Below are 56565 nucleotides of genomic sequence, written 5' to 3'. Positions count from 1 at the left end.
CTTCGGGCTCCGGCAAATCCACGCTTTTGCGCTGTGCCAACCTGTTGGAAGACAGCCAGCAAGGCGAAATCATCTTTAATGGCGAACCGATTTTGTGGAAGGGCGCAGGGCTTGACCGGCGTCCGGCGGACCGCAAACAGGTGACACGCATCCGCACCAACCTCTCTATGGTGTTCCAGCAGTTCAACCTCTGGGCCCATATGACCATCCTGCAAAATGTCATGGAAGCGCCGGTCACGGTCATGGGCCGCGACAAGGCAGAGGTCGAGGAAAAGGCACGGATGTATCTCGACAAGGTGGGCATCGGCGACAAATGCGATGTCTATCCGGCGCAGATGTCCGGTGGCCAGCAACAACGCGCCGCGATTGCCCGTGCGCTGTGCATGGAGCCGCAGGCGCTTTTGTTCGACGAGCCGACATCGGCGCTTGATCCCGAGCTTGAACAAGAGGTCATCAAGGTCATCAAGGCGCTCGCCGAAGAAGGCCGCACCATGATCATCGTGACCCATGACATGCGCATGGCGGCGGATATTTCCGACCATGTCGTGTTCCTTCACAAAGGGCTGATCGAAGAAGAGGGCCACCCGTCCGATCTCTTCGGCAATCCCAAATCCGAACGGCTCAAACAGTTCCTCAGCGCGACTGTTCCGGCCTAAACAAAAGCGCTATCAACGGGAGACTTCACATGAAAAAACTGATCCTTTCCGCGGCCGCCCTTGCCCTTGTGGCAGGTGCCGCTTCCGCCGAAACCGTCCGTCTGGGCACCGAGGGCGCCTACCCTCCGTATAACTACATCGACGATAACGGCGAAGTGGCCGGTTTCGAACGTGTTCTGGGGGACGAGCTTTGCGCCCGCGCCGAGCTTGAGTGCGAATGGGTGACCAACGACTGGGATTCGATCATCCCGAACCTGCTTTCGGGCAACTACGATGCCATCATCGCGGGCATGTCCATCACCGAAGAGCGCAAGGAAAAGATCGACTTTTCCCAAAACTACACCCCACCCTCCTACTCCGCCTATGCGGCTCTGAGCGAAGATGCGGATCTTGAAGGTGGCGTGATCGCGGCTCAGGCCTCCACCATCCAGTCGCAGCACATTGTCGACAGCGGCGCGACCCTGCTTGAATACCCGTCCTTCGAAGACAGCCTTGCCGCAATGGTCTCAGGCGAAGCCGACGCTGTTTTTGCAGACAAGGACACGCTTGTGCCGGTCGTTGACGAAGGCTCTGCCATGTGGGTCGGCGAAGACATCGCGCTGTCCGTCGGCATCGGCATGGGGTTCCGCAAATCCGACCCCGAGCTGCGCGCCAAGTTTGATGCCGCCATCGCGTCCATGAAAGAAGACGGCACGCTCAACGAAATGATCCTCGAATATCTGGGCGAAGACAGCCCCGTCTTCGAATAATCATTTCCCGAGTTTCAAACACAGACGGGGCGTTCACGCGCCCCGTCCTTTGACCAAGCCCCCTGCGAACAGGTGTCCCATCTTTTTCTATTGCGCTGATCCCGACACGCTGGACCGCCTTGCGTGGTTGAGTTGTTATATGACAACCGGAAAGCACATGGCTTTCTACACCTCCTTCGGGACGGGGTTGTTGCTTTTGGCAATCACGGCCCCTCTGGCTCTGGGCTTCGGCTTTATGGCCGCAAGCGGGTCACGCGCGCATTTTACGCCGGTCAGATGGCTCGCCAATATCTATATGGCCGTGGTGCGCGGCGTGCCCGACATCGCGTTTTTCCTCTTCTTCGTGATCGCACTCGATCAGGGCATCGAATGGATGCGCCACCAGATGCTCTGCCCCGACTGGGATCAACCGATCCGTCAGGGCAATGATTTCATCGTCTGTCAGGCCGCCAAGATGCCGCAGAACTCCGCCCCCGAAATGTATCACCAGATTTACGGCTTTGCGCTGGCGGTGCTGACCTTTGCCATCGTCTTTGGCGCATTTGCAGGCAATGTTCTGGCCGGTGCGTTCAAGGCGGTGCCCTACGGGCAGATCGAAACCGCAGAAGCCTATGGCATGACCAAGCGTCAGGCGTTTTGGCGGATCATGGTCCCGCAGATGTGGACCTATGCCCTGCCGGGTCTGTCGAACCTCTGGATGGTGCTGATCAAGGCCACCCCACTGTTGTTCCTGCTTGGCGTCGAGGATGTGGTCTATTGGGCACGCGAACTGGGCGGGACCAAGACCGCACGGTTCACCGACTATCCGCATGGCGACTGGCGGATGTATTACTTCTTCGCCCTGCTCGTCTTTTATCTGTTGTTCACGAAAGTCTCCGAAATCGTGCTGACCCGCATCAACCGCAAACTGTCACACGGTCAGGCCACCGCCGCAGGTGAAGCCATGCGCAAAGCGGAGGCCACATCATGAGCTGTGCCGAGACCATCTCGACCTATGCCCTGCGCTCGCTGGGCATCGGGGAGCGCCTGTTGCCGCGCTCCGACATTACCCTGTGCGAACAGTTCACCCTGATCGGCTCGGGGATGTTGTGGAACATCTATTTCGGGCTGCTCGCCATTGTTCTGGGCTTTTTCACGGCGCAGGCCATCGCGCTGGCCAAAGCCTCAAACACCAAGGCCGTGCGCAAATCGGCCGAGTGGTTCATCTTTATCTTCCGTGGCTCGCCGCTCTTCATCCAGTTTTTCTTCGGCTATTTCGTCTTTCTCTCCATCAAGCAATCCGTTCCGGCATTCGGCGACCTGACCGACGCATGGCTGGGGGCCGCGATTGTCCTGTGGCTCAACACCACCGCCTATTCCGCCGAAATTTTCTACGGTGCGCTCATGGCCGTGCCCAAGGGCGACACGGAGGCCGCCGATGCCTACGGGTTTTCCGGCTGGCCACGATTTCGCCGGATCGTCTGGCCTACGATGCTCCGGCTCGCATGGCCGGCCTATACGAACGAGGCGATCTTTATCTTTCACTCCACCACGCTGGTGTTCGTCTCCGGCTTTCCGGCGATCCAGCAAAAGGGCGATGCGCTCTATTACGCCTCCTACTTTGCCGACAAGACGTTTAACCCTTTCATTCCCTACCCGATCCTTGCAGGCTATTTTGTGTTGGTGACGCTTTGCATCATCACCGTCTTTGGTCTGATCGGCAAACGGCTCAACCGTCACCTGCCGCAGGCACGGGATGAACGACCGAAGTTTATGGCTCAAATATTCAGATAGTGTGCAAAAATGATCTCCCCCCATGGTTGGCTGGCCCAGAACCCTCACATCAAAACCATCCGCGTTGCGGCAACTGATCTGAACGGGCAAGCGCGAGGCAAGAGAATGTCCGCGCGATATGCCGACAAGGTGGAGACCGAGGGCACGCGCTTTCCGCTTTCCGTGCTGAACCTCGACATCTGGGGCGAGGACATCGAAGACAGCCCGCTGGTGTTCGAGAGCGGCGATCAGGACGGGGTGCTTTTGCCGACGGAGCGGGGCTTTGTGCCGATGCCGTGGCTGGAAAGCGCCACCGCGCTCTTGCCGATGTGGATGTTCAAGGAAGACGGACAGCCCTTTGACGGTGACCCGCGTCAGGCTCTGGCCCGTGTGCTGGAGCGCTACAAGGCCAAGGGGCTGACTCCGGTGGTTGCCACCGAGCTGGAATTCTACCTGATCGACGACAGCTCGCGCCAGTTGCGCGTGCCGCGCTCGCCACGGTCGGGCAAGCGGCGTCCGGGGGCGGAAACCCTCGCCCTGCGTGCCCTTGATGCGTTCGACCTGTTCTTCACCGATCTCTATGACGCCTGCGAGGCGATGGACATTCCCGCCGACACCGCGATTTCCGAGGCGGGGTTGGGTCAATTCGAGATCAATCTGGTCTATTCCCCCGATGCCCTGAAAGCCGCCGATGATGCGTGGCTGTTCAAACTTCTGGTCAAGGGGCTAGCCCGCAAACACGGGTTTGCCGCCTCCTTCATGGCGAAACCCTATGACGAATATGCGGGCAACGGGATGCACACGCATTTCTCGATGCTCGACGAGACAGGCGAAAATATCTTTGACGACGGCTCCACCGCAGGCACCGACATGATGCGCCACGCGATTGCGGGCTGTCTTGCCGCGATACCGGATTCGACGATCCTTTTTGCGCCACATGGCAATTCCTATGACCGGCTGGTGCCCGGCTCACATGCGCCGACGCGGATTTGCTGGGGCTATGACAACCGCACCGCCGCCGTGCGTGTGCCCGGCGGATCGCACAAGGCACGCCGGATCGAGCATCGGGTCTCCGGCGGGGATGTGAACCCGCATCTGATGATTGCGGCCATTCTCGGCGCAGCGCTCATCGGCATGGAAGACAAGATGAAAGCCCCGCCGCCCATCACCGGCAACGCCTATGCGCAAACCCTGCCGGAAATGCCGGGCAACTGGGGCACCGCGATTGACACATTCGCCGCCTCGCCGCTGATGAAGCGGATCTTCCCCGAAGAGCTTGTGCGCAACCTGACGCTGACCAAACGTCAGGAGCTTCGCGACTGGACGGAACTCAGCCCCGAAGAGCAGGTCGAACTGTATCTGGACACGGTTTAAGCCTGCCTGCATATTTTTGATCAAATTTCACCGCTCACCCCTGTTCCCCTCTTGTCGGGATCAGGGCGAGCCGCTACCGTCACATCAGTCCAATCAACTGGTGACTCATGAAACTCGGCATTCTGCAATGCGGACACGCGCCTGACCCCGTCGCGCAAATTCACGGGGACTTTCCACTGATGTTCAAACGGCTCTTTGACCGTCCCGATTTCTCTTATGAATATTGGGATGTGGAGCATATGGATTTCCCGAAAGGGCCGGAAGACGCCGATGCGTGGCTTCTGACCGGTTCGAAACACGGGGCCTATGAGGATCATCCTTTTATCGAACCGCTCGAAGAGCTGATCCGCGACATCCATGCCTCCGGTCGCCGGATGCTGGGCATCTGTTTCGGCCACCAGATCATCGCCAAGGCGCTTGGCGGCACGGTGGAGAAATATAAGGGCGGCTGGGCGCTCGGGCGACAGAGCTATGACATTGCGCCCTTGGGCCGGATCCATCTCAACGCATGGCACCAGGATCAGGTGACACAGCGCCCCGAAGGTGCCGAGGTGCTGGGCGGCAACGATTTTTGCGAAAACGCCGCGCTGGTTTACGATGACAGCATCCTGACCATCCAACCCCATCCGGAACTGCGCCCGAATATCATCTCCGCCTATCTCGACGCGCGTGCAGATGATCCGACCTACCCTGCCGAGCTTTTGGAACAGGCCCGCGCGGAAAATGACAAGCCGACGGATGACCGACGCTTTGCCGACCTGATGGCGGCGTTTCTGGAACACGGGCGGGAGGCCCTGACGTAATGGAGTTTCTCGACCAACTGCCCGAAGCCGCGCTGGACTATCTCGAAGGGCGCAAGCTCGACGAGGTGGAATGTATCGTCGCCGATCTCTCCGGCATCGCTCGTGGCAAGGCCATGCCCGCCGCGAAATTCGCCAAACAGAAACATTTCTACCTGCCCAATTCGATCTTTCTGCAAACCATCAACGGCGACTGGGTCGAAGATGCAGAAGCGCCCTTCACCGAACCCGATATGGTTCTGGTGCCGGACTATTCCACCGCCACAGCCGCGCCGTGGACCGGCGACTGGACCTTGCAAGTCATCCACGATGTGGTGGATCAGCAAGGCGAGATGATCCCCACCGCCCCGCGCAACGTGCTCAAACGTGTGGTTGATCTCTACCGCGCCCAAGGTTGGGAGCCGATTGTTGCCCCCGAGATGGAATTCTTTCTCGTGGCCCGCAACGTGGACCCGAACCAGCCGGTCGTGCCCCCCATCGGACGCTCTGGCCGTCGCGCCGCCCAGCGTCAGGCCTATTCCATGTCGGCCGTGGACGAATACGGACCGATCATTGACGACATTTACGACTTTGCAGAGGCGCAAGGTCTTGAGATCGACGGCATCCTGCAAGAAGGCGGCGCCGGTCAGATCGAGATGAACCTGCGCCACGGCGATCCGGTGAAACTGGCCGATGAAATGTTCTATTTCAAACGCCTCATCCGCGAGGCCGCCCTGCGGCACGACTGTTTTGCGACCTTCATGGCCAAGCCCATTCAGGACGAACCGGGATCGGCTATGCACATTCACCACTCTGTCGTGGACAGCAACACGGGCGAGAACATCTTTTCCAACCCCGACGGCTCGGAAACCGAGGCGTTTTTGCATTTCATCGCGGGGCTGCAAAACCATCTCGCCTCCACCATCGCCATTCACGCCCCCTATGTGAACAGCTACCGCCGCTACGTCCGCGACTTTGCCGCCCCCATCAACCTCGAATGGGGCCGCGACAACCGCACCACAGGTCTGCGCGTGCCGATCTCCGGACCGGAAGCACGCCGGATCGAGAACCGCCTGCCGGGGATGGATGTGAATCCCTACCTGTCGATTGCCGCCTCTCTGGCCTGTGGCTATCTCGGTCTTATGGAGCGCCGCGAACCACGGGACGAATATGTGGGCGATGCCTATGCCTCCGCCGATGGCATCCCCGAAACCCTGTCCCGTGCGCTGGACCTACTGGAGAACGCCACCCAGATGCAGGAGGTATTGGGGCCGGACTTCGTGCGAGTCTATCTTCAGGTCAAACGCGCCGAGAATGACGCCTACCTTCAGGTCATCAGCCCGTGGGAACGCGAGCACCTCTTGCTCAACGTCTGAACGCGCAAAATGAAATACACAGGTTTCTAGGGGAGCTCCGGCTCCCCTTTTTCTGTCTCTTTTCTGTCTGTCCCGCATATGAAGGTTTTGCGAAAACCCGCCGGTCCTCCGGCCGGACGCTGGCATTTTGACCGCCCATCACTTACAGTATTTATGAAAGAAGAATTTCGAAAAGGTAAAACTATGAGTCTCGGGCCCAATGTCTATGATGCAGAACCGATCCCCGAAGAAGCGCGCGACATCGTCGAGCAGCTTCTGAAATCCGGCGACCTGTTCCGCTACACCGCGCCGAAAGACGCGCCTGTGACCCTGCTCGAACAGGAATTTGCCGAGATGCTGGGCGCGAAATATGCGCTGGCTGTGGCCTCCTGCTCTGCCGCGTTGTTCCTCTCACTCAAGGCGCTCGACCTGCCCCGCGATGCGCGTGTGCTGATCCCCGCCTTTACCTTCGCCGCTGTGCCCTCCGCCATCGTCCATGCCGATTGCAAACCGGTGCTGGTGGAATGTGGCGACAACTACCGGATTGATCTCGACGACTTCCATGCCAAGATCGAAGAGGCCGATGCGGTGATGATTTCGCACATGCGGGGCCACACCTCCGACATGGATGCGATCAAGGCCGCCTGCGATGCCAAGGGCATCCCGCTGATCGAGGACGCCGCACATTCGCTGGGCACGGTCTGGGACGGGCAGAATATCGGCACCATCGGCAGGATCGGGTGTTTTTCCTTCCAGTCCTACAAGCTGCTCAACGCGGGCGAAGGTGGCATCATGATCACCGATGATCCCGAAATCATGGCCCGCGCCGTCATCATGTCCGGCGCCTATGAGCACAACTGGGGCAAGCATAACCCGCAACGCGACAATGCGCTGGCCGAGGCCTTTGGCAAGTGGCAGAACCAGCTTCCGCTCTACAACACGCGGCTGTCGAATATGTCCGCCACGCTGGTCCGCCCGCAGCTCAAGGAAGTGCCGCGCCGTGTGGCCGATGGTCGGCGCAACCACGACTACACCGCCGCACGTCTGGAAAGCTCGCCGCACCTGACCGTGCCTGCCAAGCTGGAAAAAGAAGTCCGCGCGCCCGACAGTCTGCAATTCAACCTTGTGGATTTCAGCCGCGAGGAAGCCATTGCCTTTCAGGCCGCCGCCAAAACGCGCGGTGTCTCGGTGCAGGTCTTCGGCCTCTCGACCGACAATGCGCGGGCCTTCTGGAACTGGCAATTCTTGGGCGATCTGCCGGAGCTTCCGAAAACCCGCGAAATGCTGTCCAAAGCCTGCGACACACGTCTGCCGGCGCGGCTGACCGAAGCGGATTGCGACTTCATCGCCGATGCGCTCATCGCCGCAGCCGCCGAGGCCAAAGCCTCCAAACTCGCCGCCGAGTAAGCAGTCAGCGCAAAAACACAGAACGCCTCCCCTCAACGGGAGGCGTTTTGCGTCCTGTTACACAAAGTCTGTGGGAGACCTGTGATTACAAAAGCTTGAGATAGCCGCCGAGCCACGGATAGGTCGCCACCAGAGGATCAACCACCTGATCCTGCAACAAAGGCCCCAAGTGACCCGCCAGCTCGCTTGCCATTTCCGACATGCCATCGCGCCGCACGGTCAGGGAAATCTTGCGGGACAAAGGCGCAATCGGCAGGGGAATGGCCTCGATCTCCGCCGCATAACGTCCGGCGTTCAACACCCCAAGAGACGACAGGATGGTCCAGCCTGTGCCACCCGCCACCATCGCCTGAATGGCACGGTAACTGTCGAGCTCGAACCGGTGGGTCAGCGTCACACCCTCGGAAATCAAATGCTCCGCCAAGGTGCGCCCCATCGCGTGACGGCGCGTGTATTGGATGAGCGGCAAGCGTTGCGGCGCGTCCCTCTGCCCTTTCGGCACCACGGCGACAAAGGGATCCTGAAGCAACGGGTGATGATCGCACCACTCGGCCCCCTCGCTCAATTCCGCCGCCACGATCACATCAAGCGCACGGTTCTCCAACTGGTCCACCAGTCGGTGCGAGGGGCCGGTCTCCAGCTCGAACCGCGTCTCGGTCAGACGGTCCGCCATCTGCGTGATCAGAAGCGGCGTCACGGAGGCCTCGAAATCCTCCACCATCCCAAGCCGTAACTGGCCAAGATGGCTGAGATCGAGCCCCGCAATCTCCGAACGCGCCCGCGCCGCCTCCAGCAGGATGCTTTGCGCCCGCCTGCGCAGCACCCGTCCAGCCGGTGTCAGGCTCATCGGACGTTCGCGCCGGTTGATCAACTCCGTGCCCAGCGCGGTTTCCAGATTAGAGATTTGTTGCGACACAGCCGACGGGGATGCGCCCAGTCGTTTCGCGGCGGCGGAGACAGAACCGTCCTCTGCAACCGCAAGAAACACTTCGACACCCCAAAGGGTCAACCGCCCGACCTTGTCACTCATCACTGATCCCCTGTTTCCTTTGCTGCTATAAATACTCAAATGAGCGCCGGGAAAAAGAAAACTCCGGCCTTTGCGGACCGGAGTTCTGTTACACCGTCATGTTGTGCCGCCTATTGCAGCTTTGACAGTTTGTCCTGAAGCTCGGCAAGCTGCTTTTTGATCTCCCCCAGATCCTCTTTGCTGTCCTGCGGCGCAGGCGTTGGCGTGGGCCAATTCTGCCCGATGCCGCCGGTCATCGCCTTGAGAAAGGCTTCCTGCTGGGCCTGCAAGGCTTCGAAGCCCGGAATTTGCGTGCCGAGGTTCTGCATCATCTGTTCCTGTCCCTGACGCAGCATTTCAAAGCTTTGCGCCAGAAACTGCGGCACGACGGATTGAATGTCGGTCGTGTAGCTACGCACCAGATCGGTCAGAACCTCAAGCGGCAACACGCTTTCGCCGCGGCTTTCATGTTCGGCGATGATCTGCAAAAGATACTGCCGCGTGAGATCGTCGCCGGATTTCAAATCGACGATCTGCACATCGCGCCCTTCACGGATAAATCCCGCAATGTCTTCCAGCGTCACATAATCGGAGGTCTCCGTATTATAGAGACGGCGAGAGGCATAACGCTTGATCAGCAAAGGACCGGTTTTATCTATGTTTTTTTTATCGGTGGCCATAATATTGGGCTCCCCTCCCTTTATTGGCGATGCAGCAAGCCTAAGCGAGCGATATTGCAAAAGCAAAAGAAATTCCGCCTGCGCACGCTTTGCATCCTGTCGACAAGACCCTGCCCCGCCAACAAAAAACGGACCCTCAAAGAGGGCCCGTTTCGCGATCCACGTTTCCTGGGAGGAGAAAAACGCGGTGGGAGGTCAGTTTTACTTCGCAGGCGTCTTTTTCGCGACTTTGGTCATTTCATCCGTCGCTTTTTTCGCAGCGGCGGTCATGTCCTCGCCCATGTCCTTGCCAGCGGCCAGCATCAGTTCAACGGTTTCCATCTGAACTTTCTTGGCCACCTCGGCAAAAGCGGCCATGTTTTCGGCGGCCAGCTCGGCTTGGGCAGAGGCGAAATCGGTGATCGCCTTGGTGTAATCTGTCGGCTCTTCTTTCACGGCGGTGATGTCGGAGACTTTGGTCAGGGTCTCTTTGGTCCATTTCGAGGAAATCTCGGTGGATTTCTCGGCGGCTTCGATGGCCACTTTGGACATTTTCTCGGCAAGTGCAGCTTGCGTTTTGAAGCTTTCCTGCATTGCAGACATATCGAGCGGGAAAGAGCCCATCATGTCTTTCATCATCTTGGTGATATCATCGGTCTTGGCCATGTCACATATCCTTCTGGCTTTGAGGTGCGAAAGCGGCCCGTTCCGGGTTCTCGCTGGCATCACGCGCTCTGACAGGATTGCCGTTGCTGCGTTTGCACAATTAATATGCACGCTGCACCGCAGAAAATCAAGACATTTGTGCTGCGGCGCAGCATTTTCGAAGAAGTCTCGGGATATCAGAGCGTTGCCTTCGCCTTCACGTAGTTGCCCGGTGCCGGTCCGAGGATTTTCACGCCCGAATCACCGGGAACCCGCGCCGGTATCTTTTTGCCGGAACGCGCACGCAGCCATTTTTCCCAGCGCGGCCACCATGAGCCTTCGTGAAAACTTGCCCCTTCCCGCCAGTCTTCGGGCGACAATGTCAGGTCGGGATTGGTGTAATGGCCGTATTTCTTTTTCGAGGGCGGGTTCACAATGCCCGCGATATGGCCGGACTCGGAGAGGACGAAGGTTTTGTTCTTCGACCCCATCTGGCGCACACCGTTGTAAGAGCTGTCCCACGCGGCGATGTGATCGGTCTCGCACCCGATGGCAAAGAGCGGCACATCGACCTCGGACAAATGCGCCTTCGTGCCACACACCGAAAAGCCAGTGGTCGCCAGTTCGTCGCGCTGACACAGGCCCCGCAGGTATTGCACGGCCATCTTGCCCGGAAGGTCCGTGGCATCCCCGTTCCAATAGAGCAGATCAAAGGCGGGCGGCGCCTCTCCCATCATATAGGAGCGGATTGCGGGTCTGTAGATCAGGTCATTGGCACGCAGGTAGGAAAAGGTGCGGTTCATATAGAGGGATTTCATCATCCCTGTGCGCTTGGCCTCCGCCTCGATCCCGTCAACGAAGTCATCGTCGAGAAAGACGCCCACTTCCCCCTGATCGGAGAAATCCGTCAGCGTGGTAAAGAAGGTCGCGGATTTGACCGACTTGTCCTTACGCTGTTTCATCAGGGACAGGGTGATCGCCAATGTCGTCCCCGCGATACAATAGCCGATGACATTGATCTTCGGCTCGGAGGTGATCTGTTTCACCTGTTCAATGGCGGTCAGGAAGCCCTCTTCGACATACTCGTCCATACCGACATCGGCATAGCCCTCGTTCGGGTTCACCCAGGAGACGACGAACACGGTATAGCCCTGTTCCACGATCCATTTGATGAGAGAGTTCTGTTCCCGCAGGTCGAGAATGTAGAATTTGTTGATCCACGGCGGAAAGATCAGAAGCGGGGTCTTGTGCACCTCGTCAGTCAGGGGGGCATACTGGATCAGTTCGAACATCCGGTTGCGAAACACCACGGACCCTTTCGACGTGCCAAGGTTCTCTCCCACCTCGAAGGCTTCTTTATCCGCCAGATTGACGATCATTTCACCGTGGTGGTCCTCCAGATCGTGCACAAGGTTCTCCAGCCCTTTCACAAGGCTCTCCCCGTCCGTCTCCACCGCCTGTTGCAAGGCATCGGGGTTGGTAGCGAGAAAATTCGTGGGCGACATCATGTCGACGATCTGGCGGGTGAAGTAGTCGATCCGCTTGCGCTCGCGCTCGTCCAGCCCTTCCATATCCGTCACGGCGGTCTCGATTGCCTCGGCGTTCAGGAGGTATTGCTGTTTGAGGAAGTTGAAATAGGGGTTGGTTTCCCAAAGCGGGTTCTGGAAACGGCGATCCTTGGGTGTCTCGTCGGGCGGCGGGGTCAGGTCACCGTGGCTGAGCCGGTGCTGCGCCTCGACATAGTGTTTGAGCGTCTTGCCCCAATGGCTCACCTGATGCTCGATCACGCGGGCCGGATTGTTCATCATCTCGGCCATATATGCGCTGGCGGCCTTGAGAAAGAGCTCCTGACTGGGGCCCTGCAAGGCGGGTGGAACCGGCTTTTTTTCTGCAAGTGCGGCCACCAGACGGGCAGAAAGCTCTTCGATCTTGACAATATTCTCTTGAAGCTTTTTCAAATCCTGCTGCTTTTCCTGCGCCTTAACCTCTCCGTCCCGTGCCATTGCAACACCTCCCGACATTTTGCACTTGCAGCATCGCTAAGTGCTGTAAGACTATGTTAAACACGATAGCGATAGACTTGGCCTGTGGGAAGTCGATTACAACCGAGACGCGATCAAATACTCCCCACATGGCTGCAGCGTTCTGGAGGAACCTATGCGTTTCATGGCAACCTATGATCTGATGGACACGGTCCGCAACACGAACCAGTGGCTTGGGGCAACGGCGCAGGCGCTTGGCTCCTATCCCGCGGTCGCCATGGTCCCCAACCCCGCCTTCCAATGGCTCGCCGCGTGGGGCGAGGTCACGGAGCGGGCGTTTTCGCGTATGGACACCAAACCCGACTGGGGCATCGGCTCTGTCGTCGGCGAAGACGGGCGCGATCATCTGGTCGATGTTGATGTCGAACTGGCCAAGCCCTTCGGCGATCTCATCCACTTCAATGTGCAAGGCCGCAAGGAAATGCCGCGCAAGGTGCTTTTGGTCGCGCCGATGTCCGGCCACTACGCGACGCTTTTGCGTTCGACCGTTGTTTCGCTGCTGCCGGATTGCGAACTCTATGTCACCGACTGGCACAATGCGCGCGACATTCCGGTCTCCGAAGGGAAATTCGATGTGGAGGACTACACGCTCTACCTCGTCGATTTCATGAAACACCTCGGCCCGAACACCCATGTGATTGCCGTCTGCCAGCCCGCCCCTCTGGCGCTGGCTGCCACCGCCTATCTCGCCGAAGAAGACCCGCAGGCGCAGCCCCGCTCCCTGACACTGATCGGCGGACCGATCGACCCCGACGCGACCCCTACCGAAGTCACGGATTTCGGCAATCGCGTCACCATGGGCCAGCTAGAACATTCCATGATCCAGCGCGTCGGCTTCAAATACAAAGGCGTTGGCCGCAAGGTCTATCCGGGGCTTTTGCAACTGTCCTCCTTCATCGCGATGAATGTCGACAACCACACGAAAGCCTTCACCGACCAGATTTCCCGCGTGGCCAAGGGCGAAGCCTCGGATCATGACAAACACAACAAATTCTACGACGAATATCTCGCCGTGATGGATATGACCGCCGAGTTCTACCTCTCGACCGTCGAACGGATTTTCAAAGGGCTGGAAATTGCCCAAAACAAATTCACCGTCGCCGGAAAACAGGTCGATATCGGCAAGATCACCGATGTGGCGGTCAAAACGGTCGAAGGCGAGAATGACGACATTTCCGCCCCCGGCCAATGTGTTGCGGCTCTTGATCTCTGCACGGGGCTGCCCGACAGCCTGAAAGCCTCGCATCTTGAACCCGGCGCCGGTCACTATGGCATCTTTGCCGGCAAGGGCTGGCGCAACAACATCCGGCCTCTGGTGCTTGAGTTCATCGACGCCAATTCCGGACCGCGCGTTGTGGCGGGCAAGGATACGCAGGCGAAAGCGGGCTAAGAGGCCATACGGCGGCGCCCGACATTCTGTCGTTGGCGCGGCTGTGAACGATTCTCTTTGAGTATTTCCGGCAGCAAAGGAGACGCGCGCCTGTTTGCGTGCGCTCCGGTGCTGGCGCATCGCAGACCGCTTTAGCGTAGGACGAAGGGGGCTTCGGCTTCCAGCCATGTCTGGAGCGCACGCGAAACCGTGGTCGGGGCTTCCAGCATGGGCAGGTGTCCGGCTTTCTCGATCAAAACCAGATCCGCACGCGGCATGAGCTGTGCGATAAACTCCTGACGTCGCGGAGGACAGATCGTATCCGCCATACCTCCGATGACGAGCGCCGGAATACGCGCGCGGCGCAGCACGTTTTGATGGTCCGGACGGCGTTGCAGGATGCGCGACTGTTTAAGATAGATCTCAAGCCCCGCCTCCATCGCCATATCAAGCCAATGATCCCGAATGGCATTGCGGTAAGGCCCTTCGCACAGAGCGGTGGAGGGCAATTCCTCCAGCAGAACCTCGCCATAGCGGCCGGTTTTGGCCTTGATCATGCGCGGCTCCCGTGCGGCGGCGGCATTGGGCGGCTCGGCCTGAGCCGAGGCCGAGAGCAGCGCGATACGCGTCACCCGTCCCGGTGCGCGGCGCAGGATTTCGGTGGCAACAGACGCGCCGAGGTCATGGCCTGCCACGGCGAATTTCGGCGGGGCAACCGCCAGAACCGCATCAGCCATTTCCGTCAGGCTTTCCCCGATCAAAGGGGCCACCATCACAGCATGGCTGCGGCTGAGGTCGCTGATCTGGTCGGCAAAGACCCGACCGTCGGCCAGAAATCCGGGGAGCAGAACAAGGCTCTCAGTCATAGATCATCCTACAGCCTTTCGCGACAGACTTGCCAGACAAGTCGATGGTGAAAGGTCTTCTACATCAATACATGCACGCCGCGCGTTCCTCTTCACATGGGGCGCGGCGCGGATCAGGTCAAGCGGGGCGCAGGTCACTTCCGCGCCAGAATTTCGAAGATCGCGGCTTCGATGGTTTTCAGACATTCGACAGTCGAGAAGGAATGATCCGCCCCTTTGACAAGCGTCAGACGAATGTCCTCGCCCTGCGCATGGTCGAACAACTGCATCGCGGTTTCGACCGACACGGAGGCATCCACCGTGCCTTGCAAAAACCGCACCGGAAACGGCAGCGACAACGGGCTGCGCAGGACCAGATGGTCGCGCCCGTCCTCGATGAGCCGCCGTGTGATCGGATAGGGGTCGTCATAACCGGAAGGCACATGGACAACGCCCTCCTCCTCCAATGCCTTGCGCTGAGCCTCATCGAACCCCGCCCAGAACCCGTCCTCGGTGAAATCCGGCGCGGCGGCGATGGTCACGAGACCGGCCACACGCGCAGGTATGCGCTTGCACATCAACAGCGAAATCCAGCCGCCCATGGACGAACCCACCAGAACTTGCGGGCCTTCGGTCAGGGTCTCGATCGCCGATTGCGCGTCTTCGGCCCAATCCCCGATGCAGCCATCGACAAAGGCACCCGAACTGACACCGTGGCCGGAATAATCGAACCGCAGGAAAGGCCGCCCCTGAGCCGCCGCCCATTGTTCGAGCGCCACGGCCTTGGTCCCGGACATGTCCGACATGAACCCGCCCAGAAACACAATCCCCGTGCCCTCGCCCTCAAGGCGGTTATAGGCAATACGGCGTCCGGATGTGGTGTCGAGATAGTCGGTCATGTCAGGCTCCTCTTTTCCAAAGAGCTATCCTTCATACGCAAAGTTTGCAATTCCCGTGGATGCAAATGCGGTTTCACATTGACTTCACCTGTCTGCGGACGCAAATAAGGCGCACACATATATACCCGCAACCGGGCGTTCCGTGGGCGCCAAACCGACGAGGAGAGCCTTAACATGGCACCGATTTCTCTCACATTTCCCGATGGCAATTCGCGCGAGTTTGACGCTGGCGTAACCCCTGCCGATGTGGCCGCAAGCATCTCGAACAGCCTTGCAAAGAAAGCGATCTCCGCGTCCGTCAACGGTCAGCACTGGGACCTCCAGTGGCCGATCAATGAGGACGCAAGCATCGCGATTCACACAATGAAGGACGACGAACCCGCGCTGGAGCTGATCCGGCACGATCTCGCGCATATCATGGCGCGTGCGGTTCAGGAGCTTTGGCCCGATGTCAAAGTGACCATCGGTCCGGTGCGTGACAATGGCTGGTTCTATGACTTCGACCGCGAAGAGCCGTTCACGCCCGAAGACCTGGGCCAGATCGAAGCGAAGATGAAAGACATCATCAACGCCCGCGAGCCGGTGAAAACCGAAATTTGGGGCCGTGACGAGGCAATCGAATATTACAAGGCCCGCAACGAACCGTTCAAAGTCGAACTGGTCAACCGCATTCCCGAGGGCGAAGACCTGCGCATGTATTGGCACGGCGACTGGCAGGACCTCTGCCGCGGGCCGCACCTCCAGCACACGGGACAGGTTCCGGCGGATGCTTTCAAACTGACCCATGTGGCCGGTGCCTACTGGCTGGGTGACAGCACGCGTCCGATGCTGCAACGCATTTACGGCGTGGCCTTCAAGAACCGCAAGGATCTGAAGGCGTGGGAAGTGATGATGGAAGAGGCCGCCAAGCGTGACCACCGCAAGCTGGGCCGCGAGATGGACCTGTTCCACATGCAGGAAGAGGCTCCGGGGCAGATTTTCTGGCATCCGAACGGTTGGAAAATCTACACCACCCTGCAAGACTACATGCGCCGCCAGCAGGAACGCGACGGCTATGTCGAGGTGAATACGCCGCAAGTAATCGACCGCAAGCTCTGGGAGGCTTCCGGCCACTGGGACAAATATCAGGAAAACATGTTCATCGTTGAAGTAGACGAGGAACATGCCCGCGAGAAAAGCATCAACGCGCTCAAGCCCATGAACTGTCCGGGCCATGTGCAGGTCTTTAATCAGGGGCTCAAATCCTATCGCGACCTGCCGCTGCGCCTTGCCGAGTTCGGGTCCTGCAACCGCTATGAACCCTCGGGGGCCTTGCACGGCATCATGCGGGTGCGCGGTTTCACCCAAGACGATGGTCACATCTTCTGCACGGAAGACCAGATTGAATCGGAAACCAAGAAATTCATTTCCTTCCTTGCGAAGATTTATGATGATCTGGGCTTCCACGACTGGACCATCAAGCTTTCGACACGGCCCGAAAAACGGATCGGGTCGGATGAAACATGGGACAAGCTTGAACAATCGTTGGGTGATGCCTGCCATGCGGCAGGATATGAGTTTGAAGTGCTGGAAGGCGAAGGCGCGTTCTACGGCCCGAAACTTGAATTCACTCTGACGGATGCCATTGGGCGCACATGGCAATGCGGCACCCTTCAGGTGGACAGCAACCTGCCTGAACGCCTCGGCGCAAGCTACATCGGGGCGGACGGCAACAAACACCGTCCTGTCATGCTGCACCGCGCCACGCTCGGTTCTTTCGAGCGGTTTATCGGCATCCTGATCGAGAACTCGGCGGGGCATCTGCCCTTCTGGCTTGCGCCGCGCCAAGTGGTTGTCACCACGATCATCTCGGAGGCCGACGACTACGCACAAGAGGTCGTCGCAACGCTCAAAGCCGCCGGTGTGCGCGCCGAGGCCGATATCCGCAACGAGAAGATCAACTACAAGGTGCGCGAGCACAGCCTTGGCAAAGTGCCGGTCATTCTCGCCGTGGGCGCCCGCGAGGTCGAGGAAAAGACCGTCTCCGTGCGTCGTCTGGGGCAGAAACAGACCGCCGTCATGGCGCTGGACGAGATCGTCGCCGAGCTGTCGAAAGAGGCCACCCCGCCCGATCTCGCCTGATCCGACGGGAGGCCCGACTTCGGTCAAACAATTTGCCGCGCGTTCCCTCGGGGGCGCGCGGTTCTTTTTTTCCTCTCCCACACGCTTGTCTGAATGATCAACGCCTGCCTTGAGGCGCCTACTGTTTGCCAGCCGCCTGCGACATCAACGCGCGGCACCGTGTTTCCCGATAATCTGAGGCTGAGATTTTCCGTGAAATGTTTTATATGAAGTGGCATCAGGGGGACGGAAATGCGCAGCCAACTCAACAATCAGGACCACGAGCCGCAGGATGAGCGCACAGCTCCAGCGCCCTCCGAAACCGGTGAGGGCCGCTCCAACACCCGCATCGCGGCGCTGATTGCCGGCCCCGTGTCGGCGGCTTTGCTTTTGCTTCTGCCCGCACCGGAGACCATGACGCCGGAAGCATGGCGTCTCATCGCGGTGACGCTCTGGATGGTGATCTGGTGGCTGCTGGAGGCCATGCCCCTTCCGGTCACCGCACTTCTGCCCATCGTGCTTTTCCCCGCGCTTGGCATCCAACCCGCCAACGAGGTCAGCCACCATTACGGCAACCATCTGATCTTTCTGTTCCTCGGCGGATTTATTCTTGCCGCAGGGATGCAGACATGGGGGCTACATCGCCGGATCGCACTGGCCATCGTGGCCGCAATCGGATCAAGCCCGAGCCGCATCATCATGGGGTTCATGCTCGCCACCGCCTTTTTATCGATGTGGATTTCCAACACCGCCACCGCTGTCATGATGTTCGCGGTGGGCACGTCGATCATTGATTTTATCGACGAGCGCGTGCCGGACAAAAAACAGGTGGAGCATTTCGGCATCGGCTTGATGCTGTCCATTGCCTATTCCGCCTCCATCGGCGGTGTGGGCACCTTGATCGGCACGCCGCCCAACGCGCTGCTGGCCAGTCTCCTGTCGGAAAACTACAATATCACGATCGACTTTTTCACTTGGATGCTGATCGGTATTCCCGTGGTCATCGTCATGTTGCCGCCCGCCTATCTGCTTTTGACGCGGGTCTTTTTCCCTGTGCAGAATCTTGAGCTTGATTCTGTACGCCGTGTGATTGCCGAAGAGCGCGCGCGGCACGGGCCGATGAAAACGCCGGAGCGTCGGGTGGCGGTTATTTTTGCGCTGGCGGCCTTTCTCTGGATCACGCGGAGCTTTCTGGGCCTGCCGATCAACGATTCCGGCGTTGCCATTCTCGCAGCGATCGCGCTTTTCGCCCTGCCGTCCGAGCGCGAGGGACCTCCCCTGCTCGACTGGTCTGCTTCGCGCAACCTGCCGTGGGGCGTGCTGCTGCTCTTTGGCGGCGGGCTGGCGATAGCTGGAGGTTTTGAAGCCAGCGGGCTGGCCCGATGGATCGGAGAACAGGTCGGACGCGCAGGGGATGTGCCGCTTTGGGTATTAATCCTGATTGTCGCCGTTGCGATCAAGTTCCTGACCGAAGTCACATCCAACACCGCCTCGACCGCGACCTTCCTGCCTGTGCTCGGGGCGGTCGCGCTGGGTCTGGATGTCAGCGTGCTCTGGCTGACCGTGCCGGTGGCCTTGGGCGCATCTATGGCCTTTATGATGCCCGCCGCCACACCGCCGAACTCGATCATCTTTTCCTACGAAAAACTGACCCTGAGACATATGATTAAGGCCGGTTTTGCCCTCAACATCATCAGCACGCTTGTGGTCTTCCTCGCCAGCCTGCTTCTGGTGCCGCTGGTTTTTGAAATATAACGGCCAAAACCGGCGATTTACGGCATGTGTCATGCCGTCTGGTCATGCCGGAGTTGCTTGAAACTGAAATAATTCAGAAAGATCTGACATATATGAGTTGCACGCGCATCCCCTGTTGCACTGCGGCACACGCACGTCCGGCTTTTCCGTGAAGATTGTTTCAACCGGTCACTGCGCAGTAGCGCACTGGGAACATACGACAATCTCCCTAGACCAAGCCAACCCCGGACTCATGCGCAGGGCAGCCGCCCGAAAGCCGTTCGAACACAACTCACGAAAGCGTTTGTTTCAGTCCCTGACACCCGCGTCAGCTGACGCGCCCGTGAGTGGCCTGTGACCCTCCGGCTCTGTCAATCTGTCCTCACCGCCACTGACGGCGGATTTGACACAACCGGGAGACACAACCCAATGAGCACTCAATCCAAAACCCTCGCCCTTCTCGGCGCCATGACCGCCGCCCTCTCCGTCGCAGGCGCAGCCTCCGCCGCTGATCAGGAAAAATGCTTCGGCGTTTCCATGGCTGGTGAAAACGGCTGTGCGGCAGGTCCGGGCACAACTTGCGCAGGCACTTCCAAAGTCGACTACCAAGGCAACGCATGGACCCTCGTTCCTGCTGGCACTTGCGCAGAGATCGAACTTCCGGCCATGGAAGACGGCACCGCTCGCATGGGCTCGCTCGAAGCACTTGATCGCGACCTCCCGATGGACATGTGATCCCTCCCCGATCCGGCGCAACGGACCCGCGCCGGATCACCTTTTTCCAAGCCGATCCTCAAGCCGAGACCTCAAGGAGAACCAGATGTTGGACCAGACGAAACACCTGCCGGCCGGTGTCGGTGTCGGATATAAATCCAAGCACTTTTCGAACATTCTACAGGAGGACCACCCTGTAAAATGGCTCGAAATCCATGCAGAAAACTACATGGGTGCCGGTGGCCGCCCTCTGGCGCAACTGCGCGCACTCTCAGACCGTTTTCCGATCTCCGTGCATGGGGTCGGCCTGTCTATCGGCGGCGAAGGGAGACTGGATGCGGAGCACCTTGCGCGTCTCAAGCATCTGACCGATGCGCTTGACCCCGCCTCCTTCTCCGAACATCTCGCATGGTCCACCCATGACGCAGGCTATTTCAACGATCTGTTGCCCCTGCCCTATACCGAAGACACCCTCACCCGCGTCTGCGACCATATCGACGAGGTGCAGGACACGCTCGGGCGTCAGATGTTGTTGGAGAATCCCTCCTCCTATCTGGCCTTCGCGGAAAGCACGATGGGCGAGGTCGCATTTCTGCGGCAGGTGGTCCAACGCACCGGCTGCGGGCTTTTGCTGGACGTAAACAATGTGTTTGTCTCCGCCAACAACCTGAGCCTTGATCCGCATGAGTATATCGACAGCTTTCCCCATGAGGCGGTCGGGGAGATCCATCTCGGCGGGCATGACGAGGACCATGACGAAGACGGCGCACCGCTGTTGATCGACAGCCACGGGCGCGAGGTCGCCGATCCGGTCTGGCATCTCTACACCTACACGCTGGCCACGGGCGGCCCGAAACCGACCCTGATCGAATGGGACACCGATGTGCCGGAATGGGACATTCTCGCCGCCGAAGCCGGTCGTGCGGCCCTGCGACTGGAACAGGTTCTGGCATGAGAGAGCAAGAGTTTCTCCGCGCCGCTCTCACCCCTGATGCGCCCGTGCCCGCAGGGCTTGTGACCCCAACGGGGCAACCGGCGGAGCGTCGGTTCAACGTCTATCGCAACAACATCGTCGTGAGCCTGAAAGACGCCCTCAGCGCGGCTTTTCCCGCGATACAGACGCTGGTCGGAGACGCATTTTTCGCCGCCATGGCGGGCAAATACATTCGCGCGCACCCGCCGAAATCTCCGATCCTGCCGCTGTATGGCGCGGATTTCCCGCAGTTCATCGCACGCTTCGAACCTGCCGGAAACCTGCCTTATCTCGCAGACGTGGCGCATCTCGAAGTGAGCTTGCGCAACAGTTACCACGCCGCAGATTCGCGCCCAGTGCCGCCTGCGGAATTATCCGACCCGCTGCTCTTCACCCGAAAGGTTGTTCTCGCTCCGACGGTGTTCTGGCTCGCAAGCCGCTATCCCGTCACCCAGCTGCACGGCTTTGCCTCGGGCGGCGAGAAACCCGCAGGCGGGGGCGAAGACGTTCTGATTACACGGCCCGAGTTCGACCCGCTCGCCACGGCTTTTCCCACCGGCACAATCGCTGTCCTAGAGGCTCTACGCGACGGTATCGCCTTGGGTGAAGCGGCAGAGCTGGCCCCGAAAACGCTTGATCTGACCAAATTTCTCGGCACGCTTCTGTCCGGCGGCGCCATCATCGACATTCAAGAGGTGTGACATGCTCCCCCATCCCCTGACCGCCCGCCTCCACCGCGCCACCACACAGATCAACGCGGGCGCGGTGCTGACCTTGCCGCTTCTGGCACGTCTGACCTTCGCCGCCGTGCTCCTGCGCTATTTTTGGGCCTCTGCGCTCACCAAGCTTGAGGGCCCGTTCACCCTCTCGTTCAACGCCTATGCCCAGATTTTTCCGCGCAAGATGGAAGCCGCAGGCTATGACATTTCCGGTTTCGGGGCCTTTGAATGGCTCACAATCATGGCCGGAACCTATGCCGAATTCCTGCTGCCCGCATTGATCGTTCTGGGGCTGGCCACCCGACTGGCCGCGCTCGGGATGATCGGGTTTATCATTGTGCAAAGCCTCACCGATGTGATCGGCCACGGGCTTGGCGCGGAAACGGTCGGCGCGCTGTTTGACCGACATTCCGACGCACTGATCCTCGACCAACGCGCCTTTTGGGTGCTGGGGCTGCTCACCCTCGCGGGGCTTGGTGGCGGAGTTTTCTCCCTCGACCGGCTGATTTCGAAACGGTGTCAGCCCAAGACAGCGGCCTGAACATCCTTGCCCCAACCGAGATAGAGCGTGCCGTCCTTCTCGATCACCGGACGTTTCATCAGCGTCGGGTGGTCGGTCAGAAGATCAAGCGGCTCACGCCCCCGCTCCGCCTCGGACAGGCCGCGCCATGTGGTCGAGCGCGTGTTCACAAGGGCGGCCCCGAAGCTCTGATAGAATCGCTCAAGCTGTTCTCTTGAAAGCGGGTTGGCCCGAATGTCATGCAGATCGACCGCCAGCGCTTTCGCCGCTTTGCGGCATGTGTCACAGGTTTTGATCCCGTAAATAACCGTCATTTTGCCCTCCTAGCAGGCATTTAAGTGGCGCATTCGGTGGCATTTTGCCCATTTTTCGCGCCCAGCCCCACCTGTTACGATTTTGTCGCTTGCCTTTATACAGATGTGTTGCACACTCGAAAGCGTGACTGCTGACTTTCGAACGACCGCTCCTTCTTTACGGGGCAGCAGGAAGACTTGGAAGACCTGGCTGCACCGGCCCGTCGCACGTTGCGGCGGATGAAACTAAAGGAGAGACGGGATATGCCCACCGGCACCGTAAAATGGTTCAACACCACCAAAGGCTACGGCTTTATTGCACCTGATGACGGCGGCAAGGATGTGTTCGTGCACATTTCCGCTGTCGAGCGCGCTGGTATGACCGGCCTCGCGGATGACATGAAGATCGGCTACGAGCTTCGTGAAGGCCGCGACGGACGCGCATCCGCATCCGATCTTGTGGCGCTTTAAGCCATTTACACCTTGAAAGTCGGCGGTTCCGGGCGCAAGTTCGGGGCCGTTTTCTATATGGAGGCCCTATGCCCACGATCCTGACTTTCGGCGACAGCAACACCCACGGCACGCAGCCCATGCATTCCCGCCCTTCCGACCTGCCGCGTTTCGAACGGCGCTGGCCTGTGGTTATGGGCGAGGCTCTGGGCTGGGATGTGATTGAAGAGGGGTTGCCGGGACGCACATTTGCCTCGCCTGATCCGGAGATGGGGCCGCATATGGACGGGCGGATCGGACTTTTCATCGCGCTCGAAAGCCATGGGCCGATTGATGCCATGACGATCATGCTCGGGACCAATGATCTCAAGGCCCATTTCGAGGCCGCGCCGGAGGAGATTGCACAGTCCTGTGCCTTCCATCTTGACGTTGCCCTCTCCGAAGAGATGCAGATGCGTCACGGCGGCTTTGAACCCTTCCTCATCCTGCCGCCCCGTCCCCACGCGGCGGGCTGTCTGGCGGAGTTCTACGCGGGTTCAGAGGACAAGGCCCAAGCCACGCTAGACGCCATGCGCGCCGAGGCAGAGGCCCGCGATGTGGCTGTATTCGATGCCAATACGGTGATCTCCGTTTCCGATGTGGATGGCGTGCATTTTAGCGAAGACGTTCACGACACATTGGGCAAAGCGGTTGCAGACTTCATCCGCTCCGAGATTGTCGAGGACTAACCCGCAAGAGCCACATCAGATCGCAGCAAAAATCCCCGCGCAAAGGCGGGGCTTTCCTATTTGTGGCTGGGCCTGAATGGCTCAGGCAACAGGTCTTAGCTGCCGGACATGGAAATTGTCTCGGGCTGATAACTCGGGGACTTCGGGCTGGTCGTATTCACCGCCGCCGGTGCCGCATAGGTGCGCCGCACCACGGGGGCATCGACATAGCCCGTCGCATCCGGCACGCCGCAGGAGATCATGCCATCGTAGCGGACCGGCTGTGTGCCCGCAGGGCAGAAATTCTCGACCTGACCTTCATAGGCATAAAGTTTGACCGACGGATCATAGGGCTGGGTCTCTGCCGCCAGAACCGGACCTGCGCCCAACGTGACAGCCAGAACGGCAATTGCTGTTTTCATCATAACTCAAACTCCCGACAAAGCTCTGTTATCAGAAGATTACATCACGCGAGGGACGCGGGCAAGAAATGGTGATGACCCACAAATAATGTTCCCCCAAAGGAAACAATCAGCCTAAATTCGCCAAATTGACAGTCAGCGTACCCATTCCACGACCTCGCACCGCGGAGCCTCCGCGCGCAGCACCATGCGCGAAACCTCCCGCCACTCGGCCGGATCGAACGCGGGAAACCATGTGTCGGCGCCTTCGACCTCTGTGTCCACCTCGGTGATCACCAGACGGTCCGCCAGAGGCAGCATGGCCTTGTAGATGCCGAAGCCCCCCATGCCGTAGATCCGCGCGCGCCCTTCCGAACGGGCGAAAGTGATGGCGTCCTCGACCGTCGCAAAGACATGCTCATGATCGACGCCCTGACTGGACACCACGATATTCAGACGATTTTTCAGAGGCTTGAACGGCAGGCTTTCCCATGTGTTGCGCCCCATGATGACGGCACCGCCCATGGTTTCGCGCATGAAGAATTTCAAATCCTCCGGCGCGTCCCACGGGATCGTATTGTCTTTACCAATGGCCCCGTTGCGGTCACGGGCGGCGATGAGCGTAATCATGGGACCTCCTTATACGGCAACCGGCGCTTTGATTGCAGGATCGGGGTCGTAATCCACGATCTCGATATCGTCGAAGGTGAAGTCGAACAAATTCTTCACATCCGGATTGAGCCGCAGCTTCGGCAGGGCCTTGGGCGTGCGCGACAGTTGTAGCGCCACCTGATCCATATGGTTGGAATAGATATGCGCGTCCCCGATGGAATGGACGAAATCCCCCGGCTCGTAGCCTGTGACTTGTGCCAGCATTTGCAACAAAAGCGCATAAGACGCGATGTTGAAGGGCACGCCGAGGAACATATCGGCAGAGCGTTGATAGAGCTGGAGGTGCAACTTGCCGCCAAGGATTTTCACCTGCCACAACGTATGACAGGGCGGCAGCGCCATGTTGTCCACCTCCGCAGGGTTCCATGCGGACACGATCAGTCGGCGAGAATCGGGTGAGGTCTTGATCGCATGGAGCAGGTTCTCGATCTGGTCGATCGGACCGCGCTCATGCCCCGGCCATTTGCGCCATTGTGCCCCGTAAACCGGCCCGAGATCGCCGTTCTCATCTGCCCATTCGTCCCAGATCGAGACGCCGTTCTCTTTCAGATAGCGGATGTTGGTGTCACCGGACAGGAACCACAAAAGCTCATGAATGATGGAGCGCAGGTGCAGTTTCTTCGTCGTCACAAGCGGGAATCCGTCCGCCAGAGGATAGCGTGCTTGCAGCCCGAAATAGGACCGCGTGCCTGTGCCTGTGCGGTCTGTGGTGTCGACCCCGTGAGCGAGAATGGTTTTAAGCTGATTGTGGTATTGCTGCACGGGACATCCCCCAAGATGTTGTGGCCTCGGAGAGTCCAGTCATACAAATGCAAAGGGGGTTCGCCAAGCAGGAAGGTAGAAAAAATAGAATTCCGCGCAAGACGCGCTAATGTTGCCGCAAACACCTACAGGAGGAAGCGACATGCGCTATCTGCACACGATGGTTCGGGTCAAGGATCTGGAAAAGTCCATGACGTTCTATGAATTGCTCGGGCTCAAAGAAATCAAACGCCGCGACAGCGAATCCGGACGGTTTTCCCTGATTTTCATGGCCCCCGAAGGTCAGCCAGAATGTCCGTTGGAACTCACCTATAACTGGGACGGGGACGAGGGATTGCCTTCTGACAGTCGCCATTTCGGCCATCTGGCCTATGAGGTGGAGGACATTTATGCGCTTTGTCAAAAGCTGATGGATGCAGGCGTGGTGATCAACCGCCCGCCGCGTGACGGGCATATGGCCTTTGTGCGCTCGCCCGACAATATCTCGATCGAGCTTTTGCAAAAAGGCGACAGCCTGCCGCCGCAAGAGCCTTGGGCCTCTATGGAAAACACCGGCCATTGGTGAGGCCGCTCTCAGGCATTTATCCAGATGCCTTTGATTCCATCCCGAAAAGTAAAGACGTCGCCCCACCGGGCGGCGTTTTTTCGGCTCGTATATAATCAGTAGATATAGCGAATCTGGTCCGCCCAATACCGTTCGACCCGCCGCAAGGCGGTGTTGATATCCTCAATCCCTTCCGAGGATATCACCCCTTTGTTCTGCAACCCGTCCGCGTGGCGCGAAAACAGGTCGGCCACGGTCTTGCGCACATGGTTGCCCTTTTCCGTGAGCTTGACCCGCACGGACCGGCGGTCAATTTCACAGCGCTGATGGTGCATATAGCCCATATCCACGAGTTTCTTGAGATTATAGGAGACATTCGAGCCCTGATAATAGCCGCGCGACTTCAATTCCCCCGCAGTCACCTCGTTCTCGCCGACGTTGAACAGCAAAAGCGCCTGAACCGCGTTGATCTCCAGAATGCCGACCCGCTCGAACTCGTCTTTGATCACATCAAGAAGCAGACGATGCAGCCGTTCAACAAGAGACAATGCCTCAAGATATTGAGACATAAAGGGGCTATCCGTCGGTTTTACGAATGTTGAATGCATACTCATCTGTCACTCCGCCAATGGCCAGTTGGGGGACAGATTGATCGATATTTCCCAAAATTCGGTTAAACTGCGCGGAATTTTGCAATCGACAGATCACAAAGCCTCCGCGCAGCGCAAACGCGGGCGCAGGTTTAGCCCTTCACGCCCCAAGACGTCTGATCGGCATCGGCAATCAGTTTTTCCAGCATCGGCTTGATCGCTTCGGGCACGGGTTTGAGCCCTGTCGCATAGGACAGCAAATCCTGATCATGCTCGTCCATCAGCATCTCGAACTCGTCAAGCTCGGCCTCGTTCATACTCTCCAGATGCGCGTCGGCATAGCCGCCGATCAAAAGGTCCATCTCCTTGATCCCGCGACGCCATGCGCGGATTTTCAGACGCTTGCGGCGGATTTCGATGGTCTCTGACATGTGGCACTCCCTCGTGATCGCGTGCTTTTTGCACCCAACACCGGTTTATCGCAAGGGCGGTCTTGGCGCGGGGCCGTTTTTGACGTTATCACTACGGCGAACATAATCAAAACGGACGCCCTCCCATGTCTTTCCTGTCAGAAACGCTCTCCCGTGTGAAACCGTCTCCCACCATCGCCGTGACCAACAAGGCACGCGAGTTGAAAGCCACGGGCAAGGATGTGATCGGGCTGGGTGCGGGGGAACCGGATTTCGACACGCCGGAGAACATCAAGACCGCAGGGATTCGTGCCATTGAAGAGGGCAAGACGAAATACACCGCCGTCGATGGCATCCCCGAGCTGAAAGAGGCGATCTGCGCCAAATTCAAACGCGACAACGGGCTGGACTACACGCCGGCGCAGGTCTCTGTCTCCGGCGGCGGCAAACAGGTGCTCTACAATGCGCTGGTGGCCACGCTCAATCCGGGCGACGAGGTCATCATCCCCGCGCCCTACTGGGTGTCCTACCCCGATATGGTCCTGCTCGGCGGCGGCACGCCCGTCGCGATCGAAGGCAAGCTCGAAAACAGCTTCAAAATCACCGCAGAGCAGCTTGACGCCGCCATCACGCCGAAGACCAAATGGTTCATCTTCAACTCCCCCTCCAACCCGACGGGCGCGGGCTATTCCCGGGACGAATTGAAGGCGCTCACCGATGTTCTGATGAAACATCCGCATGTCTGGGTGATGTCGGATGATATGTATGAGCATCTGGCCTTTGACGGGTTCCAGTTCTGCACCCCTGCCGAAGTCGAACCGGGGCTTTATGATCGCACCCTGACCGTGAACGGCGTCTCGAAAGCCTATGCGATGACCGGTTGGCGGATCGGCTATGCGGCAGGTCCGGTCGAGTTGATCGCAGCCATGCGCAAGGTGCAGTCGCAATCGACCTCCAACCCCTGTTCGATCTCGCAATATGCCGCTGTCGAGGCACTCAGCGGGCCGCAGGAGTTCATTGCCGAGAACAACACGGCCTTCCTGCGCCGCCGGAACATGGTGGTGGAAATGCTCAACGCTGCCGAAGGCATCACCTGCCCCACGCCGGAAGGCGCGTTCTACGTCTATCCGGACATCTCCGGCTGTCTCGGCAAGACCTCCGCAGGCGGAGCCACGATTGCAACGGACGAGGATTTCGCCACCGCCCTGCTCGAAGAGACCGGCGTCGCCGTGGTCTTTGGCGCAGCCTTCGGCCTGTCTCCGAACTTCCGTGTGTCCTATGCGACCTCGGACGAAGCTCTCAAAGAGGCCTGCACCCGTATCCAAACCTTCTGCGCAGGGCTGAAATGAGCGTCAATCTTCCGGAATATTATTTCCGTGTGCGCGAAAACGGGGCCTTTGTGTTCCGCGTGGACACGGAAAACCGCCAGCGTCGGATCGAGATGGACCAGATCGCTGTGGTCAACATCAAGAACGGCGAGGTCAAACCCCGTGGCGGGCGTGACCTGACGCCCGAAGACATGAAGGTGATCGAAGAGTGGATGTCCGAGCGCGTGGCGGTTCTGGCCCAGCGCGACATCGACGACATCCACCGCGCCGTGGACTACCTGAACCTGACCGCCCATTGGGCGCAGACGCGGGCCACGGATGAACAATTGGACAGTGTCACCGATGCGCTCTTGCTGGCCATGCATGATCTGCGCACGGTTCTGGTGCGCAAAAAAGCCGACCGGATTTTGAAGAAGGGCTAACGCCTTAACGCGAAATCCGCGACTTTTGCGCCCAGAACCGGTAGCTCATGGTCAACCATGCCATAGACAGTCCGACAAGGAAGCCCATCCAGACCCCCGGCGCGCCCCAGTCGAAGACGAAGCCGAAGATATACCCTGCAGGCATCCCCAGCACCCAATAGCTGAGCGCAGCAAGCCACATCGGCACAGCTGTGTCATGCAGACCTCTGAGCAGGGACAGGGCCACGACCTGCCCACCGTCAGAGAACTGCATCCCCGCCGCGAACAGGATCAACACGCCACCAATCGCAAGCACCTCGTCGCGGGCCGGTTCGTCCGGCGCGATGAACAGCCCGATCAGGAAATCCGGCGCCAGAAGGAAGATCGCCGAGGCCAGCGCCGCCATGCAAAGCGAGAGCACCACAACGACCAGCGCGCCTTTGCGCAGGTCTGCCTCGTCTCCACGCCCCATCGCATTGCCGACGCGAATCGTACCCGCCTGTGACAGGCCGATCTGGGTCATGAAGGCGATGGCGGTCAGCTGAAGCACAATGCCGTGGGCGGCCAGAGTCTCTGTGCCGATCCAGCCCATCATGATCGCGGCGGCGTTGAACAGGCCGACTTCGGACAGGGACGTGATACCGATAGGCACACCCATGCGGAACACAGTGGCAAACATCCCCCAGTCCGGCTTGAACGGATTGCGGAAGAGATCGTTTTCCGGCGTGGACTTGGCCGCATAGATCACCAGCGCCACAAGCATCGCACTGCTCACGATCAGCGAGGCAATCGCGGAGCCCAAGACCCCCAGTTCCGGCGCGCCGAAATTGCCGAAGATGAGGATGTAATTCAGCCCCGAATTCAGGATCACCGCGCCGATCACCACGAACAGCACCACACGCGTGCGTTCCAGTGCGGAGAAATAGCTGCGGAACACCGCGACGATCAGGGCAGGCACCATCTCGAACCCTGCCACGGCCAGATAGGGGCGGGCTTGGGCGGCGATATGGGGCTCCTGCCCCAACAACACGAGAATATCGTCGGAGAAGCCGAAGATCGGATAGATCGCGATTGCGGACAGCACAGACAGCCAGATCGCCATCCGCGTGGCGCGACGCACCGTGGTCGTATCGCCCTGCCCTGCGGCAGTGGCCACCAAAGGCACCACGGCAAAGGCAAAGCCGGCCAAGAGAATAAACAGGATAAACCAGAAGCCGGAGGCCAGAACCAAAGCGGCCAGTTCATCCAGCCCGTACCAGCCCATCATGACCACATCGGTCATGTGAACCGCGAATTGCGCAATCTGACTGCCCGCCAGGGGAAGCCCCAAGGCGAGTGTCTTTTTTGCGTGCTCGAAATATGTGCGTTCCATCGTCATGAGTCGGCCTATAGGCGGGTTTTCCAAAACCGCCTAGTCAAAAATCTTGCACAGGGGCATGAGTTTTGGTGCAGCAGCGGTCCGACAGCGATGACGTGCCTATTTGCGACGCGCCGGTCGCAAGAGGCTGGTGTCATAACCGTTCCAGTCCAGAATACCTTCCACCGCCTGTTTCCGGTCCGGCGGCAGGGTCAGATCGCGCGACAGAACATGAGCCTGACCTGACGGATAGCCGATCACCGCCGTGTGGTATTCGGCATCAACCCAAAGCACCCAGAACTCCCCGCCTTTGAACGCATAGCGCCCCGGCCCGACCTTGCGCGCAAGGCCACGTGTCGGCTGACCATCGGCGCAAGGCCCTTCGGTGACCATCAAATCACCGGATTTTTGCGCCGTAAATGTCACCGCCCCGATGACGCAACTTTTGCCCTCCGGCACGAAAGCCGCCACTTCATACCAGCGGCCCGAAAAGGTGACCGGATCAAGTGCTGCGATAGAGGACATGGACACTTCGGGATCGCGGGGGCCAGTTGCCAGTGGCGTAGACATACAGCCTGACAGGGCCGCGACAGAGGCAAGCGCGACGAAAGCCTGTCTCGCACCACCGGTGCCACCGATACGCGGACTGCCTTTCACAACCAGCTTGTGTCCCGCATCCGTTGCAAAAGTTTTCAATCCACGCACAAGCTCACCTTCCGCCCTTCGGCGTCCAAAACATCGTTACACCCGAAGAGCGGCATGACCGGCGTGCAGCTCTGTGACCGCGCCAGACACATGCCGGTTGAGCAATCGCTGGACTTGGAGCACCGCTTGCCCGCGTCCTTTGGCACCTCGAAACAGGTCATGATACCGCCAAGCCCCCCCGTCTTGAACGTCCCTCCGCGCGCTTCGCAGGCGGCTTTCTGGGTCTCCGACGCATGAGGGTCAAACCCCGCCAGCCCGTAGCCGGCGGAGGTCTCCTGTTCTTCTCCCTGACAGGCAGCGAGGCTGACACAGGCCAGCACACACAACAGAATCCGACGCATTCCCAACCCTGTCCTCACCTTACCCCGTCCTCAATATGGCATCGGGTGGAGTTTGTGCAGTTTTTCGATATCTTTCAACAGTTCTTCCGACAAGGTCACGTCGCGCGCATCGAGAGATTTCTCAAGCTGCTCCACAGAGGTCGCGCCGATGATCGGCATGGTGTCGAAAGGCCGCGTGAGCGTCCATGCCACCGCCATCGTCGTCGGGTCCAGACCGTGCTTCTTGGCCAGCGCCACATAAGCCCGCTCTGCCGGCCATGTGCGCTCGGCCACGCGCCCGCCCAGATTGCCGTTGATATCCATGCGCGAGCCTTTGGGCACCACCGTGCCGCCCTCGTATTTGCCCGACAGAATACCCGCCGCCAGCGGCGAATAGGCCAGAAGCGTGATATCTTCATGCACCGCCAGTTCCGCGAGATCGGTGTCATACATGCGGAACATCAGCGAGTATTCGTTCTGGATCGACTGCATCCGCGGCGCGTTCATCTCTTCGGCCAGACGCAGCCATTGCGCCATGCCCCATGTGCTTTCGTTGGACGTGCCGAATTCGCGCACCTTGCCCTTTTTCTGAAGCGCTCCCATGACTTCGAGCACGCTGCGCATATTGTCTTCGATCTCGGCTTTGGAGGGCTGTTTCGACGGATCGAATTTCCAGTTCTGGCGGAAGGCATAAGAGCCGCGGTTGGGCCAGTGGAACTGATAGAGGTCAATGTAATCCGTCTGAAGCCGCTTGAGACTCGCATCCAGCCGCGCTTCGAGGTTGGACGCGAGAATCCCCTCTTCGTTGATATTGCCGACCCCTGCGATCTTGCTGGCGATCACCCATTCCTCACGCCCGCCACGCGCGGCGAAATACTGGCCGATGATTTCTTCGGTATCACCCGCCGTCTCCTTGCGCACGGGGTTCACCGGATACATCTCGGCGGTGTCGATGAAATTGATCCCCACTTCTTTTGCGCGGTCGATCTGCGCATGGCCCTCAGCCTCTGTATTTTGCGTGCCCCACGTCATGGACCCCAAGCAAATCTCGGAAACCAAAAGATCGCTACGGCCGATTTTGCGCATTTTCATAGATGTTACGTCCTTCGTCATCTTGATGTTTGCGCACACATTAGCGCCGCACTGCCGCAGGGCAAGCCGATGCACCCCTGCACAGGGCCGAAAAAGCCGCAGCGGTTCGTTCCTGCAAAGCAATGGTGCAAAATTACGCCTCGCAAAAGTGCATCCAAGGTTTAAATGAGCAGATGAGGAAGCAAGGGAGACTCTCCCGTGCCTCCTTCTCCCTGTTGGACTTGGCGCGCATTCCCCCGGTTTGCGCGCCTTTTTTTGTCGAAAGCCGCTGGGCTCTGGCTCTTTGCGTCCAAGCGCGATAGGAAAGCCCACAAGACATATGTAACGGACCGGACGACCCACATGGCACGCACGCTCATCACCTCCGCCCTGCCCTATATCAACGGCATCAAGCACCTCGGCAATCTTGTCGGCTCACAGCTCCCTGCCGATCTCTACGCCCGCTACCGCAGGGCCCGTGGCGACGAGGTTCTGTTCCTCTGCGCCACTGACGAACACGGCACCCCCGCAGAGATCGCCGCCCAGAAAGCGGGCAAACCGGTCGCCGAATATTGCGCCGAACTGCACGATATTCAGGCCGAGATCGCCGCAGGGTTTCGCCTGTCCTTTGACCATTTCGGGCGCTCATCCAGTGCGCAGAACCACAAGCTGACACAACATCTTGCCACGCGCCTCTATGAGGCGGGGCTGATCGAACTTGTGGAAGAAACCCAGATCTATTCCGAGACCGACGGGCGCTTCCTACCGGACCGCTATATCGAAGGCACCTGCCCGAACTGCGGTTATGAAAGTGCACGGGGCGACCAGTGCGACAACTGCACAAAACAGCTCGACCCGACCGACCTCATCAACCCGCGTTCGACCATCTCGGGCGCAACGGACCTTGAGGAAAGGATTACGAAACATCTTTACCTTAAACAGTCGCAAATGCGCGATGCTTTGAACGACTGGATTGACAACAAGGCCGACTGGCCCGTGCTTACCACCTCGATCGCCAAGAAATGGCTAAACGATGGTGACGGCTTGCAAGACCGCGGCATCACCCGTGATCTGAACTGGGGTGTGCCCGTGCAATTCGATGGCGCGCCGTGGTCGGGGATGGACGGAAAGGTCTTTTACGTCTGGTTTGACGCCCCCATCGAATACCTCGCTTGCGGGGCGGAATGGGCGGCGAAACAAGGGCTTGAGGACGGAGCTTGGGAACGGTGGTGGCGCACGGACAAAGGCGCCGAGGATGTGCGCTATGTGCAATTCATGGGTAAGGACAACGTCCCGTTCCACACCCTGTCCTTCCCTGTCACCATGCTCGGCTCCAACGAGCCGTGGAAGATGGTCGACTACATCAAATCCTTCAACTACCTGAACTATGACGGCGGGCAGTTCTCCACCTCGCGCGGGCGTGGTGTATTCATGGATCAGGCGCTTTCGATCCTGCCGGCGGATTACTGGCGCTGGTGGCTTCTCTCCCATGCACCGGAAAGCTCCGACAGCGAATTCACATGGGAAAACTTCCAGCAATCGGTGAACAAAGACCTCGCGGATGTGCTCGGAAATTTCGTTTCCCGCATCACCAAATTCTGCCGGTCCAAATTCTCCGAAGCCGTGCCCGAAGGCGGCGCATATGGCGAACAGGAACAAGCGCTGATTGCCGAACTGACCGAAAAAGTCAAAGAATATCAGAGCCATATGGACGCTATCGAAGTGCGCAAAGGGGCCAATGCGCTCCGCGCGATCTGGGTGGCGGGCAACGAATACCTGCAATCGGCGGCTCCTTGGTCCACCTTCAAGGAAGACCCCGAAAAGGCCGCCGCGCAAGTGCGTCTGGGCCTCAACCTCATCGGGCTCTACGCCCGCCTCTCCGCACCGTTCATCCCTGACACGGCAGGCAAGCTGCAGACCGCTCTGGCGCTGCCCGATCTCGACTGGCCGGAAGATGTGGCGGCGACGCTTGATGTGTTGAAACCGGGTCATAGCTTTACAGTGCCGGATAACCTCTTCGCCAAGATCGCCGATGAGCAACGCGAGGAATGGCAGGAAAAATTCGCAGGTAAACGCGACTAGGCCCTGCCCGACACCGCAACACGAAATGTTCGAAAAATGCAAAAAGCCCTCCCGACGGAGGGCTGTTTTGTGGTCGGCAAACCGTCGGACTTTTGTCGGACATGCGTCGGACCTTTGTCGGGCTTGGCCGCACGCGGTCTATAGCCGGTTGTGCATCCCGATCAGCTCCACCTGACTGTTCACCTGCGTCTTCTCGAAAATCTGCTTGAGCCTCTGGCGCACGGTGGAGGCTTTAACGCTGAGCAACTCCGCGATCATGTTGGGCGTCTTGCCCGCGACCAGAAGCTCGACCGTGGTGATCTCGGCGGCGGACAGCCCGTAGGTCTCGCGCAAGCAACTTTGCTTGAGCGCGGTGGTGTCGCTGCATTCGGTGCGGATCGCGCAGACTTTGAAGTGCATGAAGAAATGCCGCAAATTCGGCGGGATCTGGATGATCAACACGCTGCTGCTCTTGGCAGCAATGTTGAACTGATAGGCGCGGCTCATCGAAAGGGTCGGATCACTGGAACACAGCTCTCTGATCTCGGCCCCGAGTGCTGCGCTCATCTCGTCGGGGATCACGTCGCCCAACCTCGCGCGGGTCTGGATCTTGCCGCTGCTGTTGATGCTGAAACATTCCTTGCCATCGACATCGAGCACAAAGACCTCGGACTCCGTGCCTTTGAAAAACTGCGCGAAGGCGGCAATGCGTTTGTGGGCGGTCTCGTCGGCCTGTGCGGTGGCCTTGGCAAACATCGCCTGAATCCGCTCGATCAGAACCACGTCACAGGCGCTGATCGGCGGGTGGTCATTGTCGAAATGCACCGTCATCGCCCAATAGCCGTTGGGCGTCAGAATACGGATGGAGTAATGCACCCCGAAATTCAGCGGATAGAGATAGTCGCGGTAGATCGGGATCGCGTCCCGCTCCGCACGATCCGCAAACACGTCATGATCGCAGGCATAGCCGCGCTCCATCATCAGCCCCAACACCGCCTCGCGCGGGTCGTTGCGCACCCAGCCCTCATTAATGTAGCTGGGCAATGCCTCTTTCATCTCCTTGGTGCCCGCCATCCATGTGCCGCGAAAGAACGGGTTGGTGGCGGGAATGAGCGCCCCCGTGCCTCCCAGAATATCGACAACGATTTTGAGTGCTGCGTCCCAGTATTGGGCGTCTTCGGTTGCTCGATCCAGCGTGTCTTCAAGCTCTTGAAACAGGGTGTTCAACGTATGTCCTTATCATCGTGACGCCCCGAACCGGGCAGATAAACCGCACAAACAAAAGAGAGAATTACAGTGGCTTGCCTACCTCCCTCAAAACGGAAGGCCCGAAGAAAGGACAACACGTCTTTGGATGAACTCTAGGGCGGTCCTGGACCATTTGGAAAATTTTTCTCGCCCATATGGCCCGACAACTCCCGTTTGGTAGTTCGCTTCGGTTTTTTTGCAACATACCCAAGTCTTACCCCCGCGCGCGGGGGTGTTCGTTTTTCTACGATAGGACCCCCCATGACCCGACGTTTCGCGACTGCCTCCTTGCGCTGTATTTTGATGACACTGGTGTTGGGCGGCGGTGTGCCCACAATGGCGGTGGCGCAGAACCTGATCGTCAATGGAGACTTCGAGTCTCCTGTCGTGCCGAATTACGGGGACAATCTTCTGGTTTTGCCTGCGCCGTGGCTTGCCTCACACGACATGAATGGCACCATGCCCGCGTCGCTGGTACGGGTTGACGGTCCGAACGGGGCCACAAGCACGGCTGCGCCCAATTTGTATGGTGGCGACGCGCTGATCCAAGCCCTGCCGCAAACGGATGCTTCCAACACCCCCGAAGGACAATATATGCGGTGGTTCGGCACCCCGCAATTTGGTCAGTCGATACATATGGAGCAAGACGGCTGCATCAAATTCGGTGCAGAATTTGCTACGGCGAATGCCCAGTTAATTCCTTCGTTAACCCTGACGCCAATGGTTCAGATGATGATCCGTGAGTTTACGCCGAGCGAATTGGAAGCGTCGCAGTCCACCATACCGAACAATTCGAACGCCTACGGTCCCGCACATAACTGGGAACAAAAATGGATAGCAACCGACGGCAGATGGCACGCACAAGCAATTTGGATGACGGTTGAGGCAAACAAAACCTATTTATTCAGCGCTATATCCTATCCAGGCGTTGCAATGGATAACATGTCTGCCGAATTTGTGCCTGAGGAGCAATGTGTTGCAGGCTGGACGCCGCCAATTCCCACATTGGAGGCCAGCGATATTTCCCTCACCAAATCCTGCACGCCTACGACTTCGGCCCAGCACAACGGTCAGGTTGGTCAGATGTGGGAATGTTCCGTGGATGTCTCCGTGCCGAGCGCGCCTTTTGCGGGCAGTTTGAGCGTCACGGACCTCTACACCCCGATTTCGACAACCGCGAGCGAAGTGGTCTCCGCCACGTCCTCTTCGGGTGGTTTCGACTGCACGGCGGGGACGACTTGCACCATCGACGGGACGGATTTTGATACCAACGGCACAGATACGCTTTACTTTGCCATCTTTGTCACCAGCACCGAGTTGCAGGATACATATCCGATGCAGAATTGCGTCGAGGGCAGCTTTGACAACGGGGCGGGGGCGGTCACGCCTGTCGCGGGCAACTGTGTGAATGCGCAATGGATTCCGCGTAGCTCTATCGACAAAAGCTGCGATCCTCTTGAGGCGGGCGCATCGGGGTTGATGACGATGAACTGTCAGATCGAGGTGACAGGCACGGACCTTGCGACGGGGAGCTATGTCCTCGCCGCCGATATGTTCGGCTCTTTGCCGCCCATGACCACGACGATTGCGGGCACGATGATGAATGTCACATCGACCGAGCCGTGGTCCTGTGTGGAGCAGATCAACAACCCCGGATCGACTGGCTTTTGTGAACTCACCGCCGCCGATATGCTGGCCGCAGGTGGGGCGTCGACGATCAACGTCAGCTTCGATTTCACCGCAAGCGAGTCAGAGGGTCAGGTGGTCAACTGTCCCATGACTGACATTCTGCCCGCCTCCTTTATCGGTGCCGCGGGCCAGCGCAGCGCCGCGCCCGCCGTGGACGCGCCGCAAACCGATACGATTGCGGGCCTGCCCGACAACTGCGTGGTTCTGGACCTGCCCGTGTCGGTCGAGCCGCCCGAATTTGCCTTGAAAAAAGCCTGTCGTCTGGGCGGGGTGCAGGATGGAAATGCCTTTTATGCCTGCACGATCTACATCACCCAGAGCAGCGGCGCGCCGATCACCGATCCGCTGACATTTGACGAGCTGTTCTCGACCACATCAGGCAGCCCCGCGACGCAATATATGCTGAACATGCAGGGCACTCCCGCCATGCCGAACGGATGGGATTGCCAGCAGCCGCCCTACACCAATGGCGCAAGCTGCACGATTGCCGCCGCCGATTTCAACGCCAACCCGAGCCATCGGATTGATGCCTATCTGTCGATCCCGACGAGCGCCTTTGGCGATGAAGGCTTCGAGAACTGCGCGCAGGTGCGGATCGGGGATCAGGTCGTCGGCGCGGCGGAGTGTGTCGAGGTCGAGCAGCCGCCCGTCGAAACCGTCTTTGACGTCTCGAAACAGTGCAAAGAGGCAGGCCCGCGTCAGACATTCGGTTCCTCCGTCTGGTTCCAGCCCTATCAATGCACGCTCACGGTCGCGACCAACGCGCCTTTCACGGGGCCGCTGTGGCTTTCGGAAAACCTGTCCTTCGGGCAGAACTCCGGCGCGGGGTCGATCCTGAACATCACCTCCGCCGATCCGTGGACCTGCACCAGCCCGCCCTATGCGCCCGCAGGCCAAGGCACGACACCAGAGTGCAGCATCGACGGCGCACAATTCCCCGCCTCGGGCTATTCGACCCTGACCGTTGATCTGATGATGAACGGCGCGATGGACCTCTTCGGCGCGGAGAACTGCGTCTCGATCGGTCTGGGCAAAGTGGTCGGAGAGGGCGAGCCGCTCGCCAGCGATTGCTTTGAAATCGCCCCGCCGCCTGCGCCCGAGCCGAGCCTCGACATCACCAAGACCTGCGCCCCCGCTGTGCGTGGCGGTGACGGGATCTGGACGGCGGAATGTGAGATCAACGTCTATTTCGAGAACTTCGACACGACGACCAACCGTCAGTTCTACATCTATGACGAATTGGGCGGTCATGGCCCACAAACGCCGCTGACCTCGCTGATGCCCTTCAATGCAATGGGCGCAGGCGGCTGGGGGCCAACAACAGGCACGCCCGCAGGGTTCAACAACGCCACCGGAATGCTTCTGAACTATCTGCAAGCCGATGGCAGCGCCACAATCACGCAGCCCTACACCGCGACCTTCTCCGGTCCTGGGGGGCAGTTGATCAACGGCGGGCCGATCACGAACTGCGCTTGGGTCACGATCCCGACGCTGTCCATGCGTGCGCCTGCGGGACCGGTCGGGGACGAAAAGGTCTGCACGCCGATCACCTTCCCCGTAAGCGCCGTGGGCAATACGGGGGTGATCCTTGATCCCGCCCTGCCCGATACACCCGTTGGCCCCATCGTCGTCACGGACAGCATCGGATCAACCCGACCCGACATCGTGCTCCCGCGCCCCGAAACGCCGACACCCGTGCCCGCTGTGCCGCGTCCCGTTTTGACAATGGTGAAGGAACAAACAGGAAGCTGTGATCCCGATCGCATCAGCCAGACCTATGACTGTGGCTTCCGCTTGCGTGTTACCAATACAGGCGACGGGGCCTATCTCGGGCCGCTGGTGCTGACCGATACGAGCGGCGCACCGGGGATGGTGGCGGCGCAGGTGGTGTCGGGCAATGGCTGGACTTGCGGCGCGGTGGTGAACGCGGCGCTGTCATGTTCCAATCCCGCGCTCAACCTTGCGCCAGGTGCCTCAACCTATATCGACCTGCGCATGACGGTCAGCGCCCTGCGCAAAGGTGGCTCGTTCCAGAACTGTGCGGCAGTCGGGGTTCCGGCCAACCGCACGGAGCGCGTGGCCCTGATCCAGAAACTCATGAATGATCGCGGCCTCAACGCGGGGCCTGTTGATGGCAAACCGGGGCAAAAGACTTACACCGCCCTGGCCAAACTGCGCAGCGATCTTGGCCTGCCGGAGAGCCGCGAGTTTGACGATGCGCTGTTCGAGGCGCTCGGCTTGCCCCTGCAAGACAAGGGCGCGAGCTCTTGCGTCACGGCCACGCTGCCCGCAATGCCCGCGCCGCCCCTTCGCTGCGATGCGGTGAGCACGGTGCAACAGGGCGAAAGCTGTGCCTGTCGCTACGCCAACATGACCCAGAGCAGCGCCACTTCCTGCCAATGCGTCAAAGGGTTTGAGTTGATCAAAGGCAAGGGCTGCGTCGAAGTCATCGCGGAAACACCTGCGCCCGTGCCTGAGCCCACGCCCGCGCTGCAATGTGACCTGCGCTCGACCTATGAACGCGGTGACATCTGCGCCTGTATCGACCAAGAAAACGCCAAGAACATCTCGGCCACGCAATGCGGTTGCACCAACGGCCTACCGATGATCAACGGCAAATGTCTCGCCATCCAGATCACGCCATCCGCCCCGTCGGAAGATGCGGTGGACGGGGAGAAATGCAAAATCAAGCTGAATGGAATTTGCATTAAATAACAATTCGTTGACCCCGTGTTATTGGATAGCACGGGGTCGATATCGCTTATCTCTCACGGGTTTGTCATCAGTGAGTGGCCGCATTTGAGGCGCTTCAATTCAACTTTATGAAAGATACAATCATGACCCTGAATTTTCGCAAAGTCGCACTGACTGGCACCATCGCATTTGGCACGCTCGTTGGTGCAATGTCCCCCGCATTTTCCATGTCGGTGGGTGAGTATTACGCGTTTGTCAAAGACTGTCATAGCAGGGGCGGCACAACTGGCGTTTATGAGAATGGCCAGCTTGGATGTCGCGGCGGCATTGCGGCGGTTGATAACGGCGGGATCAATGAGATTCTCGTCCCCACGAAAGAGCAGATTTCCAAACTCTCGATCGAAAAACTCCCCACAAAGATGCGCGCTGAAACTCAGGGGGATCAGGTGTTGAAATCCGACGTGACCTCGCGCGGCAGACTGGCCAATGATTGGGCGGTTAGCGAAATGAAATAATTCTGCGCTTTGCGAATGAACCGCTGCTAAAGGCGCAGGCGGTCCCCATGACCTCCGCGCCCCTTTCTACTCTCCAAGTTCGAAAGATAAACTCATGACTTCAAGACGCAGATTTTTACTCGGCGCAGCCGCCATCGGGGTGAGCATGATGGCGGGGCTTTCTCCCGCGCTGGCCATTGGCGGCGATGATCCGATTCCGGGCGTCGATATTATCATCAAGAAAAATCCCGGCAGTAAGCCGATCAACCCGTATTCCCTCACGGGCAGCGAGATCAAAATGCTCAACGGCCTCAAGGGCGCGGATCGTCCGGCCTTTGTTTTGAAAACCGTCGCCAAACACATCGGTGAGGATGGAGAGTTCGTGGCCTCCGGAATGAAGGCGCTTGGCGATATCTGGTGCGGTCCGTGCAAGATGGTCAACGACATCTCGGTGAAATTCCCCGTTGGTGAAGCCACCTACATGCTGGATCTGCACATTCACGGAAAAGGTTCCGCACCGTCCAAATCACTCTCCGACGCTATGAAGCGCGATTGATCCTCGACCGGCTTCTGACCACCTCAATATTTCCAACAAGGACAACACTATGACCCTTTTCACGACAAAGAACCTTCTCGCCGCAGCCACGCTTGGCCTCATCCTGCCGCTGTCTGCACAGGCACGCCCCTATGACGTGTGCTATGCCGAGAACAAAGATGCGATCGGCTGCTGGCTCTCGGAAAAACTCGGCGGGGATTATATCCACTTCGGCGACCCCGATACGCCTGAAGAAAGTGCCGAGGTGCAAACCCTCAGAGCAGAGGGATACATGAAACTCGATCCGGTCAAAGGCGAGGTGATCGAGAAGAATGCGCAAGCCATGAAAATTTCCCCGGTCATCGGTGAGGCTCAGGCACGCCAAGCACAAGCCAAGACCGTCAAACATGTTCAGGTTTGCAAAACCGGCGAGATCATCGAGATGATCAAAGAGAGAGTCCCTGCCGAAAAGATCGCGGCAAGCTGCTACAAATAACATGACAGGGCGCGACCCGCCGCTCAGAGCGGGTCGCCCTAATTCTTTTCAATTCGAGGTTTTCCGCATGTCCCGTCTCTTCCCCGCTGCGCATATGTCGCTTTTCGCTCTTGGTCTGACCGTCTCCGCCTTGGGAGCCTCAGCCGAGATGATGGAGGTTGTCGGCATTGCGGATGGCGACACGTTGAACGTCCGCCAAGGCCCGAATGCGTCCTCCGCCGATATTGGCGATCTGGAGGAGCATACGATGGTCGAGGTTCTGGGGCGGAACTTTGCGCAGACATGGGCGCAGATCCAATATGGCGACCAGTTGGGCTGGGTCTCGACGGCCTATCTCGCCTCCTCCACACCGCCTCCTGCGGTGATCGGCGCCAATGTTGTCACCGGCATTGCCGCAGACGATCCCGACGGCGGGCTGGTGGTGCGCGGTGGTGCAGGCACAGAATTTGCCGCCATCGGTGCGCTGCGCAACGAGACCTTGGTGCATGTCATCCAGATGGCCGAGGGCGGCACATGGGCGATGATCGGTTTCGGTGGCAATGTGGGCTGGGTCAGCACAGCCTATCTGACAGCAGCCAACACCCTGCCCGCGCCGAGCGACGGGGTTGATCCGAATATCGCCCCCGATGGCGGCCCCCTGCCTGCGGTGTTTACCGTGACGGGTGTGGCGGCGGATGACATGCTCTGGGTCCGCGATGCGCCAAGCGTGACGGGCGCACGGCTCGGCGGGCTCACCCCAAATTCGGTGGTCAGCCTCAACGCGCGGGCGTCCGAGGACTGGGGCCAGATCACGCTCAACGGCCAGATCGGTTACGTCCATATGGGCTACCTCACCCGCGCCGCCGAGAGCGGTGGCACCACGACCGTGAACGGCTTTCCACTGGGGCTGACCTGTCGCGGAACGGAGCCGTTCTGGACCTTGACCATCGCCCAGGATCGCTCGGTGGAATATACCTCGCTCATAAACGGAGCGGACCCGATCACCTCGCTCACCCAAACCACACCCGCCATAGGTGGCGGCTATCCCTACACCTTCGGCGCACAACGCTATTCGGGCACGCTCGATCAGACGTCCTGTTCCGATGGCATGTCCGACATTACCTATTCCATGTCCCTGATCCTGAACCGTGCCATCAGCGGCGGGCAAACGGAAACGCTCTACGGGTGCTGTAATGTGAACTAGGCAGTGCGGATGGGCGCATCATAGGGGAAGACTACCCCCTAGAAATCACTGGTACCCGCGGCCGGACTCGAACCGGCACGGCCTGTTACGGCCTAAGGATTTTAAGTCCTCTGTGTCTACCATTCCACCACGCGGGCACGCGGTGCGCAGACAATAGCCATCAAAGTGGCGGTGTAAAGTCGAGTTTGACTTGACCTTGTCTAAATGCCCGCCACATTGGGCGCATGTTTCCGATACGTGACCATAATCCCTCCCGCCGGCCTGCTTTGGTCACCTATGTGCTGATCGCGCTCAACATCGCGGTCTTTATGGCCATGCTGCCCAGCTATGGCGATGACCGTGCGCTTTTGCAGATTTATTCCGACTATGCGCTGCTGCCCGCGCGGATCAGTTATGGCGAGGGGTATTACACGTTTTTCACCTCCATGTTCATGCATGGCGGGCTGTTGCATATCGCGGGGAACATGCTGTTTCTCTGGATTTTCGGGGACAATCTCGAAGACGAGATGGGGCATCTACGCTATCTCGGTTTCTATCTCTTCTGCGGTCTGGCCGCCGGATTCGCCCAATATATCGCCGCGCCCTTCTCGCAGATTCCCATGGTCGGGGCCTCAGGCGCGATTGCGGGGGTGATGGGCGGTTATCTCTTGCTCTTTCCCAAGGCACGCGTGGATGTGCTTTTCATTTTCATCATCTTTTTCAAGGTTTTCCCAATGCCCGCATGGATCATGCTGGGGGTCTGGTTCGGCTTGCAGCTTTTCGCGGAAATGGGATCGACAGCGGATGCGGGTGGGGTGGCCCATCTGGCGCATATCGGCGGGTTTGTCGCCGGTGTGATCGCGGCCTATCCGGTGTGGAAAAAACTGGGCGGCACGGCCTATTGGGCACGGACCCACGGCCACCCGACCCACGCGCAGGCCCAATACCGCTTTGCCCGAAGCTCTGTTCCGGTAGTGCGCAGACGCCGCCGCTAAGGGGTGCGTTACAAGACCTTGGTCATGACGCAATCAGAGAACAGACCATAAAAAATGCCCGCCGCATCAGCGACAGGCATTTCTATTTATATCAATTCCGGCATCGTGCCTGCGCCAAGCCGCAAGCACACCCACAGGGGGCCGAGCAGCAACTCAAGCGGAGCGGATCACCGAGGCGAAACGGTCAAACATTGCTTCATTGCCGCAAATCACTTCGCCGCTTTCCACGGGGTTGTCCTCAGGGTTCAGCCCTTGGACCAGACCTCCGGCCTCTTTCACCAGAAGCACACCGGCCGCCATATCCCAAGAGTTGAGGCGGCGTTCCCAGTACCCGTCATAGCGGCCCGTGGCCACATAGGCGAGATCAAGCGATGCCGCGCCCCAGCGACGCACACCGGCGGTGGCGGGCAAAAGCCGCGCCAGATCGCGCAGGGTGTCGGGCAGATCGCCGCGACCGCCAAAGGGCAGACCCGTGGCGAAAATGCCTTCGATCATCTTGGTGCGGCCCGAAACACGAATGCGCATGTCGTTCATCCACGCGCCTGCGCCCTTCTCGGCCCAGAACAATTCGCCCTTGGCCGGATCGAAGACCACGGCGGAGACGATTTCGTTGCGATGTTCCAGAGCGATGGAAACGGCCCAATGCGGCAGACCGTGCAGGAAGTTGGTGGTGCCATCCAGCGGATCGACGATCCAGCGGCGTGTCGGGTCCTTGCCCTCGACAGGTTTACTTTCCTCGCCAACCCAGCCGTAGTTGGGGCGCGCCTCCATCAGAGCCTCGCGGATGATCTCTTCGGCGCGGATGTCGGCTTTGGAGACAAAGTCCCCTGCGCCTTTCGTCGACACCTGAAGGTTTTCGACCTCGCGGAAGTCTTTCACCAGCGAGCGGCCTGCGGCGCGCGCGGCTTTGATCATGACGTTAAGATTGGCACTGCCTTGCATGGGAGGCTCCGGGGCGTAAAATGTGTAAGATGTTCAGACCGCGCGTATACGCCGACAAGCCCGTCCTGCCAAGGGTGCGCGGCAAGAAAACCTCCCTGCCCCGCATTTTCCGCCTGTCTCTCAGCCGCGCTGGAGCTTTACCGCCTCGGATTTCGCGATCTTCAGCACATGCGTCATGTAGGGTTTGTCGAGATCGGCGTCCCGCACGGCGGCATACATGGTCCGCGTGACGCCGTTCGCGGTCAGCGGGCGCACGGCGTAATCCGGCAGGTTGCGAATGTCGCGCATCACCCAGTTGGGCAGAACCGCCACCCCGCGACCGGCAGCGACAAGCATCAGGATCACATCCGTCAACTCGACCTTGCGCTGTTGCGCGGGTTCGATCCCTGCGGGGATCAGGAGGTCTTTGAACACATCCAGACGCGTGCGCTCCATCGGATAGGTGATCAGGGTCTGGTCCCGAAAATCCTCCGCCTCGACATAGGCCTTTTGCGTCAGCGGGGATTTGGAGGACATGGCGCACATGGGCGCGTAGTTGAACAGCGGCACAAAGGTGACGCCGTTGATCTTGTCGGGGTCAGACGAGATCACGAAGTCCACCTCCTCGCGTTCGAGCGCCGGAAGTGCACCGAAAGCAAGGCGTTGGCGGATGTCGATATCCACATCGGGCCATGCTTCGCGGAACTGGTGCAACACCGGAAAGAGCCAGTCGAAGCAGGCGTGACATTCCATTGCGATATGCAGCCGCCCCGATGTGCCCGCCTCGATGCCGCGAAATTCGTCTTCGAGCGTCTCGACCTTGGGCAGAACATCTTCGGCCAGCGCCAGAAGCCGCATCCCCGCAGGCGAGAGCTTCAGCGGTTTCGAGCGGCGCACGAAAAGCTCCACCCCCGCTTGCGCTTCAAGCCCTTTGACCTGATGGCTGAGCGCGGATTGGGTGATGTTGAGACGGTCGGCGGCACGGGCCAGCCCGCCCTCTTCATAGATGGCCTTGATCGTGCGCAAATGGCGGAATTCGAGGTGCATAGTGAATGGCTCTCATGTTTATCTTGAGAATTATGAATTTGTCTCACATGCCAAGCCGTGACACAAGACCGCTCCAGACAGTGAGGACGACACCATGACCAAAGCGCCCAATATCTCTTTCGAATTCTTCCCGCCGAAGAATATCGCAGCCTGTTTCAGCCTGTTCGAAACGGTTCAGGCGCTTCGGGACATGCAGCCCGGGTTTGTCTCCGTCACCTATGGCGCGGGCGGCACCACGCGGGAGCTGACCCATGACGCGGTGGCCTTGCTGACGCGCAAATACGGCTGGAACGTCGCGGCACACCTGACCTGCGTGAATGCGACGGAAGAAGAAACCCTTGCCATTGCAAACAGTTACAAGGAAGTCGGCGTGAACGAGATCGTCGCGCTTCGGGGAGACCCGCCCAAGGACGCGGGCAAGTTCACCCCCGCGGAAGGCGGGTTTGCCAATTCCGTCGAACTGATCGCGGCGCTCAAGGAGACCGGAGATTTCAAAATCCGCGTCGGGGCCTATCCCGACCCGCATCCCGATGCAGAGGACGAGACCTCCGACATCACATGGCTGAAACAGAAATTCGAAGCGGGCGCTGATTCTGCCATCACGCAGTTTTTCTTCGAGCCGGAGAATTTCTTCCGCTTCCGTGACCGCTGCGCGCGCGCAGGCATCAAGGGCGAGATCATCCCCGGCATCCTGCCGATCACAAGCTGGAAAGGCATCCAGCGATTCGCTTCGGCCTGTGGCACGCCGATCCCGATCAGCTACGAGGCGGCCTTTGAACATTCGCAAGACCACCACAAGCTCTCGGTCGATCTGTGCACCAAACTGTGCGAGAAACTGATCAAGGAAGGGGTCGAAAACCTGCATTTCTACACGCTGAACCGCCCGACCCTGACCCGTGCGGTCTGTGCCAATCTGGGTGTGGTCTAGGCTTTCAACGCGGGGTGCAGGATCTCTGACGGGTCCCGCCCCACCACGCGCCGCTCGCGCAGCCAGAAGAACTTTCCCCAACCGCGATTGAGCCCGATGGACGGACCATGCGGGTCGGCAAGGTAGCGCATCCGCCAGCCCTCGGGCAGGTCCAGCCCCGCCTGCTCCGCCTTATCGAGCATCCAGACCAGCGCGGCATTGGACAGGCGGCGTTCGGGATTGTAGCCCGACAACTGCCCGCCCACATCGCCATGCGTGCCCGGAAACCACATCTGTTGCAGCACCTGATCCGGCGCGTCGGGGTTGGTTTCGAACATCACAGGCGCATAGGCACGGCGGCGTTCGTGATAGGCAAGCGCGTGGTAGACGTGTTTTATGCAAGGCGCAGGGCGCAGCGTATGAAATTCGTGAAATACCGAAGAATAGCGCCAAAGCAGCGGCATATGCAGCCCGACCGCCGCCACCGTATCCCAGACGCCCAGAAACTCGATGGCCACCTTGTCATGACAATGGGCCTTGGAAAACGCCTGCGCGGCGGTGCTGTGCGGGGCCATCTGGTAATGGCGAAAGGCCACGCGGGTGTTGCGCTCCGTCGCTGCTTCTGGACGCAACAAACCGATCATGTCGATCAGCCCTGAAAGAGAGCGCACCGCATAGGCGCCGCGCGAATAGCCGAACAGGAAAATCCGGTCGCCCGTGCGATACCGCGAGGCCAGCGCCCCATAGACGCGCTGGATCTGTTGGTTGATGCCGCGCCCCTCGATCACATCCATCGTATCGCGCCAGTTGGCCCACTGGATACCGGCCTCGTAGCGCACCAGCATATTGGCCCCTTGCGCGCTTTCAGAACAAAGCTTGTAGGTCAGCCCCGTGTTGGTCTCGAACCCCGACTGCAAAGAGGACAGCGTTCCGTCCATCAGGATCACATGGGTCAGCGGCCCGCGCGAATGATGCCCGCCGGAGGTCCGCACCCGCTTGCGGAATTTGAACAGCGGGCCGAGGCGGCTGAAGAATGACGTTCTCTGATCCATTCCAGAGATTTAGCACAGAAAATCGCAAAGTCCCCTCCCCGATTGCGCGAGGAGGGGCAACGCATAACGCATAAGGAACGACTCTCAGGCGTGTCTCGGATCTGCCGCCTCAGAGGTGGCGGTGCACGGTTTCCACGGTGATCTGGCCGAAGCCGTTGAACTGGGTCGCGGTGGCCAGAGAATAGGCGCCGAGACCGTAGAAAATCACATGATCTTCCTCTTCCATCGTCTCGGGAAAAGCCAGATCGGAGGGCAGTTTGTCGACACTGTCACAGGTCGGACCGAAAACCGTACGCGAGACCGTCGGGCCTTCGCGTTTGATCCCTTCGGGGCCGAACACAGCGATGCGGTCGATCACGCCAACAAGGTGCAATTCGGACAAGCCGCCATAGATGCCATCGTTAAGGAACACATGGGCGTCGTCGCGAATCGCTTTGACGCGGGTGACGAGCGAATAGCTCTCCGCCACAAGGCCGCGGCCCGGCTCGCAGACCAGAGCGGGCATGTCATCGCCAAAGGCCTCCCGCGCCACACGCCCGATCAGATCGAAGGTGGTTTCAAGCTGCGGCATTTCCTCGTTCAGACGGTGCGACGGGAAGCCGCCGCCCACGTTCAGCCGTGCGATTTTGACATCGGCCTTGCGGGCAATTCCGGCGGCCGCACGGATGTATTTGTCCCACGCATGGGGATCGGTGCATTGCGTGCCCGGATGGAAGGTCAGCGATGGTGTGAAACCAAGCTGTGCGGCAAGCGTCAAAAGCTCGGCGGCCAGTTCCTCCGTCGCGCCGAATTTGGCTCCGAAATTATAGGCGGCCCCTTCGACGGGCAGTTTGAAGCGCACGGAAATCTCCACCCCGTCCGCGGGCACCAGTTCGCCCAGTTTCACAAGCTCGGAATGGCTGTCCACGGAATAGGATTTCACACCCGTTTTCACGGCATGGAGAATCTCGGTGCGCGACCGCACGGGGTTGTTGTAATGCATGGCCGCTCCGGGCGCGATACGGGCGATGGTGTCCATCTCGACGGGCGAGGCAACATCAAAGCCTTTGACGCCTGCCGCCACGAGATTGGCCAGCACGGCTTCATCCGGATTCGACTTGACCGCATAGGTCACAAGCCCCGGAAACCCTTTGATAAACCGGCGCGCAGTGGATTGCAGCGTCGAGGGAGAGAAGAACAGCACGGGATGCTCAGGAGCATGTGTGCGCAGATAGTCGCTGGGCGTTGCCCAGATGGTTTTTGAGAGCCCCATTGGTGTCGTCCTTTACCAATAGAGCGCAGCCACATCTTGCCCGGGAGAAGTCCGGTTGGGATTGCGCTTACGCGGTTAATCCGAACCAGGCCAGGTGCAGGTCATCCCGTCTTTTCGGGTGCGTTGACCGCCCTTTGATCCTGAAAATCAATAGCCGCTATATGCGTGTTGATTTTGCCGTTAAAAAGGGTAAAGTCATGCATTATGCCGGTCATTTTAACGAAATAATCGGTTAAATTAACATGAGGCTTTTCCTGCGCCCTGACGAAGCCCCCGCGCAGGAGGCGAAGAGGAAAACGGCGAGCACAACGGCGTAGGCTACGGCAAGAGCCACGGAGCGGATTATGGACGATCTCGACCACAAGATTCTGATGGCGCTGGCCGCCGATTCTTCCACCTCCGTGTCGCGGCTTGCGCGTCGGTTCAAAGTGGCGCGGTCCACCGTGCAAGCGCGGCTGGAAAAGATGGAGACCAACGGCACCATCGCGGGCTATACGATCAAGCTGGGCGATGTGGCGCTGGCCCGCCGGATCAAGGCGACCGTGCTGATACAGGTAGAGCCGCGCACATCGGCCTCTGTGGTGAGCAAGCTCAAGGCGATTCACGAGGTGGAAATGGTCGCCACCGCAACGGGGCGCGTGGACCTGATTGCGCAGATCGCCTGTGAGACCACCGAAGAGATCGACCAGACGCTGGACCAGATCAATGCGATCACGGGCGTGCAGGACATCGAGAGCCTGATCCACCTCTCGACCAAGTTCGACCGCGCGATCTAGCCGCTTTGCGCCCTTCTCAACACCCTGTCGCCATTCGCTTTTTGACAGGCGGGGCGTGAAAGCTACGCCATGTCGCGGCTCTCGTCTCCGGCCTGCCAAAAAACAGTGCTCCGGCTTTCTCCAGAAACGCTTTAACTCGCGCCCAGCACAGGCTACACAAGTCCAAACCGAAAAAAGCGACCGAGACACAAGATGGCTATGGAAAAGACTTTCGACGCAACTGAGGCGGAAGCGCGGATTTACGCGGCTTGGGAAAAGGCGGGGGCTTTCAAAGCCGGGGCCAACAAGCGCCGTGATGAGACCTTCACCATCATGATCCCGCCGCCCAACGTGACCGGCGCTTTGCATGTGGGCCACGCCTTCAACAATACGATTCAGGACATTCTGGTGCGCTGGCACCGGATGCGTGGCTTTGACACACTCTGGCAGCCGGGTCAGGACCATGCGGGCATTGCCACGCAGTTGATGGTCGAAAAGGAACTGGCCAAGACCGGCCAGCCGTCGCGTGCCGAACTGGGCCGCGAGGCGTTTATCGAGAAGGTCTGGGAATGGAAGGGCAAATACGGCGCCACCATCATCAACCAGCTCAAGCGCCTCGGCTCCTCCTGCGACTGGTCGCGCAATGCCTTCACCATGGCCGGCGCACCGGGAGACCCGCGCATCGGTCACGAGAATAGCCCGAATTTCCATGATGCTGTGATCAAGGTCTTTGTCGATATGTATGACAAGGGTCTGATCTATCGCGGCAAACGGCTTGTGAACTGGGACCCGCATTTCGAGACGGCAATCTCGGATCTCGAAGTGGAGAATATCGAAGTCGCGGGCCATATGTGGCATTTCAAATACCCGCTGGCCGGTGGCGAGACCTACACCTATGTCGAGAAAGACGAGGACGGCAATGTCGTGTTCGAAGAGGAACGCGATTACATCTCCATCGCCACCACGCGGCCTGAAACCATGCTGGGCGACGGCGCTGTAGCGGTTCACCCCGATGACGAACGCTATGCGCCGATTGTCGGCAAGCTCTGTGAAATCCCCGTCGGGCCGAAAGAGCACCGCCGGTTGATCCCGATCATCACGGATGAATATCCGGATATGAATTTCGGCTCCGGTGCGGTGAAGATCACTGGCGCGCATGATTTCAACGACTATCAGGTCGCCAAACGTGCGGGCCTGCCGATGTATCGGTTGATGGACACCAAAGGCGCGATGCGCAGCGACGGGTTGTCCTATGAAGACAGCGCACTGCTGGCCGCTGAAATTCTCGCGGGCAAGCCATTCACCGAACAGGAAGTCGACACGATCAACCTCGTGCCGGATCACCTGCGCGGGCTGGACCGTTTCGAGGCCCGCAAGGCCGTGATCAATGAGATCAACACCGAAGGTCTCGCCGTCATGACCACCGTGACACGCAAGGTCAAAGACGAGGATGGCAACGAGTCCGATGTGACCGAGACCGTACCTTACGTCGAAGACAAGCCGATCATGCAGCCCTTTGGCGACCGTTCCAAGGTCGTGATCGAGCCGATGCTGACCGATCAGTGGTATGTGGATGCCGAGAAGGTCGTCGGCCCTGCGCTCGACGCTGTGCGCTCCGGCAAGACCAAGATCATGCCGGAATCGGGCGAGAAGACCTATTACCACTGGCTTGAAAACATCGAACCGTGGTGCATCTCGCGTCAGCTTTGGTGGGGGCACCAGATCCCCGTGTGGTATGGCCTTGACCTCTCCGCCCCGAATTTCAAAGACGATGAGGGCGATGGCGCGCTCGACGAGGTGGAACTGATCCGGCTTCTGACCGAAGGCGGGATGCTGCACGCCGGCTCCGTGCATCACTGCGCGGCGGATTTCGACGCGGTGCATGACAAGTTCTTTACCGAGATGGCCGACCTGCCCACCCCGCTCAACCACTGCCGCGTGGTCGAAGTGGCCGACCGTCAGGCCGGTATCGAAGCCTTTGCCGAAGGGCTCGCCCAATACAACGTCACGCAAGACCCGACCAAACTGGTCTATCCGGTCTGGCGCGACCCCGATGTGCTCGACACATGGTTCTCCTCGGGCCTGTGGCCGATCGGCACGCTGGGCTGGCCCAACTGGGATGAAAGCACGTCGAAATACTTCCCGACCGATGTACTGGTCACAGGGTTCGACATTCTGTTCTTCTGGGTCGCACGCATGATGATGATGCAGCTTGCGGTCGTGAATGAAGTGCCCTTCCACACCATCTACCTGCACCAGCTCGTCCGCGACGAGAAGGGCAAGAAGATGTCGAAGACCACGGGCAATGTGATCGACCCGCTGGAAATCATCGACGAATACGGTGCCGACGCGCTGCGGTTTACCAATGCGTCGATGGCCTCCATTGGTGGTGTGCTCAAACTCTCCGTGGATCGCATCAAAGGCTACCGGAACTTCACCACGAAAATCTGGAACGCCGCGCGCTTTGCCGAGATGAACGAAGTGTTCGACGCCTATGAACCCGGTGTGATCCCGACGCCCACGGCGACGGTGAACAAATGGATCGTGGGCGAAACCGTGAAGGTGCTCAAAGAGGTCGATACGGCCTTTGAGGAATACCGGTTCAACGACGCGGCCAATGCGCTTTACGCCTTTGTCTGGGGCAAGTTCTGCGACTGGTATGTGGAACTGTCGAAACCGCTGTTCTACGACGGCGATGATGCGGCCAAGGCCGAGACCCGTCAGACGATGGGCTGGGTGCTGGATCAGGCGCTGGTCATGCTGCACCCGATCATGCCCTTCATCACCGAAGAGCTTTGGGGCACGATCAAACCGGGACGCGGGCTACTGGCGCTGGCGGATTGGCCGGAGCTTTCCGACGATCTCGTTGACCCCGCTGCCGATGCGGAAATGAACTGGGTGATCGATCTGATCGAAGCCATCCGCTCCTCGCGTGCCGAGGTGCATGTGCCTGCGGGGCTGAAAATCCCGATGGTGCAGGTCGAGCTGGACGAAGCGGGCAAGACCGCTTGGGCCAACAACGAAGCGATGATCATGAAACTCGCGCGGCTCGACAGCCTCTCGGAGGGGCCGATGCCCAAAGGTGCGATCACGATTTCGGTCGCAGGCGGCACCTTTGCCCTGCCGCTCGAAGGTGTGATCGACATTGCCGAGGAAAAGGCCCGTCTGGAGAAAGCCCTTGGCAAGCTGGCGAAAGAACTGGGCGGTTTGCGTGGCCGGTTGAACAACCCGAAATTCGTGGCCTCCGCGCCCGAAGAGGTGGTCGCCGAGGCACAGGAAAACCTTGCCGCCCGCGAAGAAGAAGAAGGCAAGCTCAAGGCCGCACTTGCGCGTCTGGCCGAGATCGCCTGAGTTCTCCCCGCCGGTTTGGAGACAGATTGAAAAGGCCCGCAGAGATGCGGGCCTTTTGCTTTGAGTATTTATGGCAACAAAGGAAACACGGGCTCAGTCATAAACAGCGGCGCGTTTCTGCATCCGAGCCATGACGGTTTCCATCTGGTCCTTGGTGCCTATCAATGCCCGCTGTTCGCGGCTTTCTTCCATCAGGATGTCCGCACGCTCCGTCGTGCTTTCAACCGTTCCGATCAACCGTTTCGCGGCGCGGATGGCGGAGGGGGATTTGCCCGCAATATCGGTAGCGATTTCCAGCGCGCGGGCATGGGCGTCTTCGGCCAGTTCCGTGGCCAGACCATAGCCCAGCGCCTTGTCTGCCGACACGACCTCATGGGTATAGGTGAGATAGCGCAGCACGTCGGAGCGCAACACGCGCGGGAAAAGCACCATGCCGCCCATATCGGGAATGAGGCCCCATTTCATCTCCATGATCGAGAATTGCGCCTCGGGCCCTGCCACACGAATATCGGCGGCGATGGCCAGTTGCATCCCCGCGCCGAAACATGGTCCCTGAATTGCGGCCACCACCGGCACAGGCAGGTCGTGAAGCGCGAGTGAGAAGGCCTGAAACGCGTTGCAGTCGCCATGGGTGCGGGTCATCACAAGTTCGTCGAGGTCTTCGCTCAGGAACCGCTGGAAATTCGACGTATCCAGACCGGCGCAAAAGGCCTTGCCCGCGCCGGACAGAAGCACGACGCGCACCTTGGAAGCGGCGATCTGTTCGACTGCGGCCAGAACATCGGCCAGCAGGGCTTCGGACACGGCGTTCATCTTGTCGGGGCGGTTCAGTGTCAGATGGGCAATGTGGTCTTTGATCTCTAAAGTAACGGTCATAATGGCTCCTCCTGCGCCCACCCTATCAGCGCGAGGGCAAATCGGTCATGTCTGACGTTACGGCGCTTGCGCAGGGCGAAAACTTGGGGCAGGAAGCGTCCCATGACAGACCAACGCCAAACCCCGCTCGCCCAGTCCCTCCCCGCTACCGTGCCCTTTGTGGCTCCGGAACGGATGGAAGAGATACGCGGCGCGGCGTTCGAGGCGCGGCTGGGTGCCAACGAACTGTCCTTTGGTCCCTCGCCCAAGGCGCTGGCCGCGATGGCCGACAGTCTTGGCGGCATCTGGAAATATGGTGAGCCGGAGAACCGCGATTTGCGACAGGCTCTGGCCGCGCTTCACGGCATCCAGCCGGAGGAGATCACCGTCGGCGAAGGCATTGACGGGCTGCTTGGCGTTCTGGTGCGGTTGTATGTGAATCCGGGCGATGCGGTTGTGACCTCGGCAGGGTCTTATCCGACATTCAACTACCATGTCGCAGGCTTTGGCGGCGTGTTGCATACGGTGCCCTACAAGAATGACCGCGAAGACCCCGAGGCCCTGATTGCCAAGGCGAAAGAGGTCGGGGCCAAACTTGTCTATTTGTCCAATCCGAACAATCCCATGGGAACGGTCCATTCGGCAAAGACCGTTCAGACCATGATCGAGGCCGTGCCCGAAGGCTGTTTGATGGTACTTGACGAGGCCTATACGGAGTTTGCCCCTGACGAGACCCGCCCGCGGCTCGACACCTCGGACAAGCGTGTGATCCGTTTTCGCACATTCTCAAAGGCTTACGGCATGGCGGGGGCGCGTATCGGCTACGGCATCGCGCATCGGGAGATTGCGACGGGATTTGACAAGATCCGCAACCATTTCGGCGTCAACCGCGTGGCGCAGGCCGGTGCTCTGGCTGCGCTCAAGGATCAGGACTACCTGACGGAAACCCTGTCAAAGGTTGCTGCAGGGCGTGCGCGACTTGCACAAATCGCACAAAAGGCGGGGCTGGAGCCTCTGCCCTCGGCTGCCAATTTTGTGACAATGGATTGTGGCCGTGACGGGGACTATGCCCGCGCGCTCGTGAAGGCACTCGACAAACATGGCATCTTTGTCCGGATGCCCGGCGTCGCGCCGCTGGACCGCTGTATCCGTGTCTCCGTCGGCCTCCCCGAAGAGATCGAAATTTTCGCGGAACGGTTGCCTCTGGCTTTGGCGGAACTGGGCTAAACACTCGCTGGCCGATCCGTTTGGTGCGAGGGGCTGGCGCTTTCACGCGGCGTTAAGGTTAATCTCGTTAAGGTTAATGCGAGGGGAAGGTGACCCTTTAATCGGCCCGATCCCCCGCCACCGTCTCGTCCCTCTCGTCAGGCGCAAAAAAGGGGGCCGAAAGCCCCCTCTCTGTCTCATATAATCCGCCTCTAGCAGACGCCTGCTGTCTTACACGCGGCTGGCCAAAAGCTTTGCCGCCGCGACAGAACCGCCTTCGCCGTGCGGAATGTCCAGCGCAGCAAAAGCCGTCTCCACCGCACCGATGATCCCAAGAACCATATGCGCGTTGATATGGCCCATGTGACCGATACGGAAATAATTGTCCGCCTCAACCGAACCGATCGCGCCGAAGCCCAAGGAAATGCCCAAGGTGATTCCCATATGTTCGGTGAGCCAGTTGCGCAGACGCGTTCCGTCTCCCTCACCGAGGCTCAAGGTTGTAACCGCATGAGAACGATGCGCCGGATCGGCAATGTTGAAGCTCAGCTTGCCGCCCTGCCCCCATGCATCCACCGCCGCCCAATAGGCGCGCGCGAGGGTTTCGTGACGGGCCCAGACATTCTCCAGCCCTTCGTCGAGAATCATCGAGACCGCCTGACGCAGCCCGTAGAGATGATGCGTCGGCGGGGTGCCGTCGAAATATTCATAGAGATGCACAGGATTGGCGCGGGTTTCCCAATCCCAATAGGGCGTGCGCATGTCATTGCCCTGCCCCGCCTGACGGGCCTTTTCCGAGAACCAGACAAAGCCCATACCCGGCGGTGTCATCAGGCCTTTTTGCGACGCGGCGATCATCACATCGACGCCCCATTTGTCCATTTCAAACCGGTCACAGCCCAGAGAGGCGATGCAATCGACCGCAAACACCGCAGGGTGCCCCGCCGCATCAATCGCCTTGCGCATGGCCGCAATGTCGTTGCGCACAGAGGTGGCCGTATCCACATGCACGCTCAGCACGGCTTTGATTTCATGGGACTGATCCGCTTTGAGCGCCGCTTCGAGGCGGTCAGGGTCGACCGGAGATTGCTTGCCGAAATCGAGAATCTCGACATTCGCACCAAGGCGGTTTGCGACATCGGCCCAGCCGTGGCCGAAATTGCCCGTCACACAGACCAGCACCTTGTCGCCGCGCGAGATCATATTGGTGAGCGAGGCTTCCCAAAGCCCGTGACCGTTGGTGATATAGAGCGCGACATGACCGGAGGTGCCCGCGATGGTTTTCAGATCGGGAATAAGCGCATGGGTCAGGTCCACCAGTTCACCGGTGTAGATATTCGGTGCGGGGCGGTGCATGGCCTGCAACACGGGATCGGGGATCACGGACGGACCGGGAATAGCTAGGTAATGACGACCGTTGGCAAGTGACATAGGAGACCTCAAAATTCATAAGCCCCTTGGATTAACGCCGGTGCACACTTAGGTCAATTCCTCGCGCTCTCACATCGGACTTGCGCAGATGCGGGGACAGACG

At 59.3% G+C, this 56565-nt stretch carries 54 protein-coding genes and 1 tRNA gene (1 of these 55 cut by a window edge); 31 read left to right on the top strand and 24 right to left on the bottom strand.

What is annotated here, in order from left to right; genetic code table 11:
- From BM152_RS00810 to BM152_RS00775, 8 genes are all read left to right on the top strand, one after another.
- A protein-coding gene (locus tag BM152_RS00810) for an ABC transporter ATP-binding protein (RefSeq protein WP_066603181.1) crosses the window boundary here: on the top strand, window positions 1–656 show its 3' portion. 136 nt of this gene lie to the left of the window's left edge; the window shows 656 of its 792 coding nt (coding positions 137–792); its start codon lies off the left edge, out of view; its stop codon occupies window positions 654–656.
- 29 nt (window positions 657–685) lie between these two features.
- Entirely contained in the window at window positions 686–1405 is a 720-nt protein-coding gene (locus BM152_RS00805; RefSeq protein WP_066603176.1) for a transporter substrate-binding domain-containing protein, read from the top strand.
- A gap of 79 nt (window positions 1406–1484) precedes the next feature.
- The gene (locus BM152_RS00800) at window positions 1485–2375 is read left to right on the top strand and encodes an ABC transporter permease (protein ID WP_082715371.1); all 891 of its coding nucleotides are present in this window, start codon (window positions 1485–1487) and stop codon (window positions 2373–2375) included.
- Window positions 2372–3178 carry an ABC transporter permease gene (locus tag BM152_RS00795; RefSeq protein WP_066603171.1) on the top strand — a complete coding sequence of 269 codons (807 nt, stop codon included), beginning with the start codon at window positions 2372–2374 and terminating at the stop codon, window positions 3176–3178. The genes BM152_RS00800 and BM152_RS00795 overlap by 4 nt, the downstream gene beginning before the upstream one ends.
- A 9-nt stretch (window positions 3179–3187) precedes the next feature.
- Window positions 3188–4531 (top strand): glutamine synthetase family protein, encoded by a 1344-nt coding sequence (locus BM152_RS00790; protein WP_066603169.1) that lies wholly within the window; start codon window positions 3188–3190, stop codon window positions 4529–4531.
- A 107-nt stretch (window positions 4532–4638) separates the two neighbouring features.
- Window positions 4639–5334, top strand: a complete 696-nt coding sequence (locus tag BM152_RS00785; protein WP_066603163.1) for a type 1 glutamine amidotransferase — start codon at window positions 4639–4641, stop codon at window positions 5332–5334.
- Window positions 5334–6686 carry a glutamine synthetase family protein gene (locus BM152_RS00780; RefSeq protein WP_066603160.1) on the top strand — a complete coding sequence of 451 codons (1353 nt, stop codon included), beginning with the start codon at window positions 5334–5336 and terminating at the stop codon, window positions 6684–6686. Before BM152_RS00785 ends, BM152_RS00780 begins: the two co-directional genes overlap by 1 nt.
- A 183-nt stretch (window positions 6687–6869) precedes the next feature.
- Window positions 6870–8072, top strand: a complete 1203-nt coding sequence (locus BM152_RS00775) for a DegT/DnrJ/EryC1/StrS family aminotransferase (RefSeq protein WP_066603154.1) — start codon at window positions 6870–6872, stop codon at window positions 8070–8072.
- Between the two features lie 85 nt (window positions 8073–8157).
- Here the strand turns inward: BM152_RS00775 and BM152_RS00770 are convergent, their stop codons facing one another.
- The 4 genes from BM152_RS00770 to BM152_RS00755 all read right to left on the bottom strand — a co-directional run bounded on the left by BM152_RS00770 (window position 8158) and on the right by BM152_RS00755 (window position 12388).
- On the bottom strand, window positions 8158–9102 hold the full coding sequence (locus BM152_RS00770) for a LysR family transcriptional regulator (protein WP_066603152.1): 945 nt from the start codon (window positions 9100–9102) through the stop codon (window positions 8158–8160).
- A gap of 110 nt (window positions 9103–9212) precedes the next feature.
- Window positions 9213–9761, bottom strand: a complete 549-nt coding sequence (gene phaR / locus BM152_RS00765; RefSeq protein ID WP_066603150.1) for a polyhydroxyalkanoate synthesis repressor PhaR — start codon at window positions 9759–9761, stop codon at window positions 9213–9215.
- Window positions 9762–9962: 201 nt separating this feature from the next.
- Window positions 9963–10406 (bottom strand): phasin family protein, encoded by a 444-nt coding sequence (locus tag BM152_RS00760; protein WP_066603147.1) that lies wholly within the window; start codon window positions 10404–10406, stop codon window positions 9963–9965.
- Between the two features lie 176 nt (window positions 10407–10582).
- Window positions 10583–12388, bottom strand: coding sequence for a PHA/PHB synthase family protein (locus BM152_RS00755; protein WP_066603144.1), 1806 nt, complete (start codon window positions 12386–12388; stop codon window positions 10583–10585).
- Between the two features lie 154 nt (window positions 12389–12542).
- On the opposite strand from BM152_RS00755, the gene phaZ reads away from it, so the two are divergent.
- A complete protein-coding gene (phaZ, locus tag BM152_RS00750) occupies window positions 12543–13817 on the top strand; it encodes a polyhydroxyalkanoate depolymerase (protein WP_066603141.1) in 1275 nt (424 codons plus the stop codon).
- Window positions 13818–13948: 131 nt separating this feature from the next.
- Here the strand turns inward: phaZ and BM152_RS00745 are convergent, their stop codons facing one another.
- Window positions 13949–14662: an alpha/beta fold hydrolase gene (locus tag BM152_RS00745; protein ID WP_066603139.1), complete on the bottom strand. Its 714-nt coding sequence runs from the start codon at window positions 14660–14662 to the stop codon at window positions 13949–13951.
- 134 nt (window positions 14663–14796) lie between these two features.
- Window positions 14797–15540 (bottom strand): alpha/beta hydrolase, encoded by a 744-nt coding sequence (locus BM152_RS00740; protein ID WP_066603137.1) that lies wholly within the window; start codon window positions 15538–15540, stop codon window positions 14797–14799.
- A gap of 174 nt (window positions 15541–15714) precedes the next feature.
- Here BM152_RS00740 and thrS point away from each other — a divergent pair, with 174 nt between their 5' ends.
- The 6 genes from thrS (at window position 15715) to BM152_RS00710 (ending at window position 22321) form a co-directional block, all read left to right on the top strand.
- Entirely contained in the window at window positions 15715–17661 is a 1947-nt protein-coding gene (gene thrS, locus BM152_RS00735) for a threonine--tRNA ligase (protein ID WP_066603132.1), read from the top strand.
- Between the two features lie 231 nt (window positions 17662–17892).
- A complete protein-coding gene (locus tag BM152_RS00730; RefSeq protein ID WP_066603129.1) occupies window positions 17893–19395 on the top strand; it encodes an SLC13 family permease in 1503 nt (500 codons plus the stop codon).
- A gap of 408 nt (window positions 19396–19803) precedes the next feature.
- Window positions 19804–20109, top strand: coding sequence for a BufA1 family periplasmic bufferin-type metallophore (locus BM152_RS00725; RefSeq protein WP_066603126.1), 306 nt, complete (start codon window positions 19804–19806; stop codon window positions 20107–20109).
- An 85-nt stretch (window positions 20110–20194) separates the two neighbouring features.
- On the top strand, window positions 20195–21043 hold the full coding sequence (gene bufB, locus BM152_RS00720; protein ID WP_066603123.1) for an MNIO family bufferin maturase: 849 nt from the start codon (window positions 20195–20197) through the stop codon (window positions 21041–21043).
- Window positions 21040–21762, top strand: a complete 723-nt coding sequence (locus BM152_RS00715) for an HvfC/BufC N-terminal domain-containing protein (protein WP_066603121.1) — start codon at window positions 21040–21042, stop codon at window positions 21760–21762. The genes bufB and BM152_RS00715 overlap by 4 nt, the downstream gene beginning before the upstream one ends.
- A gap of 1 nt (window position 21763) precedes the next feature.
- A complete protein-coding gene (locus tag BM152_RS00710; RefSeq protein ID WP_082715355.1) occupies window positions 21764–22321 on the top strand; it encodes a DoxX family protein in 558 nt (185 codons plus the stop codon).
- Here BM152_RS00710 and BM152_RS00705 read toward each other — a convergent pair.
- Window positions 22300–22614, bottom strand: coding sequence for an arsenate reductase family protein (locus tag BM152_RS00705; protein ID WP_066603119.1), 315 nt, complete (start codon window positions 22612–22614; stop codon window positions 22300–22302). The genes BM152_RS00710 and BM152_RS00705 overlap by 22 nt on opposite strands.
- A gap of 243 nt (window positions 22615–22857) precedes the next feature.
- On the opposite strand from BM152_RS00705, the gene BM152_RS00700 reads away from it, so the two are divergent.
- Window positions 22858–23064 carry a cold-shock protein gene (locus tag BM152_RS00700; RefSeq protein ID WP_066603117.1) on the top strand — a complete coding sequence of 69 codons (207 nt, stop codon included), beginning with the start codon at window positions 22858–22860 and terminating at the stop codon, window positions 23062–23064.
- A 68-nt stretch (window positions 23065–23132) separates the two neighbouring features.
- On the top strand, window positions 23133–23771 hold the full coding sequence (locus BM152_RS00695) for a GDSL-type esterase/lipase family protein (protein ID WP_066603114.1): 639 nt from the start codon (window positions 23133–23135) through the stop codon (window positions 23769–23771).
- 95 nt (window positions 23772–23866) lie between these two features.
- Here BM152_RS00695 and BM152_RS00690 read toward each other — a convergent pair whose 3' ends face one another.
- From BM152_RS00690 to BM152_RS00680, 3 genes are all read right to left on the bottom strand, one after another.
- On the bottom strand, window positions 23867–24175 hold the full coding sequence (locus tag BM152_RS00690) for a hypothetical protein (RefSeq protein ID WP_066603112.1): 309 nt from the start codon (window positions 24173–24175) through the stop codon (window positions 23867–23869).
- A 132-nt stretch (window positions 24176–24307) separates the two neighbouring features.
- Window positions 24308–24781: a dihydrofolate reductase gene (locus tag BM152_RS00685; protein WP_066603110.1), complete on the bottom strand. Its 474-nt coding sequence runs from the start codon at window positions 24779–24781 to the stop codon at window positions 24308–24310.
- A 9-nt stretch (window positions 24782–24790) separates the two neighbouring features.
- Window positions 24791–25585 carry a thymidylate synthase gene (locus tag BM152_RS00680; protein WP_066603108.1) on the bottom strand — a complete coding sequence of 265 codons (795 nt, stop codon included), beginning with the start codon at window positions 25583–25585 and terminating at the stop codon, window positions 24791–24793.
- A gap of 142 nt (window positions 25586–25727) precedes the next feature.
- On the opposite strand from BM152_RS00680, the gene BM152_RS00675 reads away from it, so the two are divergent.
- Window positions 25728–26150 carry a VOC family protein gene (locus tag BM152_RS00675; RefSeq protein WP_066603106.1) on the top strand — a complete coding sequence of 141 codons (423 nt, stop codon included), beginning with the start codon at window positions 25728–25730 and terminating at the stop codon, window positions 26148–26150.
- A gap of 95 nt (window positions 26151–26245) precedes the next feature.
- Here the strand turns inward: BM152_RS00675 and BM152_RS00670 are convergent, their stop codons facing one another.
- Together BM152_RS00670 and BM152_RS00665 are read right to left on the bottom strand one after the other, a co-directional pair.
- Window positions 26246–26743, bottom strand: a complete 498-nt coding sequence (locus tag BM152_RS00670; RefSeq protein WP_066603101.1) for a MarR family winged helix-turn-helix transcriptional regulator — start codon at window positions 26741–26743, stop codon at window positions 26246–26248.
- Window positions 26744–26871: 128 nt separating this feature from the next.
- Window positions 26872–27150: a succinate dehydrogenase assembly factor 2 gene (locus BM152_RS00665; RefSeq protein WP_066603099.1), complete on the bottom strand. Its 279-nt coding sequence runs from the start codon at window positions 27148–27150 to the stop codon at window positions 26872–26874.
- A gap of 125 nt (window positions 27151–27275) precedes the next feature.
- Here BM152_RS00665 and BM152_RS00660 point away from each other — a divergent pair, with 125 nt between their 5' ends.
- Window positions 27276–28478: a pyridoxal phosphate-dependent aminotransferase gene (locus BM152_RS00660; protein WP_066603097.1), complete on the top strand. Its 1203-nt coding sequence runs from the start codon at window positions 27276–27278 to the stop codon at window positions 28476–28478.
- Window positions 28475–28879, top strand: a complete 405-nt coding sequence (locus BM152_RS00655; RefSeq protein ID WP_066603095.1) for a hypothetical protein — start codon at window positions 28475–28477, stop codon at window positions 28877–28879. The genes BM152_RS00660 and BM152_RS00655 overlap by 4 nt, the downstream gene beginning before the upstream one ends.
- Window positions 28880–28883: 4 nt before the next feature.
- On the opposite strand, the gene BM152_RS00650 is transcribed toward BM152_RS00655, so the two are convergent.
- The 4 genes from BM152_RS00650 to BM152_RS00635 form a co-directional block, all read right to left on the bottom strand.
- On the bottom strand, window positions 28884–30188 hold the full coding sequence (locus tag BM152_RS00650; RefSeq protein ID WP_231730516.1) for an MATE family efflux transporter: 1305 nt from the start codon (window positions 30186–30188) through the stop codon (window positions 28884–28886).
- A 147-nt stretch (window positions 30189–30335) separates the two neighbouring features.
- Window positions 30336–30920, bottom strand: coding sequence for a lipocalin family protein (locus BM152_RS00645; protein WP_139222459.1), 585 nt, complete (start codon window positions 30918–30920; stop codon window positions 30336–30338).
- On the bottom strand, window positions 30908–31261 hold the full coding sequence (locus tag BM152_RS00640; RefSeq protein ID WP_066603088.1) for a hypothetical protein: 354 nt from the start codon (window positions 31259–31261) through the stop codon (window positions 30908–30910). Before BM152_RS00640 ends, BM152_RS00645 begins: the two co-directional genes overlap by 13 nt.
- Window positions 31262–31291: 30 nt before the next feature.
- Window positions 31292–32332 carry an aldo/keto reductase gene (locus BM152_RS00635; protein WP_066603084.1) on the bottom strand — a complete coding sequence of 347 codons (1041 nt, stop codon included), beginning with the start codon at window positions 32330–32332 and terminating at the stop codon, window positions 31292–31294.
- 342 nt (window positions 32333–32674) lie between these two features.
- On the opposite strand from BM152_RS00635, the gene metG reads away from it, so the two are divergent.
- Entirely contained in the window at window positions 32675–34393 is a 1719-nt protein-coding gene (gene metG / locus BM152_RS00630) for a methionine--tRNA ligase (RefSeq protein ID WP_066603082.1), read from the top strand.
- Window positions 34394–34531: 138 nt separating this feature from the next.
- Here metG and BM152_RS00625 read toward each other — a convergent pair whose 3' ends face one another.
- A complete protein-coding gene (locus BM152_RS00625; RefSeq protein WP_066603075.1) occupies window positions 34532–35599 on the bottom strand; it encodes a helix-turn-helix transcriptional regulator in 1068 nt (355 codons plus the stop codon).
- Window positions 35600–35881: 282 nt separating this feature from the next.
- On the opposite strand from BM152_RS00625, the gene BM152_RS00620 reads away from it, so the two are divergent.
- From BM152_RS00620 to BM152_RS00600, 5 genes are all read left to right on the top strand, one after another.
- A complete protein-coding gene (locus BM152_RS00620; RefSeq protein WP_066603072.1) occupies window positions 35882–40024 on the top strand; it encodes a peptidoglycan-binding domain-containing protein in 4143 nt (1380 codons plus the stop codon).
- A gap of 122 nt (window positions 40025–40146) precedes the next feature.
- Window positions 40147–40518 carry a hypothetical protein gene (locus tag BM152_RS00615; protein WP_066603069.1) on the top strand — a complete coding sequence of 124 codons (372 nt, stop codon included), beginning with the start codon at window positions 40147–40149 and terminating at the stop codon, window positions 40516–40518.
- A 94-nt stretch (window positions 40519–40612) separates the two neighbouring features.
- A complete protein-coding gene (locus BM152_RS00610) occupies window positions 40613–41053 on the top strand; it encodes a hypothetical protein (protein WP_066603066.1) in 441 nt (146 codons plus the stop codon).
- Between the two features lie 49 nt (window positions 41054–41102).
- On the top strand, window positions 41103–41528 hold the full coding sequence (locus BM152_RS00605; RefSeq protein WP_066603061.1) for a hypothetical protein: 426 nt from the start codon (window positions 41103–41105) through the stop codon (window positions 41526–41528).
- A gap of 67 nt (window positions 41529–41595) precedes the next feature.
- Window positions 41596–42711 (top strand): SH3 domain-containing protein, encoded by a 1116-nt coding sequence (locus BM152_RS00600; RefSeq protein WP_158527934.1) that lies wholly within the window; start codon window positions 41596–41598, stop codon window positions 42709–42711.
- A gap of 49 nt (window positions 42712–42760) precedes the next feature.
- On the opposite strand, the gene BM152_RS00595 is transcribed toward BM152_RS00600, so the two are convergent.
- Window positions 42761–42848 (bottom strand) — tRNA-Leu (locus tag BM152_RS00595).
- Between the two features lie 87 nt (window positions 42849–42935).
- Between BM152_RS00595 and BM152_RS00590 the strand changes: the two genes are divergently transcribed.
- Window positions 42936–43685, top strand: coding sequence for a rhomboid family intramembrane serine protease (locus BM152_RS00590; RefSeq protein ID WP_066603055.1), 750 nt, complete (start codon window positions 42936–42938; stop codon window positions 43683–43685).
- A 153-nt stretch (window positions 43686–43838) separates the two neighbouring features.
- On the opposite strand, the gene BM152_RS00585 is transcribed toward BM152_RS00590, so the two are convergent.
- Window positions 43839–44627 (bottom strand): inositol monophosphatase family protein, encoded by a 789-nt coding sequence (locus tag BM152_RS00585; protein WP_066603052.1) that lies wholly within the window; start codon window positions 44625–44627, stop codon window positions 43839–43841.
- Window positions 44628–44747: 120 nt separating this feature from the next.
- Window positions 44748–45653: a LysR family transcriptional regulator gene (locus BM152_RS00580; RefSeq protein WP_066603050.1), complete on the bottom strand. Its 906-nt coding sequence runs from the start codon at window positions 45651–45653 to the stop codon at window positions 44748–44750.
- A 94-nt stretch (window positions 45654–45747) separates the two neighbouring features.
- On the opposite strand from BM152_RS00580, the gene metF reads away from it, so the two are divergent.
- Window positions 45748–46581, top strand: coding sequence for a methylenetetrahydrofolate reductase [NAD(P)H] (gene metF, locus BM152_RS00575; RefSeq protein ID WP_066603047.1), 834 nt, complete (start codon window positions 45748–45750; stop codon window positions 46579–46581).
- Here metF and BM152_RS00570 read toward each other — a convergent pair.
- On the bottom strand, window positions 46578–47612 hold the full coding sequence (locus tag BM152_RS00570) for a DUF2235 domain-containing protein (protein ID WP_066603045.1): 1035 nt from the start codon (window positions 47610–47612) through the stop codon (window positions 46578–46580). The two genes, metF and BM152_RS00570, sit on opposite strands and share 4 nt — an antisense overlap.
- Window positions 47613–47721: 109 nt before the next feature.
- A complete protein-coding gene (locus BM152_RS00565) occupies window positions 47722–48864 on the bottom strand; it encodes a type III PLP-dependent enzyme (protein ID WP_066603042.1) in 1143 nt (380 codons plus the stop codon).
- Window positions 48865–49208: 344 nt separating this feature from the next.
- On the opposite strand from BM152_RS00565, the gene BM152_RS00560 reads away from it, so the two are divergent.
- Together BM152_RS00560 and BM152_RS00555 are read left to right on the top strand one after the other, a co-directional pair.
- Window positions 49209–49640 carry an Lrp/AsnC family transcriptional regulator gene (locus tag BM152_RS00560; RefSeq protein WP_066603041.1) on the top strand — a complete coding sequence of 144 codons (432 nt, stop codon included), beginning with the start codon at window positions 49209–49211 and terminating at the stop codon, window positions 49638–49640.
- Window positions 49641–49832: 192 nt separating this feature from the next.
- Window positions 49833–52970: a valine--tRNA ligase gene (locus tag BM152_RS00555; protein WP_066603040.1), complete on the top strand. Its 3138-nt coding sequence runs from the start codon at window positions 49833–49835 to the stop codon at window positions 52968–52970.
- Between the two features lie 93 nt (window positions 52971–53063).
- On the opposite strand, the gene BM152_RS00550 is transcribed toward BM152_RS00555, so the two are convergent.
- On the bottom strand, window positions 53064–53846 hold the full coding sequence (locus tag BM152_RS00550; RefSeq protein WP_066603039.1) for a crotonase/enoyl-CoA hydratase family protein: 783 nt from the start codon (window positions 53844–53846) through the stop codon (window positions 53064–53066).
- 102 nt (window positions 53847–53948) lie between these two features.
- Between BM152_RS00550 and BM152_RS00545 the strand changes: the two genes are divergently transcribed.
- Window positions 53949–55052: a pyridoxal phosphate-dependent aminotransferase gene (locus BM152_RS00545; RefSeq protein ID WP_066603037.1), complete on the top strand. Its 1104-nt coding sequence runs from the start codon at window positions 53949–53951 to the stop codon at window positions 55050–55052.
- A 210-nt stretch (window positions 55053–55262) separates the two neighbouring features.
- On the opposite strand, the gene BM152_RS00540 is transcribed toward BM152_RS00545, so the two are convergent.
- Entirely contained in the window at window positions 55263–56462 is a 1200-nt protein-coding gene (locus tag BM152_RS00540; RefSeq protein WP_066603035.1) for a pyridoxal-phosphate-dependent aminotransferase family protein, read from the bottom strand.
- Window positions 56463–56565 lie beyond the last annotated feature (103 nt).

It is taken from the genome of Celeribacter halophilus (assembly GCF_900114135.1).
GTDB classification, from domain to species: domain Bacteria; phylum Pseudomonadota; class Alphaproteobacteria; order Rhodobacterales; family Rhodobacteraceae; genus Celeribacter; species Celeribacter halophilus.
The sequence above is the reverse complement of the archived record's forward strand: the minus strand, read 5'-3'. Positions and strand labels throughout refer to the sequence as shown.

What these genes read in the sequence shown, in the direction of transcription:
- BM152_RS00805 (WP_066603176.1), top strand. Translation starts at nt 686, where the DNA reads ATGAAAAAACTGATCCTTTCCGCGGCCGCCCTTGCCCTTGTGGCAGGT.
- BM152_RS00795 (WP_066603171.1), top strand. Translation starts at nt 2,372, where the DNA reads ATGAGCTGTGCCGAGACCATCTCGACCTATGCCCTGCGCTCGCTGGGC.
- BM152_RS00790 (WP_066603169.1), top strand. Translation starts at nt 3,188, where the DNA reads ATGATCTCCCCCCATGGTTGGCTGGCCCAGAACCCTCACATCAAAACC.
- BM152_RS00785 (WP_066603163.1), top strand. Translation starts at nt 4,639, where the DNA reads ATGAAACTCGGCATTCTGCAATGCGGACACGCGCCTGACCCCGTCGCG.
- BM152_RS00780 (WP_066603160.1), top strand. Translation starts at nt 5,334, where the DNA reads ATGGAGTTTCTCGACCAACTGCCCGAAGCCGCGCTGGACTATCTCGAA.
- BM152_RS00775 (WP_066603154.1), top strand. Translation starts at nt 6,870, where the DNA reads ATGAGTCTCGGGCCCAATGTCTATGATGCAGAACCGATCCCCGAAGAA.
- BM152_RS00770 (WP_066603152.1), bottom strand. Translation starts at nt 9,102, where the DNA reads ATGAGTGACAAGGTCGGGCGGTTGACCCTTTGGGGTGTCGAAGTGTTT.
- phaR (WP_066603150.1), bottom strand. Translation starts at nt 9,761, where the DNA reads ATGGCCACCGATAAAAAAAACATAGATAAAACCGGTCCTTTGCTGATC.
- BM152_RS00760 (WP_066603147.1), bottom strand. Translation starts at nt 10,406, where the DNA reads ATGGCCAAGACCGATGATATCACCAAGATGATGAAAGACATGATGGGC.
- BM152_RS00755 (WP_066603144.1), bottom strand. Translation starts at nt 12,388, where the DNA reads ATGGCACGGGACGGAGAGGTTAAGGCGCAGGAAAAGCAGCAGGATTTG.
- phaZ (WP_066603141.1), top strand. Translation starts at nt 12,543, where the DNA reads ATGCGTTTCATGGCAACCTATGATCTGATGGACACGGTCCGCAACACG.
- BM152_RS00745 (WP_066603139.1), bottom strand. Translation starts at nt 14,662, where the DNA reads ATGACTGAGAGCCTTGTTCTGCTCCCCGGATTTCTGGCCGACGGTCGG.
- BM152_RS00740 (WP_066603137.1), bottom strand. Translation starts at nt 15,540, where the DNA reads ATGACCGACTATCTCGACACCACATCCGGACGCCGTATTGCCTATAAC.
- thrS (WP_066603132.1), top strand. Translation starts at nt 15,715, where the DNA reads ATGGCACCGATTTCTCTCACATTTCCCGATGGCAATTCGCGCGAGTTT.
- BM152_RS00730 (WP_066603129.1), top strand. Translation starts at nt 17,893, where the DNA reads ATGCGCAGCCAACTCAACAATCAGGACCACGAGCCGCAGGATGAGCGC.
- BM152_RS00725 (WP_066603126.1), top strand. Translation starts at nt 19,804, where the DNA reads ATGAGCACTCAATCCAAAACCCTCGCCCTTCTCGGCGCCATGACCGCC.
- bufB (WP_066603123.1), top strand. Translation starts at nt 20,195, where the DNA reads ATGTTGGACCAGACGAAACACCTGCCGGCCGGTGTCGGTGTCGGATAT.
- BM152_RS00715 (WP_066603121.1), top strand. Translation starts at nt 21,040, where the DNA reads ATGAGAGAGCAAGAGTTTCTCCGCGCCGCTCTCACCCCTGATGCGCCC.
- BM152_RS00710 (WP_082715355.1), top strand. Translation starts at nt 21,764, where the DNA reads ATGCTCCCCCATCCCCTGACCGCCCGCCTCCACCGCGCCACCACACAG.
- BM152_RS00705 (WP_066603119.1), bottom strand. Translation starts at nt 22,614, where the DNA reads ATGACGGTTATTTACGGGATCAAAACCTGTGACACATGCCGCAAAGCG.
- BM152_RS00700 (WP_066603117.1), top strand. Translation starts at nt 22,858, where the DNA reads ATGCCCACCGGCACCGTAAAATGGTTCAACACCACCAAAGGCTACGGC.
- BM152_RS00695 (WP_066603114.1), top strand. Translation starts at nt 23,133, where the DNA reads ATGCCCACGATCCTGACTTTCGGCGACAGCAACACCCACGGCACGCAG.
- BM152_RS00690 (WP_066603112.1), bottom strand. Translation starts at nt 24,175, where the DNA reads ATGATGAAAACAGCAATTGCCGTTCTGGCTGTCACGTTGGGCGCAGGT.
- BM152_RS00685 (WP_066603110.1), bottom strand. Translation starts at nt 24,781, where the DNA reads ATGATTACGCTCATCGCCGCCCGTGACCGCAACGGGGCCATTGGTAAA.
- BM152_RS00675 (WP_066603106.1), top strand. Translation starts at nt 25,728, where the DNA reads ATGCGCTATCTGCACACGATGGTTCGGGTCAAGGATCTGGAAAAGTCC.
- BM152_RS00670 (WP_066603101.1), bottom strand. Translation starts at nt 26,743, where the DNA reads ATGAGTATGCATTCAACATTCGTAAAACCGACGGATAGCCCCTTTATG.
- BM152_RS00665 (WP_066603099.1), bottom strand. Translation starts at nt 27,150, where the DNA reads ATGTCAGAGACCATCGAAATCCGCCGCAAGCGTCTGAAAATCCGCGCA.
- BM152_RS00660 (WP_066603097.1), top strand. Translation starts at nt 27,276, where the DNA reads ATGTCTTTCCTGTCAGAAACGCTCTCCCGTGTGAAACCGTCTCCCACC.
- BM152_RS00655 (WP_066603095.1), top strand. Translation starts at nt 28,475, where the DNA reads ATGAGCGTCAATCTTCCGGAATATTATTTCCGTGTGCGCGAAAACGGG.
- BM152_RS00640 (WP_066603088.1), bottom strand. Translation starts at nt 31,261, where the DNA reads ATGCGTCGGATTCTGTTGTGTGTGCTGGCCTGTGTCAGCCTCGCTGCC.
- BM152_RS00635 (WP_066603084.1), bottom strand. Translation starts at nt 32,332, where the DNA reads ATGAAAATGCGCAAAATCGGCCGTAGCGATCTTTTGGTTTCCGAGATT.
- metG (WP_066603082.1), top strand. Translation starts at nt 32,675, where the DNA reads ATGGCACGCACGCTCATCACCTCCGCCCTGCCCTATATCAACGGCATC.
- BM152_RS00620 (WP_066603072.1), top strand. Translation starts at nt 35,882, where the DNA reads ATGACCCGACGTTTCGCGACTGCCTCCTTGCGCTGTATTTTGATGACA.
- BM152_RS00615 (WP_066603069.1), top strand. Translation starts at nt 40,147, where the DNA reads ATGACCCTGAATTTTCGCAAAGTCGCACTGACTGGCACCATCGCATTT.
- BM152_RS00610 (WP_066603066.1), top strand. Translation starts at nt 40,613, where the DNA reads ATGACTTCAAGACGCAGATTTTTACTCGGCGCAGCCGCCATCGGGGTG.
- BM152_RS00605 (WP_066603061.1), top strand. Translation starts at nt 41,103, where the DNA reads ATGACCCTTTTCACGACAAAGAACCTTCTCGCCGCAGCCACGCTTGGC.
- BM152_RS00600 (WP_158527934.1), top strand. Translation starts at nt 41,596, where the DNA reads ATGTCCCGTCTCTTCCCCGCTGCGCATATGTCGCTTTTCGCTCTTGGT.
- BM152_RS00590 (WP_066603055.1), top strand. Translation starts at nt 42,936, where the DNA reads ATGTTTCCGATACGTGACCATAATCCCTCCCGCCGGCCTGCTTTGGTC.
- BM152_RS00585 (WP_066603052.1), bottom strand. Translation starts at nt 44,627, where the DNA reads ATGCAAGGCAGTGCCAATCTTAACGTCATGATCAAAGCCGCGCGCGCC.
- BM152_RS00580 (WP_066603050.1), bottom strand. Translation starts at nt 45,653, where the DNA reads ATGCACCTCGAATTCCGCCATTTGCGCACGATCAAGGCCATCTATGAA.
- metF (WP_066603047.1), top strand. Translation starts at nt 45,748, where the DNA reads ATGACCAAAGCGCCCAATATCTCTTTCGAATTCTTCCCGCCGAAGAAT.
- BM152_RS00570 (WP_066603045.1), bottom strand. Translation starts at nt 47,612, where the DNA reads ATGGATCAGAGAACGTCATTCTTCAGCCGCCTCGGCCCGCTGTTCAAA.
- BM152_RS00565 (WP_066603042.1), bottom strand. Translation starts at nt 48,864, where the DNA reads ATGGGGCTCTCAAAAACCATCTGGGCAACGCCCAGCGACTATCTGCGC.
- BM152_RS00560 (WP_066603041.1), top strand. Translation starts at nt 49,209, where the DNA reads ATGGACGATCTCGACCACAAGATTCTGATGGCGCTGGCCGCCGATTCT.
- BM152_RS00555 (WP_066603040.1), top strand. Translation starts at nt 49,833, where the DNA reads ATGGCTATGGAAAAGACTTTCGACGCAACTGAGGCGGAAGCGCGGATT.
- BM152_RS00550 (WP_066603039.1), bottom strand. Translation starts at nt 53,846, where the DNA reads ATGACCGTTACTTTAGAGATCAAAGACCACATTGCCCATCTGACACTG.
- BM152_RS00545 (WP_066603037.1), top strand. Translation starts at nt 53,949, where the DNA reads ATGACAGACCAACGCCAAACCCCGCTCGCCCAGTCCCTCCCCGCTACC.
- BM152_RS00540 (WP_066603035.1), bottom strand. Translation starts at nt 56,462, where the DNA reads ATGTCACTTGCCAACGGTCGTCATTACCTAGCTATTCCCGGTCCGTCC.